The following is a 57,671-nucleotide window of genomic DNA, read 5'->3' on the forward strand; positions in this document are numbered from 1 at the left end:
TTGGAGCCCCTCTCGCTGCTGCTCTAGAAGTGATTATTTATGCCGGGGCAATTATGGTATTGATTATTTTTGTCATTATGATGCTCAACCAGGGAGATTCCACTGTAGCTCAGGAACAGGCGTGGCTTCAGCCCAGAACCTGGATCGGCCCGGCTTTATTGTCTGCCTTATTATTAGCTCAACTTATTATATTGGTGAGTAATGGACAAATCTCTTCAAGTCAAACCTATCACTACATAGGCCCCAAACAAGTAGGTATCGCGCTATTTAGCCACTATGTTCTCGCTGTAGAGTTGGCTTCAATGTTATTGCTGGCTGGATTAGTTGGTGCATTTCACTTAGCTCGTCGTAGAAATATTGATTCAGAGGGATCTAATAATGCCAATTGAAACCGCACCAGGTCTTGAGGCAGGTGTTCTACTTGCAGCCATCCTTTTTTGCTTGGGACTGGCAGGATTAATGATGCGAAGAAATGTCATTTTCATGCTGATGTGTGTGGAGATTTGCACAAATGCTGCAGCACTGATGTTCGTAGTCGCTGGTGCACATTGGGGGAATGCTGATGGCCAGGTAATGTTCCTATTTGTCGTCACTCTTGCGGCAGCTGAAGTAGCAATTGCGCTTGCTTTAGTTCTGCAATTTTATCATCGCAAGCATACTGTTGATATTGATCAATTAAATGAACTGAGAGGCTAACATGCAGGGCCTATTAGCTTGGGTGCCACTTTTACCACTGATTGGCTTCCTCACATTGGTAGCTATCCCACTATTTCATCGGGATGAGCCTTCGCAAAAAGTGATTGCCTATATCGGCGTAGGCAGTGTTGGCTTGGCTGCTCTATTTACAATAATTGTGGCTATTGTTTTATTTTGGGGGAATCCCTCTGAATCAATCAATATTTCTCTATGGTCGTGGATGTTGGTGGACAACCTGAAACTAGGTTTCAATTTTCACGTGGACTGGCTAACCATGGTGATGTTACTGATTATCACTGGTGTTGGGTTTCTTATCCACCTCTATTCAGTGGGCTATATGCGGGAAGACCTGGATTTCCGCCGTTACTTCGCTTACCTAAACCTGTTTGTCTGTGCCATGTTGATTCTGGTTTTGGCTGATAATCTGGTCTTACTTTATCTTGGCTGGGAGGGTGTTGGACTCTGCAGCTATCTTCTGATTGGTTTTTGGTATAAGGATCCAGCCAATGGAGCAGCTGCCCAAAAAGCTTTTATCGTCACCCGTATTGGTGATACGGCAATGGCTATCGGCTTGTTTCTGCTTTTCTATGAATTCTCAACACTAAACATTCCTGAGCTTGTCTCGACCATAAACGGTCCAGATGTAAACAATGACATAGTCACTTTAGCGTGCCTTCTCTTACTGGGTGGTGCCGTGGGTAAGTCGGCACAATTACCACTGCAAACCTGGCTACCTGATGCCATGGCTGGTCCAACACCAGTGAGTGCCCTGATACATGCTGCCACTATGGTTACCGCAGGTGTATATTTAATTGCCCGTATGCATCCTCTTTATATGTTATCGGAAGTGGCAATGACCGCTGTGGCAGCCGTTGGCGCTCTCACACTACTTCTGGCTGGCTTCAGTGCAATAGCTCAAAGTGACATAAAAAGAGTACTCGCCTACTCCACAATTAGTCAGATCGGTTACATGTTTCTTGCTTTAGGCGTTGGTGCTTGGTCTGGCGCTATTTTTCACTTAATGACTCATGCATTTTTTAAGGCCCTGCTATTCCTATCTGCAGGATCAGTAATTTTAAGCCTGCATCATGAACAAAATGTTTTTTCAATGGGTGGACTCTATCGAAAAATACCACTCACTTTTATTTGTTTTACCATTGGATGTGCATGCCTTGCTGCACTTCCCTTCACCTCAGGATTCTATAGTAAAGACCATATATTATTGAGCGCCTGGGAATATCACCAAGGCATTAACATCTTGTGGCTCGCCGGCATACTCGGAGCACTCGTAACTGGAATTTACAGTTTCCGTGTATTATTTCTCGTGTTTTTGGGAAGAGAGGGTCAAGCTTCCACTCATTGTAAAGATGCCAATATTCCTGTAATGAGCATACCTCTCTGTATTCTCGCAGTGTTGGCATTATTTGGTGGCTTATTGGCCCCGCCGCTGCAATCCGTATTTGGTGTTCGCCCAGACGAAGCCCACTCCCCCTGGATCGAAGGCACTGCTATTGCAATGCCATTAATAGGCCTTGCCATTGCCTGGAAGTTATTCCGTCATGAGCAAAGAACAGGAGAACAACGTTCAAGTCTATTGCAGTTCTGGTTCTCCGGCTGGGGATTCGATTGGATATACGATCATCTACTGGTGCGACCTTTCAAGTTTCTTACTCAAATAAACCACAATGATATTATTGATAGTATTTACAAAGGCACCGCAATAATTAGCCGACAAATGCATGCTCTTCTAAGTACCTCGCAAAATGGACAAGTGCGTTGGTACCTAACTACCTTCGCCGTTGGTTCCATTCTATTCCTCGCACTTCTGGTGGCGTTATGACCCTTTTAACGATCATTATTATATTGTTCGCCGGCGGCGTGCTAGCCTGGCTAGCTGAGCGCTATTTTAAAACTGGTGGGCGCTGGATCAGTATGATCAGCTTATTACTTGCCGCCTTATTACTCACAAACTACTCAACATTTATTCATTCAACAGAAGTTGGCACATCGGAGCCTTGGTGGGAGAGTTTACAAATACCCTGGATTCCCAGATTTGGAATTGACTTCCATTTAGCCATTGATGGCTTAAGTTTTCTCATGCTGGTACTGACACTGGCAATGGGAATTTTTGGGATAGTAATGACCTGGAATGATATTAATTTTCGCAGAGGTTTCTTCTATTTCAATTACCTATGGACTTTAGCCGGTGTTGTTGGTGTCTTTACCGCTATTGATCTTTTCCTTTTCTTCTTTTTCTGGGAAGTCATGCTGATACCCATGCTGTTCTTAATCGCAGTATGGGGTTATGAGCAACGTATTTACGCCGCAATCAAGTTCTTTATTTTTACTCAAGCAAGCAGTCTTCTAATGCTTATTGCGATAGTTGCTCTTGTTTATATCCACTACACCAACACCGGGCAGCTCACTTTTAATTACAATGCCCTACTAGATGCCCGTCTATCACCCGGAATTGCCTACTGGATAATGCTAGGGTTCTTTGTTGCTTTCATAGTCAAATTACCAGCTTTACCTTTCCATACTTGGTTACCAGACGCGCATACTCAGGCACCTACAGCAGGGAGTATCCTGCTGGCCGCCATTCTCCTTAAAACGGGCGCTTATGGCTTGTTGCGCTTCAACCTACCGCTATTTCCTGAACGCTCAATAGCATTTGCACCGGTAGCAATGACTATTGGAGCACTCAGTATTATTTACGGAGCAATGCTCGCCTTTGCTCAAAGAGACATGAAGAGGTTGGTAGCTTATTCCAGTGTTAGCCATATGGGGTTTGTGTTACTTGGCTTGTATGCCCTTGATACTATTGCTATTCAAGGAGCTGTTATGCAAATGATCGCTCACGGCTTGAGCACTGCAGCTTTATTTGCCCTGGTGGGTGCTATTCAGCACCGCTTTCACACCAGAGATATGCACCAGTTGGGCGGTCTTTGGGCCAGATTGCCAAAGTTATCCGCCGTTGCGCTTTTCTTCGCAGTAGCATCTCTGGGCCTACCTGGTTTAGGCAATTTTGTTGCTGAGTTCACCGTACTCGTAGGTAGTTTCCGAAGTAATCACTGGCTTACAGCCCTGGCAGCAGTTGGACTCATTGGTGCAGCGCTCTATGCTTTACTCATGATGCAAAAGGTATTCTTTGGGAAACTGAACAAGCGACTGGAAAAGCCGATTCAGGAGTACGAGGCTACAGATCTCAGCATACGGGAATCTAGCGCCCTCCTCACTCTCGCCGTCCTATTAGTCTTTATCGGTTTACGCCCACAACCAGTTTTTGATATTGCCGATCCAACTGTTCAACGGTCCGCAACAAGAATTGATGCTGTTTTAAATGATCAGAAAATCTTAAATGAACAATTATCATCTCAGACTCTCTCACCCAAGCTTAAACCGACCTCAGTTGAGGATAACACCCCATGAGTGCACAGGAACTTTTTGGAATACTGCCACTACTGATACTTAGTGCAGGTATAGTTATTCTATTATTACAGGTATCTTTTTGGCGTGGGCACCTGGGCGCATTGGTAACCACCCTAATCACTCTACTGCTTGCCATGGCTTCTTGCTTTTGGGTTGCCGATGAACTAACTGGTGCGACAAGCTCGCTTCAGGTAACTGAGCTTATCCTGATCGATTACACTGCATTATTTTTCACACTTATATTACTGGTAACCGCCTTTGCCGTCAGTATTATGGGGTTCAACTACCTACGTCTACGCTGTGACCCAAAAGGAGTAGCTGGTAGTTATCCAGAGGAATATTATATTTTATTGCTTCTGGCAATGCTTGGTGCCTGCACTCTGATTTTCTCCAGCCATTTTGCTACATTTTTCCTGGGACTTGAGTTAATTAGCCTCTCTCTTTATCCTATGCTAGGTTTTTCCTTAACTGGCGATCTATCCCCAAAAAGAGAGCAGCTTCAGTCCCTTGAATCAGCCATTAAATATTTAATTCTATCAGCACTATCCACTGCATTAGGCCTGTTCGGTATTGCGCTTATTTATAGCGCTTCTGGCGCGCTAGACTTTACCGGCATAGCTTCTCGAATTACCGAGTTATCCCAGACCTCCACGCTATTTGCGACTGGAGTTACTTTATTTCTTATCTCTGTGGCTTTTAAATTATCACTTGTGCCCTTTCATATTTGGACACCTGATGTTTACCAAGGGGCCCCCACGCCAACAACAGCCTTGATTGCAACCGTAGCCAAAGGGGCGGTTATTGGCTTCCTATTACGTTTCTTTAATACTCTGGACCTATACAGCAGCAAAACTTTAATCGATATGCTTTCTATTGCAGCCATAGCCAGTATGATTGTAGGAAATCTTCTCGCATTAATGCAGTCGAATATCAAACGCCTTTTAGCCTACTCTTCAATTGCACATATCGGTTATTTGATTGTGGCTTTTATCATAGGAAAAAGCACCTTTGGCACAGAGGCCGTTATTTATTACTTGATAGCTTACATAATTACTACCCTAGGTGCTTTTGCGATAGTGGGCTTGGTCGCCGATTCGGTTGAAGAAAAAGTGCTCAGTGGAGAGTACCCTGAAAATCCCACTTCAGATAGCCAGAACCCCTATCAGCGTGCATTTTATCAGGGGTTGCTTTGGCGCTCCCCCTGGTTGGCCAGCTGTTTCGCTGCCATGCTCCTTTCCCTTGCCGGCATACCGCTAACTATTGGCTTCATTGGCAAGTTCTACGTGTTTACAGCAGGGGTTGAGGGTGAAATGTGGGGGCTTCTAGCGGGTGTGGTTATCGGTAGTGCTCTGGGACTTTTCTATTATCTAAGACTACTTCTTACCCTAGTACAGCGTGATAGCTCCCTGAATACAACCTCTAACGGCACAGTACAAATTGCTGCATCTGGCCAGTTGTTACTACTGGCACTGACGGGGGCTCTGTTAGTATTCGGTATTTTTCCTCAGATCTTGATCAACTGGATAAATGCACTATAAAGATTAATTAGGGTATGGCCGCAAGAAGATACGACCTGTTTTCCGCCCAATAACAATTTCCTGGGTATCAAAGGGCAGACCTATGAAGACTTTCAAGCAGGCATTTGAAATCATTCAGGATGCAGAAAAGTTTCACCTGGATATGGCAGACCTTTACGAGAATTTACTTGAAAAATCTGAAGATTATCGAACTCAGCTGTTATTAAGGCATATGTTAGAGCATGAACAACGTATGGCGAGAAACCTCTCAAACTATGGAGAAATCGCCCAGCAAAAGGTCATGCAGACCTGGTTGCAGTACACCCATGAAGAATCCGCCCACGATTTTATTCGTCAACTGCCACTTAGTGACCCCCCCACTATCAAAGAGGTCAATAATATTGGAAGGGAAGTAGACCGATATTTTTCCAGTCTTTACGAAGCGGTGTACGGCGCTATTGAGTCCATGGAAGTAAAAGAAGTCTTTGAGGACTTGAAGCAGATACAAGACAAAGAACGTATCACCTTATCTATGGCAACTAACTCTCTCTGGGACATGTAAAAAAGCCCGCACAAAGCGGGCTTTTTTATAGTAACGAAAGCTTTTAAGTAAAGCTATTCACTAAGGGCTTAAAACTCATACTGTGCACGTACGTAGTAGAGCGCACCATTAAAGCCCATTGGTGCTGTCTCGGGGTATTCAGCGCCTGCAACACCTGACCAGGGGTTCTTATCTGGGTAGTTATTAAACAGATTTTCAGCCCCTGCGATCAGCGACAGCGAATCGCTAAAGTCATAGGCACCCTCTATATCCACAGTCCACTCATCACCGGCATCAATGGGTAGGCTGTAATCATCCAGGTGCGCTTCCCAGTAGCTGCCATAGTAGTTCAATCGAACTAGACCACGCCATCCTTCACCCGCATGAGAAATGGTTGCATTACCACGAATGTTGGGTAGACCATCTTCCAACTGCCCAAGGCGCATATCACTGATGGTTTCTTCCCGATACTTGGTGACTTCTGTATCAGTCCAGTTTGCTGCGAAACTTAAGTCAGTGGCATCTCCGAGCGGATAGGTTGCCACCACATCAATTCCACGGGTCTTGGTGTCGAAGTCATTGGTATAAAAGCGAATCGAGGTTAGAGAATCAGCTCCGCTAATACCATCGGCTACTAGTTGCGCTTTTTCCGCTTCACTTAGTTCCTGATCCGCAGACTGGGTGATACGATCACTTACGGAAATTTGGAAATAATCGAGGGTAATATCCCAGTCACCGGCAGCAATAATGGCGCCAATAGTAAAGTTTTTCGACTCTTCAGGTTGTAGTTGCTTTCCACCCTTTAATACCGCAACAGGGTTTGTCGGTGGGATAGTACCTTTATTCTCTAGCTGACCATCTGCAAAAGCCGTAGTCACATTACTTATATTTGACTGGGCTGGTGTAGGTGCACGAAAGCCGGTACTGTATGTAGAGCGCAAGGCGATTACATCATTAATTGCCCAATGTCCGGAAACCTTATAGTTGAAAGTACTACCGAAGTCTGAGAAATCTTCCCAGCGTAGGGCTGTGCCCAAACGAAGATTATCAGTCGCTTCCAGTTCAAAGTCGGTATAGAGCGCAATATTATCGCGGTCGAAAGTACCAATAACTTCAGGTCCGAACCCAGAAAAACCATTAGAACCGATAAGGAATTCTTGTTCTGTCAATGGACCTTGAGTCCATGAGGCTTCATCCCCCATATTGACTTCGAACTCTTCCTCACGCCACTCAAAGCCCCCGGCCATATACAATGCCTTACCGGAAATTTCAGTAGCCTTGGTCAGGTCAATATTAAAATTGGTCTCAGTTTGCGCATAACCACCAGGGCTAAAGCTGGTTGGGGTATTTGGGCCCATTGTGGCATTAATGGTATTGTAGATATGGAAATCTACTTTGTTCTGGCCCCTACTGGCACTGACATCGTAACCAATACCATTGGCCAATTCACCACGTAACCCGAAGACCATGGAGTAATCTTCTAGATCACCACCAAAGCGTGGAGTAAACCCGCCAGGGAACATCTCGGTAAAGGAGAAACATTCATCGAGATCATGGGCTTCAGAGACACTGACATTCTGACAATTATCAATACCATTGCTGGGATCTAAGTCACCTATCAGAGGTAAAACAACCTCCTTGTCAGGGACCCCATCACCATTTGTGTCAATCTTATCCTTATAGGTAAAAACCCCATCTCGATTTTCTGGATTACGGAAATAGAATCCTCCATCGGTGGAACGGCTGGCATAGTTACCAAAGGCATATAGTTCAGCAGTATCGTTCAGCTCAATGGCACTGTTAATAAAGAACTTAGTGTCATCATCAACTTCGGGCTGACCCCAAATTTGCGCTGGATTAGCAACATGAGTATTGCCATCGGCGATCAGCTGCGCAGCATCGTCCCGCTGGGTACTGCGGCTTGTGGAGTCCTGCTCGCGATACTCCATACTGAAGTTTACAAAACCAGAATCGGTCAACGGCAGGCCAAAGTTGGCAGCAACCATACTCTGGTCGCCATCACCCTCGGCAGTGGTAGCATGCTTCACCTCAACGGTGCCACCCTCAGCAGCATCTTTAAGCTGGAAGTTAATCACCCCAGCAATGGCATCAGAGCCGTACTGAGCGGCCGCACCGTCACGGAGTACTTCAACTTGTTTCAGTGCTATGGCTGGTATAGCAGAGATGTCCGGGCCCTGAGCGCCATCTGATACGCCACTACCAAGGAAAGCAATCACAGAAGCACGGTGGCGGCGCTTACCGTTTACTAGAACCAGGGTGCTATCGGGCGGCAGTCCACGCAGGTTGGCCGGGCGTACAATCGATGCGGCATCGGAGATCGGCTTGGCATTGACATTGTAGGAAGGCACAACATTGCGCAGCAGGTTGTTGAGGTCACCATCACCTTGGTTAACAAATTCGTCACCAGTAACGATATCGATAGGTGCGGAGGAATCCGTAGCCGAACGCCCCTCAACACGGGTACCGATAGTGATGACTTCCTCCAGAAGTGCATCCTCGGCAACTGCGGGGCTGGACACAGCGGCAACCGCCATTGCCAATAGCGATGGCGCGCCACAGGCCGCTAGCCAACGCTTCTTATTTTCTTTCATGTAATTACCCTGTCAATTATTGGTTTTATCTTCCAATGCTAATCGATCATTTTTCGGCAGTGTGGTACCGGGTACGAAGCAATCTATCCTGATTGGAACAGTACGTGCCGAATAGCGTACTGATATAGCCCGCCCCTCCAATGATGGACATCATCATTCTTCATCACTGCAAGAAGCGTGACACAGGTAAAAAATGCCAGCAAAAATGGAAAATTAAAATACCTAAATAACAGGTATTTACAATTTAAATCATGTCTATTGAGGTGATAATGACATTCATGTCACTTTGAGAATTCACAGCAAAACGAACTAAAGGAGATTAATAGGAAGTAATTTTCAGAGTACTAGGTAGGCAACTGTCATACAAACAAAGGATATGCGAAATAGTAACTGATTTTTACTCCAGAGTGAAATAGCCCATCCTAAAAAGGTAAAATAAGTAGGGACCAACATCCACATAAAGGTATTGGACCCCAATATATTCCTATAGGCCCCAAAAACTAACTAGGAAGCGTTCAAGGAAAATTCCACAGCTTTATTCGCATGAATTTGAGTAGTATCCAACAGTGGGATAGTCACATCCTCTTGTGAAACCAGCATACCAATCTCGGTACAGCCAAGAATCACACCATCCGCCCCTTGAGCTGACAACGAGTGGATAATACGCAGATATTGCTGCTTTGATGCAACTTCAACTTTGCCCTTACAAAGCTCCTCATAAATTACCCGATGGACAATTTCCCTATCCGCGGCTGTGGGAACTATCAGGTTTATTCCGTACTTTTCCTGAAGGTATTTACGATAAAAATCCTGTTCCATGGTGAAAGCAGTACCCAGCAACCCTACCTTATTGACTTTATCTCTAAGTAAAACTTCAGCTACAGCATCGGCAATATGTAAGAGAGGAATACCTACGGAAGCCGTCACCTGATCCGCGACTTTATGCATGGTGTTGGTACAAATTAGAATGCAATCTGCCCCAGCAGCTTCCAACGCTTTGGCGGCTTGTGCTAAAAGGTAGCCTGCCTCATCCCAGTTACCGGATCGCTGTAGCTTCTCCACTTTATAAAAGTCGACACTGTATAAAATAATCTCTGCTGAATGTAATCCTCCAAGACATCGATTGACCCCTTGGTTAATTAACCTGTAATAAAGCTGTGTACTCTCCCAGCTCATACCACCAATTAGGCCAACTTTTCTAACTTCACGCTTCACTACTTGCTCACCTAACTTTTATAAAATTAAGCAACAAATTTAAAGTAACCCAGAAGTAAAAACAACCAATAGAAAAACAATCAGATAAAAGAAATAAAAATATAAAATATGGCTAATAGCTACTCGGTGTACTTTGATGGATCCATGGACATACAAGAAGCAATCAGGTTTCTTTTACTGAAGTTATAACCTGAAAGAAGAGCCATCATATTCTCCCTCCCCAAAAGGCGACGAGTAATTTCTTTAAGTGATACTCCCTGGCGCCCCAACTCCTGAGCAGAACTCGACAGGTTAAGCAAGTAATCATACTTTTCTTGAAGCCTTTTCTTACCATTCTCTACCAAACCCCGATGGGGACATAAGATAAGATCAAATTCATATTGAAGTACTTTGCGCATGCTTTTCATCAAAACCGGAATACTCTCATCCTTACGCAACATTTTTAGATGACTGGCCACATAGAGGTCAGCAGTAAAAATCCAGCCCCGGTCTTCCATCAGGTAACAGGTCATATCCTTAGCATGGCCTGGTGCAGCGATAGGTATTGTTTTCTCACCGGCTATACGCAGATCTTTTGGCAATTCGGCTGCTTCAGCCAGACCGGCAGCTCCCCAAATTAGCCTTTGAATTGGCGGTATACGAAAACCCCGTTTAAGAATTTCTATAGTGGCTTTGGGCGCACGAGGTTGAACTCCTGTCAACTTATAGATTGCGCCGGCATTGCCGCTATGATCCTCATGATGGTGAGTAAGAAGCAGCTGACGAAACGGTTTGTTTTTCACAAACCACTTGACATACTTCCATTGATTGCTAGGCCCTGTATCAATAATGGTATCTTTTAAGCGATAAACAATAAATGTGGTATTGATCCCAAAATCAAATCTGCCAACTCTCTGCGCATCAAGATCTTTGTAGTCAAATGAATCAATGACCGACACACAAGCCTCCCATGCCTGAGACCGAAAAATTGAGAAGACTAGAGATTTAAGATAGTTATACCTCAGTGAGAAGGTCTAGATATCTGATAAAGTAGGGATAAAATTGGTGACACCATCGACCTATTGAGTCATTAATCTGCTAAAAAGGCTATTCCGTGAGTTCCATACGCAATTTCAAGCCAAGCTTGGTGGTAGCACCACTGGTAGTCCAGGCAATCTTTCCGTCACTCCCCACAATAATCATCGTTGGCGTTACTTTGATTCCCCAGCGGGAACTTATTCTGCCCACGGGGTCATTGATTGTAGGAAACTTCAGATTGTGCCGGAGCATATATTTCTCTACCTCATCCTCATCACCAGATCGCATGGCAATTCCCAAAACCTGATATTCCCGCGCCAGCTCAGATATTTTGGGAGATACTATACGGCAATAAGGGCACCAGGAGCCCCAAAAGTAAATAAGGACTGGTCCATGAGTTGCCATCTCTTTAAGGTTTAACAAGTTTCCATTTATGGTTTTACCTTCTAGTGGTGGAGCTGTGTCTTTGGGAAGGTCTCTTTGCTGGTAATAGCCAACCGCAGCCATTACCACTATAGCTAGCATAGAAAAGGCTACTATTTTTACCGCCGCCCGGTACCATTGAATTTGCACCGTAAACTTTTCCTATATTTTGAATTTTTCTAGCCAATTTTGGAAATCCATCACACCCAGTACAACTAAGAGTGGTTCAACTCTATCGCTCCTCATCCTCTTCGTTGTTATTACTATCTTCGAACAAATCGACAATCATAAATTCCTGCAATACCTGGGGTAGAAGCTTGGGTCTCTTTGCTCCAGCAGGATACCAAGCATAAACAGGGATTGAGTTGCGCCCTAATGCGGCCAGGGATTCAGTAATTTCTGGGTCTTCTCGAGTCCAATCGGCACGCAGTAACAAAACATTATTATCCTGAAAGAGTTTTAATGTTTCCTCTTTATCAAGCACTCGCTTTTTATTTACCTGACAGGTAACACACCAAGCAGCTGTATAGTCGACAAACACTGAACGCTTTTCTTGTTGCGCCTGTTTAAGCAGTTCAGGATCATACTTTTGCCATGAAACTAAAGTTTGTATCATTTTCTGATCTGCTCGCTCCATAACCTTAAAAGCTAACGGCAAACTGATAAATAAGAGCCCCCAGGAAATTCCCCTAATTAAACCTGTGGAGTTATGTATCATCCAGAGGATAATCGTTGCTATCAGTACCATAGAGGTACCCATTAGCCAACCCATCTCTCCTTCCATTCGACCCAGAATCCAAAGGAGCCAAATCACTGTAGCGTAGAGCGGAAAAGCCAGAAATTGGCGAAGTTTTTCCATCCATGGTCCCGGAGATGGAAGCCTTCTTAGGAGTGATGGGCTAACACAGAGAATTAAGAATGGAGCTGCTAAACCAATCCCCATAGAGACAAAGATAAGCATGGCCTCCAGTGGAGGTAATATTGTTGCAGAACCCAACGCTACGCCCATAAATGGTCCAGTACAGGGTGCAGCAACAAACACTGCAAGGGCACCTGTACCAAAGGTTCCCCCTTTACTCAGGCCTGCAACCTTCACCAAGTGTTGACCAAATTCAAAGACTCCATGAAAAGACATGGCCATCACCCAAAATAATACAATCAGGCTCAACACCACTTCAGGGGACTGAAGTTGAAAACCCCACCCTATAGATGCCCCTCCTGCTCGAAGTAGTAAAAGTAACAAGCCTAGGATCGTAAAGGTGCTAACCACGCCAGCAGCATAAATGAGCCCTTCCAACGGGCGAGAACCACCGCTATAGCCCTCCCCTATTAAGCCAAGCAGCTTAATTGAAAGAACAGGAAAAACACAGGGCATCAGATTCAATATAACCCCGCCAATAAATGCCGTGAGGATGATCAGCCAAATGGGACGCCACTTCTCAGTAGGTAGAGGGCTACCGAAGGAGACATCATCAAACTTCCAGGCCTGTTTTCCATCACTGATGACAAAACTAGTTACCGCGGGAGTAGTCGCCTCAGGCTGGCGCTGGAAGAGATAGATGAGTGACCAACCATCTCGTCGGACCCTTGGCTTGGCGGGAGAGATGACTTTTCCATCCAGTGGAAAAACCTGTGGTACCTGACCTTTCTCACGTGCTTCAATCAACAGGCGTATGCGGTCTTTTCCTTGAGGAACCAGCGATTTTATCATCCAAGGGCTGCTTTCACTCGAGATAGGCACTCTCTCTGCAAAGTAATCCCTTATTATCAAGTCATCTCCTGTCCATTTGGGCTGCTTCCCAACAGGGCGGGTTAAGGTTATGGTGCCACGTCCTGGAATGCACTCGATCTTACACACAAGCCATTCAAGATCCGCTTTCAAAGCGACTTGCTCAGCTCCTGACTTGGGTTTCAGGTCAAAAAGATAGGCAACACTGCTCTCATAACCCAGGTTTGTAAGGTGTTCCACCTTCAAACGAGTTGGAAAAGGCCATTCAATATTTCCTATGCTTGCCCCCGAAGCCTGTATATTAAAACGGGGCGCGGCTCCGGAATCTCCCGGGTTTCGCCAATACACGTGCCACTCAGGGTCCACCTCGAAGTAGATACCAATTTTTTCGGTGCGTACTTCTTCAAAACTAGAAGGGGCCAACCAACGTATACGCACATGATCGCCGGAAGTCTCTTCCTGTGCATAAAGGAAAGAACCATAAAAAAAAGCCAATCCACTAATGATGATTATCAAGACAAACTTGATTTTAAACACACTCTTTTCCTTGGGCCTTATGCCTGGGAAATTTAAAAATGCAATACTGGTTATCTATGAACACTATACTGAGAGATAACCACTTAAGATCAATAAATTGGACGCAGATTACCCCGTCAATATCCCCTTACTCACTTTGGTAATTAGACGCAGGTTCTCGTTTGAGATCTTGGTCAGCCCTTTAAGTTTTTCAATAATCTATAACCATCGCTCCTTAGGCTCCAGGTTGGTCAGAGACCTAAAACTTACTCACAGCTCATCTTGGCACAAAAAATAGCCGCCGATTAGCCTGGTATTTAGATACTCATCAGCACATAGTAGGAAAATAATTGATTGGAAATAGATATCGAGGCTTTGGCAGACCGCTTACAGATCAACCACTTGTCAGTCGCTGAACATGATGACGGCGTCCCTTATGCCCTTTCCATCGTTTATTACTTCCCACATTGGTCTCTCGCTTATTCAGTATCAATCTTAGGGAAAAGGGAGTGACGCCTAAGAAAAAGGCAATCATCTGAAATTTATCGGAAAAATCCGCCAGAATATGTTTTCTGATTTAATGTATCTGCGCTTTTACAGCGAATAGTGTCTCAAAGAGATAGGTAATTTCATCTGACAGACTGTAGAGAAAAACAATCAGAAGCAATAATTCTAGTGAGCACTTATCTTTCAACACAATGTTTAAGATTTCTTTTATTTCTGGGCTTATAAAGAGTGGAGAAAGCATTTATAAAATAACAATGGCACTCAGGAATTGAAACTTTAGGCTTGAAAATCTGTAAAATTCAACCTCAACTTTCTATGAAAGTTTTAATGATATCATTGATATATATAATACCCTTACGCGAGATCGAAAGATCCCCCAACACATACCTTCATCTTTAATCTGAAATGGGTCATTACACATACTTATTAAATACAAGCGGGACTTAACTCTTTTTATCTACACTATCAATATTTACGTAGTTTATCTTTTCAATATTCAGCCAATACAGGATGCTCAACATTAACAGGAACCAAATTCTCCAAAAAGTCCTCAGTAGCCAAATCCCAGCAGAAAGTTCTCGCTCGTGCGATACAATCCTCTGATTTGAATGTAAGAGCTTTTTTAATAGCCACCCCAAGATCTTCATCCATTGCACCAACGGGTGCATCGCCAATGATGTCTCTTGGCCCGGTGACCGGATAGGCCGCAATTGGCAGGCCACAAGCTAACGCCTCAAGATTCACCAAACCGAAGGTATCTGTTAAAGATGGAAATACAAAAACATCCGCTCCAGCATAACACTCGGTTAATGCCTCTCCCTCTTTTATCCCAAGATAAATCACCTCTGGAAACTCTTTCTTTAATGTATTTAATTGAGGACCATCTCCTACCACCACTTTGGTTCCAGGAGTATTAATAGACAAAAATCTATCTAGTGACTTCTCCACAGCAATACGACCAACATTTAACATAATTGGCCTGGGCAGCCCTGAAAAAATTTCAGTTTCAACGGGGTGGAATTTATCCAACTCCACTCCTCGACGCCAGCGAACAATCCTACTAATACCTAAATTTCTTGCTTCTGCCTCCATACTTGTTGTTGTCACCATCGTTTGAGCTGCAGACTGGTGAAAATCCACAAGTAGTCTATGCAACCAACTTACAGGTATTTTGTATCTTAGGGAAACATATTCAGACAGTCTTGAAAGCCATGAAGTTGTATATCTTAAACCTCGCTTTTTACAATATCTCCGCATGGAAATACCAATTGGCCCCTCTGTCATAATATGAATAGTATCTGGGGAAAAATCATCAACAATACGAGCAAGACGGGAACCAGGGAATACTGCAATTCTAATTTCATGATATCCAGGCCAGGGGAAATACCTAAAGTCATCAACAGATAAAAGCTTGACTTCATGCCCTCGAACAGACAATTCTTTTATGGTTTTCTCTAGAACCCGCGATACGCCATTAAGCTGCTTCGGATAGGTGTCCGTAGCAATCAATATTTTCATACCATAAAACCTTTATCTAAAGAGAAGAATCGTTTCAAAGCAGCGCCAACAAAAATACGAAACCACTAAATAAAGCTGAGACGATTCCGACACTTACCATTTTGACAAGCAGGGTATTTTGCTCTGATCACAGCGACTGGAATATTTCTTTGCCACCTGCTCCACTTCTGATAAAAGCTTATCACTCAGTGTGATCGGCTGTAGCCCCATCTCCAGCAACTGGTCATTAACAGCCAGTAAATCATTTTCTGGAGACTCTTTTCTTGGGTTATCCACATAGGCAATAGCCACGTCAGTTTTATCAGCAATCAACTTCGCCAGATCCCTGACTCGATGTATTTCAGTCATCTGGTTCAATATTTTGACCCGATCATCTTTTTCCGGAGGATTTTCTATCGCTAACTGTATACAACGGCAACTATCCTGAATATGGATAAAAGCACGTTTCTGCCCACCGGTACCATGAACTGTAAGGGGATAATTAATCGCAGCCTGCATTAAAAATCGATTCAATACAGTGCCATAATCTCCATCATAATCAAATCGATTGATAAGATACTCATCCCTACGGGTTTGATTTGTTTGTGTGCCCCAAACAATACCCTGATGTAAATCAGTAATACGCAGCCCATCATTTTTATTATAAAAAGCAAACAATAACTGATCCTGAGCCTTAGTCATATGATAGATAGAACCAGGATTCGGAGGATATAAAATTTCCGAACTGATAAATCTACCTTCCTCTTCCACTTGCACCTCCAGATATCCTTCTGGAATTCTCATGCCGGCAGTGCCGTAACCATAAACACCCATAGTTCCCAGGTGTACAAGATGAATATCCAGCTTACTCTCTACAATCGCGGCAAGAATATCGTTGGTCGCACTCAAATTATTATTAACCGTCAATCGTCTATGGCTTGATGACTTCATCGAATAAGGCGCTGATCGCTGTTCGGCAAAGTGTACAATTGTGTGCGGTTTCTCGGTAACCAATAGCTCTAGCAGCCTGTGATATTCTTTACCGATAGTGATTACAACATGCCGAATATTCTTGCCCGACACTTCTCGCCAAACCCTCAGCCTCTCTCCTAATGGCTGAATAGGCGTGAGCGACTCGACTTCCAGCTCTATATCGGTTTTTCTCCTTGAAAAATCATCGACAATTATAACTTCATAGCCTGCATCAGAAAGATGAAGGGCGGTTGGCCACCCGCAGAATCCATCCCCACCAAGAACCAGTACTTTTCTCACCCTAACCTCATTTATTAGTGACAGAAAAATGACTTCTATTTGAATACACTGAATCAACTATTGATAACGAACTAGATTATCTTCACTAGCGGCATATCCAATCCAAGAGCAAAATCCTTTCGCTTATTGGTTATCTTTATCAGTAATTTCCACTCAAACTTAACTCACGAATAAAGCCAAGCATCTCTGCTAGAACTATCTCACTGTTTGCAGTGTGAAATATATGGCGTCAAAGGCAAAACAAGCGCCAATCAAAGGGAAATAGCGCCAATCTTCACTTTCTTTGGCTTTTGTGGGAACAGAGTAGATCATTCAGGAATTCAGCGTTACTTTGAACAACCTTCAAATTACTAAGCATGTCCCAACCAATCAGACAAGATTTACAATCATTTTTGATTATCTTCACCGGCGTAGATCATCACCATTTCATGTGCAATAGACATTTGCACATTCCTTCCACATTCCAATCATGATCAGGAAAACCTGAGCCCATCCAAGCAAGGCAGAGCCAACAGAGCGACTAAACCTATTACTCACTTTGAAGAAAACCTGCACTCATATAAACACGGGGCTTTATTATTTGCTGTACCAAAAATTTATGCCTGCCAGGTTAAAGCTCTGACCACCATTACCAAGAGGCCCACTGTCATCGAAAAACAACTTTTTAATTTATCTAAATTAATGGGAACTTCACACGCCGAGATGACAACTAAGACACGTAAGACAAATACAAAAGGTCTGCGCAGCAACGCAGAGGGTTATGGGCAAAAAATAAATATATGGGGTCGTACTTAGGGCATTAGCTCTAGCAGAAAGTTAGCTCTCTAAAAAAGCCAACTATCAGCAAATCTCCCTATTTTTTTGAGCCTACTTTCGCAAACGGTTTTCCGTAAGCGGCTTGCAAGGATGCATTTAGCTTTATTGAAATGCACTTTGTGGGAATAAAAATATCCTGATCAAGAATCTATTTAGCAATTTTTCCTGAGACTGACTGATCAGCCCCTGGATAAATTGCCGTACTTTCTACCCGTGCATTTTCATAAACATACTGCTCCATCCGCATTCTATTTCGTACCGGGAGATATAGCTGATGATTTCCAGAAGACACTTATTGCCTATTTCCCTGGCAATATCGGCCCTAACATTTATTGCACCTCCAGTCCTCGCGGATTTTGGTTCTAAACATGACAAGCATCGGGTACCTAAGAACGCAAGAAAAAGTCCGCGGCCACCCAGGCAACAACCCTTCGATTTCAGTTCAATCTTTAACACCGTCCAGATTCTGGAAGCTGGCGCTGTGGAAATACACCTCGGTGGCCATATTGATCAGGCCACACTGGAAGCAATGGACCCAATTGAGGCCTATGTTCATGCTTTCGAAGAAGGTGATGAGCTATTTGAAATGAACTACAACGCGCTCGATGGGGTAGGTGTCAATGTCGGCAACGGTAAGCGCTTCACCAGTTTTCCGCGCCCTGATCTCAGAGGCCCAAGGGCCTGGGCCAATATTTTGCCCCATCGAGCTACAGGCCCCAACGGTGATTCCTGTATCAGTTGTCACAATGTTCCCGTTGCCGATGGCGGCGGTGGTGTGAACGATAACGTGATCCGTATGGACCCAGAGCGTAAACAAAAAGGCTTTATTGAGCGTAACTCCCCGCACCTGTTCGGCATGGGCGCGGTACAGTTGGTGGCCGAGGAAATGACCACCGAATTACACAACCTCAGGGATCAGGCTGTCGACGACAGTTGTGCCTCCGGTGACAGTGCCACTGTGGAAATGGTAGCCAAAGGGGTGAATTTTGGTGAAATATCCGTTTCCTGTGAAAACGTCAACTACGACAATCTCGCTGGCATTGATACAGATCTTGTTGTGCGCCCCTTTGAGTGGAAGGGACTCACCGGCTTCGTACGTGCTTTTGTGCGAGGTGCTGCGCACCAGGAGCTCGGTATGCAGGCCACCGAACTGGTCGGTGATGCCGATAGCGACTTCGACTCTGTCAGTAACGAACTGAGCGTGGGGGATATCACCGCACTGGCAATTTACAATGCTGCACAACCACGGCCAGTCACCAAGCTCGAATTGAACAGCGTGATTGATACCCTGAATGAAGAGGAACGAGAAACCTACGGGCTACCTCTCAGTGAGGCAGATATTGCCAGTATTCAAAATGGCGAGGAAATTTTCTCCTCTATCAGCTGCGCCTCCTGCCACTCTCCCGAGATGGAAGTCGCCTCACCAGTATTTTATGAACCGTCGAAACACGCCAGCTATCGCGATGAGACCTACCCAGCGGGCAACATTGCCGGGTTACCCACTACCTCCCTGCAATTTAACCTGCTGACAGATATTCTCGACAACCCTCAGGAGCTACCTTCCGGCCAGACCCTGGGACAGTTCGAGGAGTCCGAGAATGGCGGAGCAATTGTACGCCTCTATGGGGACCTGAAGCGCCACGATATGGGCCGAGCCATGGCTGAGGAGTTCGATGAGGGCAACGTGGGTGCCTCGGTATTCCTTACCGAAAACTTGTGGGGAGTAGGCTCCACACCACCCTATCTACACGATGGCCGCGCCACCACCATGACGGAAGCTATTCTGTTTCACGGAGGGGATGCACAATCCAGTAAAGAGCAGTTTGTAGCCCTTAGCGATGGTGACAAAGCCGACCTGCTGAATTTCCTGGATAACCTGGTACTTTACCTAGCTCCAGAGTAAGCCTCTAAAAACCCACAATCCAACCGGGGCGGCCTATCGGCTCGCCCCAACTTCATGCAACCCAGTCGCCCCTTTCACATCTCAGTAAAAATTATGGCGTTGATGCCACTCTGCCAGTGACTCATCTGGGTACTCATCAAAATGCTTGTCTGCGGCTCGAATATCCGGCTCTACCCAGGTTTTGGCAAAGGCCAGCATCATATGGGTAAGTTCTGGTGGTACGGGAAGTTCACTATCTATCGCAGAGGCAAATGGGTGGACCAGATCGGGCCAGCGGGGGTCCCACAACCAAAGCGCACTGCCACAGCGGGAACAAAAATGGCGCTGCGCCGGGCTGGCACTATTGCTGCCAGACTTATCTCGCAATATTGCCTGATACACTGAGATAAACTCCTTCCCCTTTACCGTCAGCGACTGGTAATCCCCTCCCAGGTTAACGGCATAGCCCCCTCCCCCAGCCGTCTTGCGGCAAATCGAACAGTAACAGCGGTTAAATGGGTATGGTTGTGCACATTTAAGATTGAATTGCACCGACTGGCAGTGACAGGAACCTTTTAGTTTCAATATAAAATCTCCCCACTTGTCTTGCTTACACCTCCAATGTCTGTATCTAGGCTAGACTGGTTAGCGGTCCCACAATCAAGGGTTATGCCGCCATGGCAATAGATAAGCCCGTCAGACACGATAAGTGGCAGGCCCAAGAATATGTAAAGGCCTCCTCCATGCAGTGGCGGCACGCCATGGAAGCTATCCAGCGCTGCAACTATCAAGGCGCCAGTACTATCCTCGATGTGGGCTGTGGCGATGGCAGAATCACCCGCTATCTAGCCGAACACCTCAAGAGTGGCAAGATAGTCGGTGTGGACCTCACTGAGGATATGATTCGCCACGCCCGCAAAGCCCACTCCGGCGTACCCAATCTCTCCTTCGAGCAAATGAGCGCCGATGAAATTCAGTTTGATAAGCAGTTCGACATTATTTTTTCTTTCAGTTGCTTGCACTGGGTGGCAGACCAGAAGAAGGTCTGGAATGGCTTTTACAAACACTTACGAGAGGATGGCAAGATTGTGGTCGGCTTTCAGGTTGACCATGAGAATTTCTGGGATACTGTGTACGAATTCCAAAACAACAATCAATGGCAGGCACATTTTGAGAACTTTCTCGATCCTTACAATCATTATTCCCTGAATGAAATGCGTAATTATATCGAGGATGCTGGATTTTACCTGCCCAGGATCGATGAAATCCATCATGTGGAAAATTTTGGCACCCGAGACACGCTCACAGCGTTTTTCTTATCTTGGGTGCCTCAATTTCGACATCTGCAGAACTCGCAAAGACAAGAATTTGCCCAACAAGTGATGGACGCCTACTACCAAAAAATACATCCAGAAATACGCAAACATGCTGGAGTGCGCATCAAGCGATTTATTATTGAAGCCGTCAAATGAATCGGCATCCATGTATTAATTTTAAAGCTAGTGAACTCAAATCACCCTTAGCTGCTAACTTTTTAGAGCTTAACCATTCTCTGTAAACTTTTGAAAAAGTATCAACAAAATAAAATCACAAACGGGCCATTGTATCTAGGTCCACCTTTAAGCAAGAGGCAATTAAGTTTCTCTTACAAAAGTTGTGGCCAGTTAAAATACTTACCAAGCCCTCTTTTCCCAGCAAACGCTCGCTGATTTGCTCTAATGGCAGCCCTTGCTGATCAAGCTGCTGTGCCTCTGCAGATAAATTCAACAGAAACTCATACTTCTGCTTTAACTGCTGCCAGCCATTTTCTACAACTCCTCGATGGGGACAGAGAATGACTTCGAAGGAGTGCTCCAATACACTTTTGATGCTGTTTAACAGGATCGGAATATCCTCATCGATGCGAAGAAACTTTAAGTAGTTGGCAATATATAAATCCGCACTGAACAACCAGCCACGCTCAGGCAACAGGTAACAGGTCATATCTTTGGCATGACCAGGGCTAAATAGGGGCCGAACTTCTTCAGTACCAATGCGGATATCTTCTGGCAGTGGCGCTACTTCGGCTTTTCCAGCAGTTCCCCAGAATAGTTTTTGCATGGGGGGAATACGAAAGCCCCTTTTTAATATCCCTATAGTTAAGTCCGGAGCAAAAGCCTGCACGCCGGTGAGCTTTTGGATAGCACCGGCGTTGCCGCTGTGATCCTCGTGGTGGTGAGTCAGCAATAGTTGTTTTAGCGGTGTATTTTCAATAAACGGCTTAACATATTTCCACTGGTTACTAGGGCCAGTATCTATTACTGTGCCATTAAGCCTATAAACGACAAATGTGGTGTTGACCCCCATATTCAGGCGGCCAACTCGGATTGCCTCCAGGCCCTGATAATTAAATGTTTCTCTTACCGACATGGGGAACTCTCTTACAGATTTTGGAGTATTTTCAGGCAAGTGGCACAAGCGGAGAAATTGCAATTTCCTCGAATGTAGGTGACATATCACTACTAATCTCTAGAAGGGGACAAGCAAGAAGGCCCAAGTGAGGCATAAATCCCCTAACCCAGTAGCAAACTGTTCTCACAATGCATCCAGCGACACCACCTCAATCCTTCTTTCCGTGTAGCGCCAACACAAATTGAACCCACACAGCGCCATGCCATAAATTCGCTGTGGATCGTTTTTTTGGTAAGCGGGCCGGGGATCTTGTGCCAGAACCTGCTCAATTAACTTCGGCAGATCGGTGCCCCAGTCATCTTTATAGGCCTTCGCTTGGTGAAGAATCGCCTCCGGGATATTTACAGTGATTAATGCCGGGGCGGCATCGGCAAAAGCGCTTTCAGCATGGTGTAGGGCATCGGCATAGGGCACATAGGGTTTGATATCCAACACAGGTGTGCCGTCTACCAGGTCAGCTCCACCGACAATCAATTCCACTTTGGGGGAGGTGCGCACTTCCAGTAAACGCACCGCGGAAAGACCAATATTATTGGGCCTAAAGGGGGAACGAGTGGCGAGTACACCGAGCTTTTTATTACCACCCAGACGCGGAGGACGGACCTTGGCGGACCATTGCCCGGCAGCCTGGTGAAACTGGAAAACAACCCAGATATGACTGTTTTCCTCCAACCCCGCTACCGCATCTGCCACATTCAGTGGCGGTAGTAGTTCGATACTAGCCCGACTGGCATCGGTGAGCAGTGGCTGACGGGGAACACCAAATTTTTCACCAAAACAGGAGTGCACACGGGCAATGGGCTCAACAACCATGGAAAATCCAGACAACCAATAATGAGCCCGATATTTTAAACCAGTTGCGGGAATTATTTATCGACACCAGCAATACATAAATATTTTATTTCCATGTAGTCCTCAATACCGTATTTAGAACCCTCCCGTCCCTGACCAGATTCCTTTACACCTCCAAAGGGCGCCATTTCATTGGAGATAATCCCTTCATTCACACCCACCATGCCGTACTCCAGCGCTTCAGACACTCGGCAAACCCGTCCAATATCACGGGAATAGAAATAAGAGGCGAGGCCAAACTCGGTATCATTAGCCATGCGAATCACCTCTTCTTCCGTGGAGAATTTAAACAGTGGTGCCACTGGACCAAAGATTTCCTCTTTAAACAGATTCATTTGCTCAGTGGCATTTCCCAGTATTATGGGTGCATAGAACTGATCGCCCATAGCATCGGGTCCACCAGCAACCAGAGTTTTCGCACCTTTTTGTAGGGCATCTTCTACCAACCCCTCCACCTTTTCGACCGCTTTGACGGTAATCATGGGGCCAATATCGGTTCCCTCTGCAAAGCCATTCCCCATTGTTAGCGCGTTAACTGCCTGGGCAAATTTCTCCGCGAAAGCCTCGTAAACCCCTTCCTGTACGAAAATACGATTGGCGCAGACACAAGTTTGCCCGGCGTTGCGGTACTTACAGACAATGGCACCTTTCACTGCCTCATCCAGATCCGCATCATCAAAAACAATAAATGGCGCGTTGCCGCCCAGCTCCATGGAGGTTTTCTTCATGGTTTCAGCACACTGGGCCTGCAGTTTCTTACCCACAGCGGTGGAACCGGTAAAGGTAAACTTGCGCACTAGAGGATTCTTCGTCATCTCGGTGCCGATGGCCGGCGCATTTTGGCCAACCACAATATTGAAGATCCCCGGGGGAATACCCGCTTCCTCCGCCAGTACCGCCAGCGCCAGGGCGGATAATGGCGTCTCATGGGCCGGCTTGGCGATAAATGGACAACCGGCCGCCAGGGCCGGCGCCATCTTGCGGGCGATCATGGCATTGGGGAAATTCCATGGCGTGACTGAACAAGTGACCCCAACAGGTTGCTTGATCACCACGATGCGGCGGTCGTTGGCGGGGGGCGCTATGACATCGCCATAAATGCGCTTAGCCTCCTCGGCAAACCACTCGATATAGTTGGCACCGTAGACTATCTCTGTGCGTGACTCAGAGAGGGGCTTCCCCTGTTCGGCGGTAAGAATTCTGGCTAAGTCCTCGGTGTTATCGATCACCAAGTTGTACCAATGCCGCAGTAACTTGGCCCGCTCCTTAACCGGAGTAGCGGCCCAGTCTGGCCAGGCAGCACTGGCCGCCTCAATAGCGCGACGGGTCTCATCGGCACCAAGGTCAGCTATGCTGGCCACTACCTTGCCGGTGGCCGGATCTTTAACGTCGAAAGTAGCGCCGGAATCGGCATCGACCCATTGGCCGTTGATATAGGACTGGGTGCGCAATAGCGCGGGTTTTTTCAGCTCCAGCATCGCCATCTCCTTAGGTGTCGTCCATGATCCCGGTCGGATCCGCGATCTACCGCTAAGGATATTAACCCGTAAAATGCCCCCCGCAGTGCAAGACAAGGGGGGGATTGGCGACACTCTGGCTTGTAGGCGTGTGGAACTTTATTTTTTCTTTTTCACAAACTTCATGAGGCGGCGTTTCTTGGCCTTCTGGCGATCACTCAGTTTGTTTTTCTTACCGGCGTAGGGGTTGTCACTGGTACGGAATTCGATTTTCACCGGTGTCCCGTGTAGCTCCAAGGCCTTGCGGAACGTCTTTTCCAGATAACGTACATAGTGCGCAGGCACCTGTTCGGTCTGATTGCCGTGAATAACGATCACCGGCGGGTTCTGGCCGCCCGCATGGGCGTAACGCAGTTTGATACGATGGCCGTGCACAAGCGGTGGTTGGTGCTCACTTACTGCCCATTGCAGAATACGCGTGAGGTGGTTGGTGGAGAGTTTATCTGTCGCACTCTGATAGGCGGCCTCGATAGACTCGTACAAATGGCCAACGCCAGTACCGTGCAGGGCGGAAATAAAGTGCACATCGGCAAACTCGACAAAACGCAGGCGGCGCTCCAGCTCCGTTTTCACGTAGTCGCGGTGATCTGCCTCCAGGCCATCCCACTTGTTCAGAGCCACCACCAAGGCTCGCCCAGCCTGAATCACGCTGCCCATCAGGTGCATATCCTGGTCCACCAGGCCCTCGCGAGCATCAATCACCAGCACCACCACATTGGCGTCTTCCACCGCCTGCAGGGTTTTGACGATAGAGAACTTCTCCACCGATTCCTTAATGTTCTTGCGACGGCGAATACCGGCAGTATCGATCAAGGTATAGGGCTTCTCATCGCGCTCATAATTGATATAGACACTGTCGCGCGTGGTGCCAGGCTGGTCGTATACCACTACGCGGTCCTCGCCGAGCAGGCGGTTGACCAGGGTAGATTTACCCACGTTGGGGCGCCCAACAATGGCAATCTTGATTCCAGTGGCCTCTTCCGGCTCCTCTTCAGCCGCCACCTCAGGAAGATCCTCAACCACGCGCTGCATCAGGCTGCGCACACCACGACCGTGGGTGGCAGTGGTGGGAAAGAGTTCACCGATACCCAGCTCATAGAAGGGCGCCAGGGCGATATCCGGGTTGACACCATCGACCTTGTTGGCAACCAGGAAGGTCGGCTTGGAGCGAGTGCGCAGCCGGTCTGCGATCATTTCATCCGCCGGGGTCAGGCCATCGCGACTATCCACCAGGAACAGCACGATATCCGCTTCTTCGATAGCCTGCATAGACTGCTGCGCCATGGCCGCATCAATGCCCTCTTCTCCGCCGGTGATACCGCCGGTATCTACGAGAAGTACTTTGCGTCCATCGATTTCGGCCTCGCCATATTTGCGGTCGCGAGTAAGACCGGCGTAATTAGCCACCAAGGCGTCGCGGCTCTTGGTAAGACGATTAAACAGTGTGGATTTGCCCACGTTGGGGCGCCCGACCAGGGCGATAACTGGCAGCATAGAATTCTGGCTTTAGCCTAATAAATAAATACAAACGCCCGCACAAGGCGGGCGATTTCAATTCACCTGCGAAGCAGGCTCCTTTTGCGGGCTGGTGCCCAAAAGCGGACTGCCTGTCCGCCACAGCAATATTGCGCGCTTAGCTCCGAGCGAGGGTCAGGGCTACCAACTTGCCGTCATCAGACAGGACAAACAAAAGGTCGCCATCCACCAGCATGGGGATACGAATCGAATCGTTATCCACCTCTTCGCGGCCGATAAACTGACCGGAACTGGGGTCAAGCACATGCAGGTAACCTTCCAAGTCGCCGACAATCACAACATCCTGGAAATAAGCCGGGCCACTCAGTTCGCGGCGCAGTAATTCATTGTTACTCCAGGCGATCTGGCCAGCGCCCACATTGTAAGCGTATACACTGCCCGAGGCGCCGCTCAGGTACACATGCCCTCCACCAACAGCCACTGAGTGGTTGGTAGAGGCATCACGCGCCCAAAGGCCACGACCGTTTTCCTTGGATAAAGCGACAACACGCCCCTGGTAGCTGGCGGCAAACACCAGATCACCGCGCACTACCGGCGACCCGTCGATATCCACAACCCGCTCCAATTCAGCAGAACCCTGCGGAATGGCAACGCGCTGTTCCCAGCGGGTTATGCCGTCGCGGGCGTCCAGGGCAACCAATTTGCCATTATCGAGACCGGCAATTACCAGACCGCCGCTAATCACGGGGGCCGCGGTGCCGCGGAGAGTCAGTACTGGCAAGGTGGTGGTTTGGCTCCACAACTCTTCACCACTGCTGGCATCCAGGCCCACCAACTTACCGTCAACGGTTTGCAGGACCACAACACTGGAGCCTATTGCCGGAGCGGAGACCACTTCACCAGAGACTTGATAGGTCCACAGTTGAGCGCCATTTCGCAAGTCCAGGGCCACCGCACGGCCGCGGTAGTCAACAACTACAGCGATACCCAATCCAACACCGACACCACCGCTCAATTCAATATCCAGATCGGTTTCCCACTGGGGCCTACCGCTGCTGCGATCAAAAGCGGTCACTTCACCGTCACTGCTGGCGGCAATCAGTTTACCGTCAGCCAGACCCGGCTGCAGCATCGCATAACGCTTCTCATCGATGCTGCCCACATCCGCCGACCAGACTTCGCGTAGCTGAACACTAGGCGCGAAATCGACCAGGTCTACCGGCTCGACATCCTCCTTACTCTCGTTGGAGGCGCAGGCACCCAGAGCTACCGCTAGGGCAACCGCTGCGGTGCGCCCCACAGCGCGATTGAGAAATCCCATTATTCGCCTCCCTCAGGTGCTGGTTCACTTGGTTTCTGCTCTTCGCCAGAGTCTTCGCCAGAGGCCACTGCTAGGCTCTCAACTTTGAGTTGTAGCAGCTGGGTACTGCCCGCCTGCTCTGGTAACAGCTCGGTCAAAGCCTGTTCGTAGGCGCTGCGCGCGCCGGCGTCATCGCCTTTCTGTCGGAGAATATCACCGCGCGTCTCGGAATAGAGGGCGGCAAAGGCCGAGGGCACACTGCCCTCAATCAGCTTCAAAGCTTCATCTGGTTTGCCGCGCGCGGCAATCACCGTGGCCAGGCGGCGCTTGGCCAGCAGCTTCATGGCATCTTCTTTGGAGTTGTCGAGCACCCACTGCAAGTGAGTCTGCGCGACTTCCAGATCATTCTTGTCGACGGCAATTGCGGCCAGGCGCAGAGAGGCCTGACTAGCGTAGATACGGCTGCCGTACTCGTTTTTCAGCTGCTCGGCGAGTGACTTCGCAGTAGTCAGCTGCTTGTTGTCTGGCTGGTTGTCATTAGCGGATACCGCCTGGATAAAACCTTGGTAAAGGTCCGAGGCCGCCTCAGCCTTGGAGCGCTGGTCACCCTGCCACCATTGATAACCAAAGTAGCCGGCCAGAGCCAGGACTATGCCGGTAAGAATGCCCCTGCCGTTTTCCGCCCACCAGCGCTTCAGCGTTTCTATTTGTTCTTGTTCGGTAAGATGCTCAGACATTGGGTAAATCGCCTTTCCTGTGGTTTCTAACTATCCTGGCGGGGGCCACCGCCACCCTGAGTATTTGAATCAGCCCTGCAGCAATGCCGCAAGTTCCGTGAGCGCGAGAGTCTGTTGCTGTTGCTCGGAGCGCAGATATTTCACTGTAATCTGACCATTTGCAGCCTCATCCTCGCCGATAATCAGTGCGTAATCGGCACCGCTTTTATCCGCTTTCTTCATTTGGCTCTTAAAGCTCCCACCTCCGCAGTGCGCCTGCAGACGCAACCATGGTAGCTCGTCGCGCAATTGCTCGGCGGCAGCCAAGGCGGCTGATTGTACATCACCCACCGCCACCAGGTAGGCATCTACTTGCTGCGCCAGACTCTCCGGTAGTACTTCAAGGGTTTCCAACATCAATACCAGGCGCTCGGCACCCAGGCCAAAGCCAACTGCTGGAGTGGGCTTCCCACCCATCTGTTCTACCAAACCATCGTAGCGGCCGCCGGCACAGACAGTGCCCTGGGCACCGAGACTGTCGGTCACCCATTCAAAAACGGTTTTACCGTAGTAATCGAGACCGCGCACCAGTTTGGGGTTGATCTCGTATTTCACCCCTGCTGCATCCAGTAGCTCGCGCAACTGGGCAAAGTGGGCGGCAGATTCCTCATCGAGGAAATCCAATAGACAGGGCGCCTCGGCGAGCAGTTCCTGGGTTTGCGTATTTTTACTGTCGAGAATACGCAAGGGATTGCGCTCCAGGCGGCGCTGACTGTCCTCGTCCAGCTGCTCGCGGCGCTCGCTGAGGTAGGCCACCAGGGCCTCACGATAGGCTGCGCGGCTGTCGGAGTTGCCCAGGGAGTTCAACTGCAGGGTGACGTGTTCACCGATACCCAGCTGACGCCACAGCCGCGCGGTCATAATCAGTATTTCCGCGTCGATATCCGGCCCTTCGATGCCGAACACTTCCACTCCAAACTGGTGGAACTGGCGCAGACGGCCTTTCTGTGGGCGCTCATAGCGGAACATGGGGCCGAAATACCACAGGCGCTGGGGCTGAATCAGCAGGTTGTTTTGGATCGCTGCGCGCACGGTCCCTGCGGTGCCCTCTGGGCGCAGGGTAACGCTGTCTCCGCTCTTGTCCTCGAAGGTGTACATTTCCTTTTCGACAATATCGGTAGCCTCGCCCACGGCGCGGCTGAACAGCTGGGTTGCCTCCAGAGTGGGCGTACGGATTTCACTGTAGCCGTAGCGGGCAAAGAGTTCACTGAGGGTGGCTTCCACATATTGCCAAACAGGGGACTGTTCCGGCAGCAGGTCGTTCATGCCGCGAATTGCGCGAAGTTGTTTCAACGCTGTTCCTTAAATTTCTAATTACTTAAATCAACGAATAGGGCAGTGCAATAGACGTGCCTGCTACGCTTTGGCGATGATATCTGCCTCACGCTCGGCCTTGGCAGCGGCCTTTTCGCGAATTAGGCGTTCCAAATCATCCACTAAATTCTCATTTTTGAATTTGCGGTCTGGCTGGCCGTCCACATAAATCGCGTGGCTCGGTGTACCGCCGGTGAGGCCAATATCCGCTTCCTTCGCTTCGCCCGGGCCATTGACGATACAGCCGATCACCGCCACATCCAACGGCGTGGTGACATCTTCTAGGCGCGTCTCCAGCTCATTCATGGTTTTTACCACATCGAAGTTCTGGCGTGAGCAGCTGGGGCAGGCGATAAAATTGATCCCCTTGCTGCGCAGGCGCAAGCTCTTCAGAAGATCCCAACCTACTTTCACCTCTTCCACCGGGTCTGCCGCCAGGGATACCCGCAGGGTATCGCCAATACCGTCGAGCAGCAGGGCACCGAGACCAATTGCGGATTTCACCGTACCGGCTCGCAGGCCGCCGGCCTCTGTAATACCCAGGTGCAAGGGCTGTTCAATTTGCTGGGCCAGCTTGCGATAGGCAGCGGTAGCCATAAAGATATCCGAGGCTTTCACGCTCACCTTGAAGTCCTGAAAATTCAGGCTATCAAGAATCTCAACATGGCGCAGTGCGGACTCCACCAGTGCATCTGGCGTAGGCTCACCGTATTTTTTTTGCAGGTCTTTTTCCAGAGAGCCCGCGTTTACACCGATACGAATCGGGATGTTCAGATCGCGGGCCTTGTCCACCACCGCACGAATACGCTTCTCACGGCCGATATTACCGGGGTTGATGCGCAGGCAATCCACCCCCAGGTCGGCCACTCGCAGAGCAATGCGATAGTCGAAGTGAATATCCGCCACCAGCGGAACATTCACCTGCTTTTTAATTTCCCCGAAAGCCTCAGCGGCCTCCATGCTGGGCACTGAGACCCGCACGATATCCGCACCGGCATTTTCCAGACGCTGGATCTGGCCCACAGTGGCGGCCACATCACAGGTTTCGGTATTGGTCATGCTCTGCACCGAGATCGGCGCATCGCCACCGACCGGTACATTACCCACCATGATCTGGCGCGACTTGCGGCGGACAATGGGAGATTCAAATTGCATAGGGCTGACCTGGCAGTATTGCTGCTAAAAATTCGAGGGGGAGATTATAGAGAGATTGGGCGCAAACCTACAGAGTTCGCGCCCAAACGGCGGAGATCCTTTAATTGCCCACAATCAGGCGGCGGGTGCGGCGATTGCCAATGGGGTCGCTTTCAATCGTTTGCTCGCGGTAAACCACCTTGGTTGCACGGGCATTACCGAGCATCACTTCGAAGGGCGCGCGCCCATCCAGGTTCTTGGAACTGCCGGCTTGCTGAACACCGGCGAGCAGTACAACACCCTCGGCATCCTTTACTTCAACCCAGGAATCCTCGTCGAAACTGAGACGCAGCGCTCCTTGCAACTGTTCATCCAGCTGCGCAACGGTTGCGGGTAGCTGGGCGGTAGTGTCTTCAGCTTGCACGCTGACCTGGGGTTCAGTAAGCGTATTATGTTCGGGAGTTTGAGCCTCCTCCGTGACTTCTTCCCCGGCGGGCTCTAGTTGTTGCGCCGGTGCCTCAGCAACCTGCAACTGGGTTGAACCAGGCTCCGCCAATGCTATTTCATTGATATTTACGGATGGCTCAGCAACGGATAGCTCAGCAGTTTCGGCAGGGGCTGCATTTTGCTCTACTGAGTTCTGCAGACCGGGAATATTTACCGGGCCAACATAGAGCCACCAAAATACAGCGCCCGCCACCACAAATGGCAGGAGAGCCAACAGACCATAGCCGTGTTTACGCGCCGGGCGCAGGGAGTCGGCTTTCATCTCGATACGTCGCGATTCTTTGCGCACCTGCTGTTTTGGACGTGCGGCATCGTAGGCGGTAAGCACAGGAGCGGAGTCAATGCTCAGCTCCCGGCAAATATTGCGAATATAACCCCGCGCATAAACCACTTCCGGCTGGCGCTCGTAAAGGTCTTCTTCTAACCACTCCACCGTATTGTCGATAATACACAAGCGCCGGGACAGCTCCTCGCGAGACAGCCCGGCCGCCTCGCGCGCAGAGTGCAGTAGCGCACCGGGAGAAGCCTGTGTACTGGATTCGATTTGGCCGCTGTCGCGGTGCACGGAGTTACTATCCGTCATTACCACTCAACTCCTGATATTTCAGTGTTTCCGCAGAGTACGGGTACAGATTTTTCAGCGCAAGAGCATAACTCAGCTCCTTGTCGCGGTTGCCAAACACCTTCTCAATACGTATCCCCAACCATAGGGATTGGGGTGTCTGGCGGTTATTCTCACTGTAACGATCAAGGTACTGTTTGGCCGCAGAATAGTCGCCAGCCTCATATTTAAGCTCCGCCAACTCCAGTAGCGCTACCGGCAGATTGCTGTTGAGAGCGAGCGCACGTGTGTAGGCCCGTTCTGCTTCATCTGCTAAGCCCAGGCGATTGGCAGTGCGGCCATAGTTAACCAGGGCAAAGAAACGGCGGTTATAAGTCAGGTCACCGGAGGCGTGACGAAATTGATCTAAAGCATCCTCATAGCGCTCCTGCTGGTAAAGGAACACGCCATAGTTTGTGCGCGCCATGGAGAAATTGTCGCTGTAGCGCAGGGCCTTTTTGAAATGGGACTCGGCCACCTTCAATTCGCCATCGGCCTGATACAGCAGAGCCAGGCCATGGTGGGCTATAGGATTCTTCTTGCCCAGCTCCAGCGCCTTGTTGAAGTGGCGGCGAGCCAGCTCGCGGTTCTCTCCACTCTGCAGATAGCGAATACCCAGTTGAACATGGGTTTCCAAAGCCTTCTCCAGATTGACCTCCTGGCGCTCTGGCAAACCAGTGGTTACACACCCTCCCAGTAATACAGTGAGAATCAGGCCTAAGAACCGCAGGCCAAAAGAATTTGCAGACACGACATCACCTGTACATTTATTTTTCATCTATCCATCAAGCGGGATCGCAGTGATTAATCACTATCGATCAAGCACCAGGGCGGGGGCAAAGTAAAAAAATAGTGGTGTGCCCACTGTGATGGCAGAGCAGTCCCCAAGATAACCTGTCTGCAATGCCTCTTCCGATACTGGACCCGGACGCTGATCCTGCCTCCCGACTCATATAGTGCCGCAAAGCACCGTGAGTTTCAGCTGTGTACCCCTAATTAATTCCAATTGACCCGGCGATATCTCCCGCTGATAACAAAATAAAATCGGGGCAGTGCGGAACCTGCACAAAAGTCAGAAAATTTCGTTAATAACGATAATAAAACCACCACTACAGCTCCTTACCGGAGCTATCCCTCGCATCAAGCTGTTTGCCATCAGGACCCCCGTCGCGGGTAGGGATCAGGGCGCGAACGGAATTTGAAGAGGTGTTGGCCGCATCCGGGTCGGTCAGGGTCTCAAGAAAACGCACGACCAGGTCGATCTCGGCATCGCTGAGATTATTACCGGCATCACCACCGGTGGTCGCAAGGATTGCCTGGGAGAGCGCAAGGCCATTGGGCGCCACCTTACTGGCACAATCTGTTAACCCAGAAAATTGTGACAAATCGCACATTTCGCTATTGGTGTAATACTGGTTAACCGATGCCGCACGGTCGCGATAGTGTTCGACATTTCTGCGTAGCGTCGCAAATTGACCACTGTGCCCCCAGGGGCCAGTGAGCGCGACATTCAGTAGTGTTGGGGGACGGAAGGCACCAGCACCGTTCGCCCCCAGATCCGCGCCACTGCCATTCTCATCGGTACCTATACCAATTTGTGGATAATTCGCAGGCCGTGGCCCTTCAGTAGTAAAAAATGCACCCGCATGGCAATTAGTACAGCCGGAATTCCCTGACATAAAAGTAATGGCACCGCGCTTCTCATCATTATCGAGGGCACTCAAGTCGCCATCTACATAGTCGAAGAAAGGGTTGTCGATAAAGAGCTGCACCGCTTCAAAAGCGGCTATAGCCTGCGCAATACGGCTGAAAGTAATCTGGTCGTCACCAAAAGCTGCGTTAAATAATCCACTCCAGGATTCCCGCCCCAGATTGGCCGCCACTATATCTTCGCGGTAATCGGTGGTGCCGCTATCAATACTCGCATCGTAACCAAATTGAGTAACATCACCCATTTCCGCAGGATTGGTTACGGGAAAATGCGCCTGCGCCATCATCAAGGCCAGGGTGCCTGTACCCACCGCCGCTTCGGTATTGAGGCTGACGTCCCGTGAGTCGGTGCGGATACCGCGATCGGTAAGCGCCACCCGGTTATCCCAAAAGAGCCCACTACTCCACAATGCCACATTACATATCGGCTGGGCGTTTCTGGGTACTATGGGTACCTCATTGATACCGTCAGAGCGACCTGGGCCAACCAATGCAGGATCTAATGGATTCACACCCACGGGCATAGAGAGATTGTCACCGCCACAGCCGATAGCAGCGTGGTGACAGGAGGCACAGGCTACATCGCCATTGGCACTGAGGGATTGACTGTAGAACAAGCGCATACCCAGCTCGACCATGGCAGGGTCTTGTTCACTTCGCACCCTGGCAGCAAAAGCGCGCATATCTTCCAGATGCCCAGCCATGTTGTTCGATTCCAGCATGGCCGCCAAGCAGGTATCCAGATCTTCATCTAATAAATTCAATGCACTGCGAACATTTTTACATTCACTAATGTTCACAAGGCGCTCGAGGACCGGTACTGCAACCGCACCATTGTTAAGGCCGCTATTCGTATTATTGATTAGTGTTTTCGCATTGACCCGGGCCGTTTCACTCTCGCTGTTCACATCGCCACTGGTCACTGAGTAGCTGTACTCGGTATTTATCGAAAGGCCCTGGTCAACATAAAAATGATTATCTGTCTCGGCAATTTTTTCTCCGCCACGATAGATAGCATAGGTTGCCCCATCGCGCTGCCAGGAAAGGCCGATACTCGTTCCTGAAAAAGCATTGGCGATCAAGGCCTTCGCCGCAATGCCTTGCCCGGTCTCTGTGCCATTGCCTGCATCATCGTCATTATCTGTGTCGCCGTCATTACCCGTATCATCACCACCGGAGTTTGTATCGGTATTTCCCCCAGCGTCGGTGTCAGCTTCCACCGTTTCCGAGCCAGAGCTGTCATCGCCACCGGATGAACCGGAGCTGCAGCCCACTGCCAACAGAACAAGCGGCAGTAGCACTAATCGCAACAGTGCTGCGCATGATATCGGCAAATTATTGCTCTGGGTTTTCATAAATACAGCTCGACTCCGCCACTGAAAAATCGTTTTGAACAGCACTGGACTGACAATGGAGCTACTAGTGCCCTACACGGCACCAAAAGCTAATATTTTCGGAACTATCCAATGTTTTTAAAGGTAGTTTTTTGGGGAGCAGAAAGAATTGCCTGCCCTCACAATACTTTTCATGAAACCGAACTTTTTTGCCAATTTCACGGTATACCGAGGTAGTGACCCTAAAGCTTTTACTTGGCAAATTCTGTTGAGAGAGTCGCAAAGCACTGATGCTGGCACAGTGATATTGGATACTGTGAATTGTCTCTGGCTTTAAAGAAGTAGAGAAAACGGTACTGAGAAGGCTACAAGCTAAGTTTGCCCATACTGCGACCCAACCTAAAAAATTAAATTCACAAATCGCAAAGATAGGCATAGAGGGTATAAAAACTATACCCTCTGTACTTTTGACTTTTTTCTAGCTATTCAATTGGCTATAAAACAAGGCAAACAGGGAATTACAAACTCTCCCCATTCCGGTTTCTAGCATCCAGCTGTTTGCCATCCGAACCACCGTCTCGAGGAGGAATCAAAAATTGAATCTCATTAGAGCTACTATTGGCGGCGACTGGATCAGTGAGAGTGCCCAGAAAAATGACAACAAGGTCGATCTCATCATCAGTCAGGCGGTTGACACCACCACCATCATTCCCTGCAAGAATATCCTGGGACAGAACCAAACCATTAGGCGCTACTTTACTGGGGCAATCCTGTAAATCTTTAAACTGTTCAAGATCACACATTTCATTATTGGCAAAGTAACTGGCAATTGAGACACCCTGATCCCTGTAATGCTCGACATTTCTACGCAAGCTGCCAAACTGCCCGCTATGTCCCCAGGGGCCGGTAATCGCCACATTTAACAGAGTTGGGGCTCGGAATGCCCCAAAACCCAAAGACCCTTCTCCCCCCAAATCGGCTCCACTGCCACTCTCGTCAGTACCAATTCCAATCTGCGGATAGTTGGCAGCCATCAGCGCCTCGGAAGTAAAGAAGGCCCCCTTATGGCAGAAAGTACAGCCAGAATCTCTCGACATGAACGTGATAGCACCACGCTTCTCTTCGGCGCTAAGCGCTTGTAAATTGCCCTCAACATAGGCAAAAAATGAATTATCTATAAATATCTGCACCGCCTCATAAGCTGCAATAGCCTGGGCAATACGGCTAAAGTTAATCTCAGGATCACCAAAAGCGGATGTAAATAGCGGCCCCCAAGCTTCGATATCCAGATTCGCCGCCAATATATCTTCGCGGTATACAGTAAAGTTTTCGTCGACAGAATCATCGTAGCCAAAGTCGACGATATCCCCCATCTCAGGTGGTGCTGTAACAGGGAAGTGTGCCTGTGCCATCAGTAGTGCCAGGGAACCAGAACCTACCACGGAGGAAGTATTTCGGGTAACGTCCGTTGAATCTGTGCGCAGCACACCATTAGGACTCAATGAAACCCGGTTGTCCCAAAACAGGCCACGAGACCAGAGCGCAGTGTTGCAGGTCGCTGGTGAATTCCGCGGCACTATCGGCACTTCATTAATACCGTCAGAACGCCCCGGCCCTAGCAACGTACTATCTACCGCATTAATGCCAACCGGCATTGATAGATCATCCCCACCACAGCCAATCGCCGGGTGGTGACAAGAGGAGCAGGAAGTATCTTGATTGGCACTCAGGGATTTATTGTGGAACAGGCGCATACCCAGCTCGACCATGGCTGGTTCCTGCTCGCTGCGAACACGCGCGGCAAAAGCACGTATATCCTCAACAAGAGAGGCCATGCGATTGAGCTCAAGCATGGCTGCCAAGCAGTTATCAATATCTTCCTCGAGTAAATCCAGGGCGCTGGAGACATTTTTACACTCGGCAAAAGTGGATATACGCTCGTTTAAGACATCGTCTTCTGTGCCGTTATTTAGCCCAGTATTCGTGTCATTTACCAATGTCTTAACAACAATCTGATCGGCCTCAGAGGCGCTGGCAGTATCGACCGTATTTAGCAAGTAGCTGTACTCAGTCGCTACCGTGAGGTTTTTATCGACAAAAAAGTTATTACTGGTTTGCGCGACTATTTCACCATTGCGATAAACAAAATAGGTCTCACCATCCCGCTCCCAAGCAAGGCCGATGCTGGTCCCGGAAAAGGCATGGCCAATCAATTTACCGGGCCCACTACCCCGCTCAGATTGCGGATCTGGGTCTGGGTCTGGGTCTGGGTCTGGGTCTGGGTCTGAGTCTGAGTCTGAATCACCCTCTACAGTATTCGGTGTCGAAGTATCATCATCACCTCCAGATGATCCTGAACTGCAAGCTGCCAAGGATATACAGAGTATTAAAAATAAATATCGCAATAGGACATTGGCAGACACCTTAAAATCCACTTTTTCAGTACGCATAAAATTTAACAGTCCTTTCCATCCACTTTCGTAAAGTTTTGGACTGTTAACGCAGTATCCAGGGATTTGGTTGACACCAATAAAAGGGAGATCAGAATAAAATGGAGAGGCTTTAAAGGAATTACGACCCTAAGGCCTACAGAAATGATAGGACAAGCCCGGATCTAAGCTAGCAAGTGGCTATGCAAATCATCCAGGCTGGATTGAGTGATCAGCCGACTATACGGACGGGGCGTTCGGCGTTGCGGTAGCGCTCGGAGCGGCGGGTGCGGTCGTTAACACTGCCGGCCAGCTGGCCACAGGCTGCATCGATATCGTCGCCGCGGGTAGTACGCACGGTAACCGTATAACCCTTATCAAGCAGTATCTGCTGGAAGCGACGCAGTGCGTTATTGCTCACTCGCTGATAGTCGGACAGCTCAAACGGGTTAAAGGGAATCAGGTTAATTTTCACCGGAATCTCTTTCAGCAGCTCCGCCAATTGCTCAGCGTGCTCCGGGCGGTCGTTAACCTCGCGCATCAGCGTGTATTCAATGGTCATTTTACGGTGCGTATCCGGCATACGCTCGATATAGCGCTTAGCGGAATCCAACAACACCGCAATGGGGTATTTCTTATTGATCGGCACCAACTCGTTACGTAATTCGTCGTTGGGCGCGTGCAGGGAAATCGCCAGGCTCACATCGGTCACATCAGCTAGGCGGTCCAGTGCGGGCACGACACCGGAAGTTGACAGGGTGACGCGGCGCTTGGAAATACCGTAGGCATTGTCTTCCATCATCAGGTTCATGGAATCGACCACATTGTCGAAATTGAGCAATGGCTCACCCATGCCCATCATCACCACGTTGGTGACTTTACGCGGTCCTTTCGGGTCCAGCTGGCCGAAAGACTTACAGGCGATCCACACCTGCCCGATAATTTCTGCCGCGGTTAAATCGCGGTTAAAGCCCTGCTTGCCAGTTGCACAGAAACTGCAATCCAGGGAACAGCCCACCTGCGAGGAGACACACAGAGTGCCGCGATCGCCATCGGGGATATAAACCGTCTCGATAGCATTGCCACCGGAGACTTTAATTAGCCACTTGCGTGTGCCGTCGGCAGAATCCCACTGATTCAATACTTCCGGGGCACGGACTTCGGCCACTTCCGCCAGCTTTTGACGCAGGGCCTTGCTGACATTGGTCATCTCAGCAAAATCATCAACCCCATTCTGGTGAATCCACTTTAAAACCTGAACTGCGCGGAAGCGCTTCTCGCCCAATGATTCAAAAAAGGCGGCCAGCTTTTCTACTGAAAGGCCGAGCAGGTTGGTTTTCTCTGTGGTCATTCATTTCACCTCGGGGGAAGAATTGCACCGGTCCGGACAGACCGGTGCGATTTGTGGCGCTAATTAAGCGCGCGCGCAGATTTCGTCGTCGGCGAAGAAGTAGCTTACTTCGCGGGCGGCGGACTCTGCGGAGTCGGAACCGTGTACAGCGTTAGCGTCGATGCTGTCAGCGAAGTCAGCGCGGATGGTGCCAGCAGCCGCTTCTTTCGGGTTGGTAGCGCCCATCAGATCGCGGTTTGCCAGGATAGCGTTCTCGCCTTCCAGAACCTGTACAACAACCGGACCGGAAGTCATGAAGTCAACCAGGTCTTTGAAGAAAGGACGCTCTTTGTGCTCAGCGTAGAAACCTTCAGCCTTTTCACGGGACAGTTGAACCATTTTCATGGCAACGATGCTCAGGCCAGCTTTCTCAAAACGGCTCTCGATTTCACCGATTACATTCTTGGCTACTGCGTCCGGCTTGATGATGGAAAGGGTACGCTCCAGGGCCATGGTTATCTCCAAATTGATTTTTGTAACTTAACTTACATATAGAAAGAGCAACCTACACAGTTGCTCTTCCCTAGTATTCCTTTCATACCCACCGGGGGTACTCAATTTTTGATCACCGCATTTCGCGGCCGGCGGATTATACGGGGTATTGATCGACTTTTGTACTCCAATACCAATACCCCCTTAAACCCATTCTGACTACTCGCGTTCCTCAATCCAGGCGGCCTGAATAGCCTCCAGAATCTTTTCACCACAACGGCTCGGCTCGTCATCAAACTCAGGTAACGCCATCACCCAGTTGCGCAAGTCAACAAAATTGACGGTAAGCGGGTCCACATCTTCATGGGCTTCGCAGAGCTCAATAGCGATATCGTGAATATCGGTCCACTTCATTGTTTTGGCTTCCTCACTACCCGCGGCACTCAGTGCTTTTCGGACACCTGGTTGATGGTGTATTTGGGAATTTCCACCACCAGATCTTCGTCTTCAACGATCGCCTGACAAGACAGGCGCGACTCGGGTTCCAGGCCCCAAGCCTTGTCCAGCAGGTCTTCTTCCAGCTCATCGGGCTCCTCCAGGGAGTAGAAGCCTTCGCGCACAATCACATGGCAGGTAGTACAGGCACAGGCCTTCTCGCAGGCGTGCTCGATCTCGATATCGTTGGCCAGTGCCGCATCGATTACACTGACACCGCTCTCCGCTTCCACCACTTTACCTTCAGGGCACATTTCCGGGTGGGGTAAAAATACTATCTTCGGCATGGGTACTGACTCTCTATGGTCTCAATCCGACGGGGGCAAGCCCCGGCCGCAAGTTGTGCGGGCTAGGCGCCCACCGCTTATTTATCAAATTCATCCAGGCTGTGGCCGCGCATGGCGCGCTTGATAGAAGCATCCATACGTTTGGCCGCAAAGGGCTCTGACAGCTGGTTAAGGGTCTCCATACGCTGACGAATCTCATCGGCATCTCCCCCGTTATGGGCCAGGCGCAGAGCTTCCATTGCATGCTCCAGCTCACTCAGCTCATGCTCTTCCAGCAGCTCGGCGCCGTTTTCACGCAGGGCCATCAGCAAACTCTCTAAAGTCCGCTCCGCCTCAACCTGCGCCTCGCGCAAAGCACGCAGGGCAATATCCTCGGCGGCGTGGGTATAGGATTCCTGCAGCATGCGCGCTATGTCCTTATCCTCCAGGCCGTAGGAAGGCTTCACTACGATATCTGCACTAACACCACTGCTCTTCTCCATTGCAGTCACCGACAGCAAGCCATCCGCATCCACCTGGAAGGTCACGCGAATATGAGCGGCACCCGCCACCATTGGAGGAATTCCGCGCAATTCGAAACGTGCCAGCGAGCGGCAGTCGCTAACCAGCTCTCGCTCACCCTGCACCACATGAATCGCCATGGCGGTCTGGCCATCTTTGAAAGTGGTGAATTCCTGAGCTTTAGACACCGGAATGGTGGTATTGCGCGCAATCAACTTCTCGGTGAGCCCACCCATGGTCTCAATACCCAGAGACAACGGGATTACATCCAGCAGCAGCAGGTCGTCGTCGGATTTATTGCCCACCAACACATCGGCCTGCAGGGCGGCACCAATGGCTACCACTTGATCCGGATCGATTTCAGCATGGGGCGCACGGCCAAAATAGTCTTCGACCCGCTCACGCACCCGCAAAGTCCGAGTGGAACCACCCACCAGAACCACTTCCTGCACTTCATCCACACCGATATCGGCATCGCGCAGGGCGCGTTTGCAGGCGCGCAGGGTCTTGTCGATCATGGGATCCAGCAACGAGGCCATGGTCGCCCGATCGAGCACGCCCCGCCAGTCCCCATGGTGTATTTCTACCTGCTCGGCACCACTCAGGGACTCCTTAGCAGCGCAGGCACTATCTAGTAACAACCGCTGAGTCGACGCATCCAGATCAGTGCCCAGGCCCGCCTGCTCGGCAATCCAGGCCGCAATAATGCGATCAAAGTCATCGCCACCCAAAGCCGTATCACCACCGGTGGCCATTACCTCAAAAACACCGCGGGACAGTCGCAGGATTGAAATATCAAAGGTGCCGCCGCCCAGGTCATAGACAGCGATCACGCCCTCTTCCCCCCGATCGAGGCCATAGGCTACCGCCGCGGCAGTCGGCTCATTGAGCAGGCGCAGCACCTTCAGGCCGGCCAGCTTGGCCGCGTCCTTGGTCGCCTGGCGCTGGGCATCATCAAAATAGGCCGGCACGGTAATCACTGCGCCGTCGAGCTCGCCATCCACTTTGCCGTAGAGTGCATCGCGGCCACGCTGGGCCAGCTTCTTAAGGATTTCCGCAGACACCTGCACCGGGTTAACCGGGCCGGCGGCAGTTTCAATTGTGGGCATGCCGCCATCGGTATCGGAAAAATGATAGGGCAGCTGCTCGCCCAGGCTTTTTACATCGGCGACCCCACGGCCCATCAAGCGCTTGATCGACAGCATGGTGTTGTAGGGATCAGCAGCAGCACGCAGACGCGCCTCGCTACCAACGGTAATACCGTCGCAGCTGTAGTGCACCGCCGAGGGCAGGATAACACTGCCATCCTCTGCCGCAATGGCCTCTGCCGAGCCGCTGCGCACCGTGGCCACCAGTGAGTTGGTGGTGCCCAAATCGATGCCCACCGCGTATTTGCGCTGATGGGGGTCGGGACTCTGCCCCGGCTCGGAAATCTGCAGTAATGCCATTACTTATCTCTTCTATCAGCGGGATTTATCGCGTTGGCACCGCCTGTGCCAGATCCCGGTTTATTTTCTGGTAGCGCTTGTTTAATCGCCGAACAGATCAGCTTCCAGCTCTTCCACTTGCGACTGCAGCTTGACCAGGAATTGCTGCTTGCGCAGGGCGTCTTCTGCTTCGCTGAACTTGCCCGCGGCATAGGCCCCAGCAAATTGCCGCTGCGCACCGCGGTAGAGGTCATCCACCTCTTCGGCGAGTTCCTCCAGGGCAACAGTGGGATTTGCTTGCTCGCGCACTTCCTCCAGGCGCTCGCGCAGCAGCATCTGCTGCATCAGGAACTCTGTATCGGCGGTAGTCTGCTCAGGTGGCACTTCCACCCCAGCCAACTTGAGCAGGTAAGCAGCGCGTTGCACCGGATCGCGAAGTACCGTGTGGGCTTCATTGATCTGCGCAGCCATTTGAATAGCGAGCAACTGTTCGCGCTCGGATTTGGAAGCGTATTTATCCGGGTGGAATTCCCGCTGCAATTCCCGATAGCGTGCGGACAGAGCACTGCGATCGAGTTCAAAGGCGGGGTCAAGCCCGAATATTTCAAAATGGGTCAGGTTGGTTGCCATCTCAGTTCACCTGCCGGCACTGGGCCTTAAAAACTGGGCGGCGGCGCCGCACCCGGCAACTGCCGGGCCAATAAAAAGGCCGGCATGCGCAGTGCATCCGGCCTCGCTGAAGCGGGCCACACTCAGACGTGGAAACTCTCGCCGCAGCCACACTCGTTTTTGACGTTGGGATTGGTGAAGGTGAAGCCTTCGTTGAGCCCTTCCTTAACGAAGTCGAGCTGGGTACCATCCAGGTAAACCAAACTCTTGGGGTCTACGATCAGCTTTACTCCATCCTGCTCGAATACCACGTCTTCGGCCTCTGCCGAATCGACAAATTCCAGTACATAGGCAAGGCCTGAACACCCGGCGGTCTTAACACCCACACGAATGCCGATTCCCTTACCGCGCTTGGCCAGCTGACTCTTGATATGAGCCTCAGCGGCCTCGGTCATAGTAATAGCCAAAACAATACCTTCACTGCTATTGGGCCCTGGGCCCGGTGGTTAACCTGCGGCGGATTCCGGTGCATCAGCGGCTTCGGTAGACTCACCGCGCTTTTCACGGATGTTGCGTACAGCGGCCTTGATTGCATCTTCGGCCAGCACGGAACAGTGAATTTTCACCGGTGGCAGCGCCAGCTCCTCGGCGATAGCGGTATTTTTGATCTGCTCCGCCTCATCGATAGTCTTACCTTTCACCCACTCAGTGAGCAGGGAGCTGGAGGCGATAGCGGAACCGCAACCGTAGGTTTTGAACTTGGCGTCTTCAATCACACCCGCGTCGTTCACCTGGATCTGCAAGCGCATCACATCACCACAGGCAGGCGCACCCACCATACCGGTGCCTACATTGTCCGCCTTGTCGTCCATGCGCCCGACATTGCGGGGGTGTTCGTAGTGGTCAATTACTTTATCGCTATAGGCCATGACTTTTCTCCTAACTCTTGTGCGCGCTTAGTGAGCGGCCCATTCAATCTTGTTCAGGTCCACACCGTCTTTGTACATATCCCAAAGCGGCGACAATTCACGCAGTTTCTCCACTGCCTTGCGCACGGCGGCCGCGGCGGTGTCCACGTCCTGCTCGCTGGTGAAGCGGCCGAAGCTGAAACGCAGGGAGCTGTGCGCCAGCTCATCGTTTACACCCAGGGCGCGCAACACGTAGCTGGGCTCGAGACTGGCGGAGGTACAGGCGGAACCGGAGGAAATTGCCAGGTCGCGCAGGGACATAATCAGGCTCTCGCCCTCTACAAAGGCAAAGCTCACGTTCAAGTTGCCCGGTACACGCTGTTCCGCGGAACCATTGATATGGACTTCTTCCATATCTTTGATCTGATCCCAGAAGCGGTTGCGCAGGGAAACCAGACGCTCGCCCTCTTGCACCATTTCCTCTTTGGCGATGCGGAAGGCTTCACCCATACCGACAATCTGGTGAGTCGGCAGAGTGCCGGAACGCATACCGCGCTCGTGGCCGCCACCGTGTATCTGCGCTTCCAGACGGACGCGGGGTTTGCGGCGTACATACAGGGCGCCGATACCTTTGGGGCCGTAGATTTTGTGGGCGGAGAAGGACATCAGATCGACCTTCATCTCCTGCAGGTCGATAGGCAGTTTGCCTGCGCTTTGCGCCGCGTCCACATGGAAAATAATTTTGCGCGAGCGACACAGCTCACCGATCGCGGCGATATCGTTAATTACACCGATTTCGTTGTTCACGTGCATCAGGCTCACCAGAATGGTGTCCTCACGCAGCGCTTCCTCAACCTGTTGCGGGGTCACGATGCCGTCTTCACGGGGGTTCAGATAGGTTACTTCGAAGCCTTCACGCTCCAGCTGGCGACAGGTGTCTAGTACTGCCTTGTGCTCAATTTTGGAGGTGATGATGTGCTTGCCGCGGCCCTGATAGAAGTGCGCCGCACCTTTGATCGCCAAGTTATCGGACTCGGTGGCACCACTGGTCCAGACGATCTCGCGGGGGTCAGCATTAATCAGCTCAGCCACCTGACGACGGGCATTTTCCACCGCCTCTTCGGCTTTCCAGCCGTACAGGTGAGACCGTGAAGCCGGGTTACCGAAGTTGCCTTCCATCGTCAGCTGCTCTGCCATCTTTGCAGCGACACGCGGGTCAACCGGACAGGTAGCTGAATAATCCAGGTAGATGGGAAGCTTCATAGTCATACCGTTTCCGCTCAATAATTCTCAAATATTCCGCTTTGGCCACAGTTGTGGCCGATATTTACAAGCCGCCGAGTACGGCGACCCGCTCTTCCGGCGCTTCGCGCATATCCTGGCGGCGTGCCACTTCCTGTACCTCGGCGCGAGACACCAAGTTGGCCAGGCTGATTCCGCTCAGGAAACCGTGAATCTGATCACTCAGGTCTGACCAGAGGTAATGGGTCAGACACTGTTCGCCATTGGCGCAATCGGCGTTGCCGCCACAGCTGGTGGCATCCACCGATTCATTGACTGCATCAATGATCTGAGCCACAAAAATCTCTTCGCCATCGCGGGCTAGACGATAACCACCGCCGGGGCCGCGCACACTGGACACCAGTCCGGATTGCCGCAGGCGGGAAAATAACTGTTCCAGATAGGACAGGGAGATGCCCTGCCGTTTGGAAATATCTGCCAAGCTGATCGGCCCACGCTCTGCATGCAACGCCAGATCCAGCATGGCGGTTACCGCATAGCGGCCTTTGGTTGTTAAACGCATACCAGCTCCCAACTGATGAACAGCCCTTTTCCGATCGGGGCGCGAGTATGAAATAACCCAGCACCTTAGTCAAGTATATAACCAAGCAAAGTACTCGGGTACTCAACTAGTCTGGGCGTCCCTTGCCACCAGAGCGGTGAATATAGTTCTGGATGGAGGTGAGCATGCCACGCAGGATACCCAGCTCCATATCATCCGGGCGCACACGGCTGTACAGCCTGCGCAGTCGGGTCATAGTCTGGCGAGGGTTATCCGGATCGATAAAGCCCAGTTCACCTAAAGCTTGCTGGAGGTGCTCAAAATAGAGCTCCATATCGCTGGCTTTGGACGGTGGGCGATCCCAGTCTGCATAACTCATAGGCTCGCCATTCTCTGCTTCCAGCGCCGCCATACGCACCTCATAAGAAAGCACCTGTACGGCGGTCGCCAGGTTTAGAGAGCTGTACTCGGGGTTGGCCGGAATATGCACATGGTAATTGCACGCCTGAAGCTCTTCATTGGTCAGGCCGCGGTCTTCACGACCAAACACCAGCGCCACCGGGTGGCTGGAGGCCTCGGCCACTGCGCGCTCACCGCACTGGCGTGGTGTCAGCAGAGGCCAGGGAATACGTCGCTCGCGGGCACTGGTAGCCACCACCAGGCCGCAATCTGCCACCGCCTCTTCCAGAGTGTCCACTACTACTGCACTGTCGAGCAGCTCCGCCGCACCAGCGGCGCGCCACACGGCATTGGCCGCAGGGAATTCCCGCGGTGCAACCAGATAGAGCTGGCTCAGGCCCATATTCTTCAGGGCGCGCGCCGCGCCGCCAATATTTCCTGGGTGGGCACTGTTAACCAGAACCACACGCACATTGTCGAGCGCACTGAGCGGAGTCGTGTCTAATGGGGACTTGGCCATACTGAAAGTAATAATTCGGTGTCATGGGGGCGCGCGAGTGTAGCAAAAAGGAGCGGGAATCCATACAATCGCGTCCGCTGCGGTTAACCCGCGGTCTGCTTTTTAACCACTTCAACCACTTAGTGCGGAATAGTTATGGAACCCATGCTAAATATTGCCCTGCGCGCGGCGCGCAAGGCCGGAGAATTGATCGAACGGGCCTGGGAGCGCGGCGACCTGATGAAATTCGAGGAAAAGGCGCGCAACGATTTCGTCACCGAAGTGGACAAGGCCAGCGAACAGGAGATTATTTATCACCTGCGCAAAGCCTACCCCAAGCACAGCATCCGCGCTGAAGAGAGCGGCCTGATCGAAGGCGCCGAGCCCGACTACGAGTGGATTATCGACCCTCTCGATGGCACCACCAACTTTATCCACGGCGTACCCCAGTTTGCGGTATCTATCGCCTGCCGCTACCGCGGCCGCATTGAGCACGCGGTGGTACTCGACCCGATTAAGCGCGAAGAATTCACCGCGAGCCGCGGTCGCGGCGCGGCCCTTAACGGCCGTCGCATCCGCGTTTCCCCCCGCCAGGGCCTGCGCGGCGCTCTAATTGGCACCGGCCTACCCTTCAATGGCCCCGCTCTGGAAAACATCGACCCCTACCTGGGCGCTTTGAAAGAGATCGCCGGGCAGACCGCCGGCATCCGCCGCCCCGGCGCCGCCGCACTGGACCTGGCCTATGTAGCGGCCGGGCGCTTCGACGGTTTCTGGGAGATGTATCTGAATACCTGGGATATCGCTGCAGGCTCGCTACTGGTCAAAGAGGCCGGCGGTTTAATCAGCGACTTCCGCGGTGGAGAGGACTACCTGGAATCCGGCAATCTGGTCTGTGCCACCCCCAAAGTCTTCAAGCCGCTGGTGCAGATCGTCGGTAAGCACCTGGGCTCCGTGCGCTAAGCTTCATTCACTCGCTGGCCCGGCGACTGCCGGGCCAGCTGTTACGGTGCCGCTAAACTGACCGACCGGCCCGCCCAAGGGTATCCGCCAGCACACGCGACAACTGCATAAAGTCAAACTCTGCCGGCAGTGCCGGATAGTTCTCCCCACTAGGTTTTTCACCAACCAGTACAAAGCGCATGGCTCTGGTGGCGATATCCTCCTGCAAAATAGAGATTAGGTCCGCAGCGGACATGCCCGGCACCTCACTGTGAAACAACAGTACATCGGGGCGCTGCGTTCGCGCGATAAAAATTGCCTCCACCACATCGGTGGCAATCAGGCACTGAACCTGGGGACTCTCCTTCAGCATTTCCTTTAGCTGGTCGGCCGCAGCAGGGCGGTTATCCACAAGTAAAACGCGCCCCTCCGGCAACTGCGGAGGCTCCTGTGGATGAGCGGAAAAGCTCATAAGGGCATCGGGCGCATCGATCATAGGGAATTCGATCCAGAAAACTGAGCCCTGCCCCTCCTGACTATCAAAGTCGATTCGCCCACCCATAGCCTCGGTGAGCCGCTTGGCAATTGCCAGACCCACGCCGGTCCCCTCTATATGGCCCTTTTCCTCCCCCAAACGATTAAAGGGTTCGAACACCTCGCTGCGCCGATCCGGAGAAATGCCCTTACCGGTATCGAGAATACTCAAGCGCAGCCAGCCCTCTGCCTGGGGAGTGAAATTAATAATGACCCTGCCATTATCCCGGTTGTATTTCACTGCATTGCCGGCGAGGTTTAGAACCACCTGTTTGTAACGAACTGGGTCTGCGCAGATATAGGCGGATTCCCAGCCGAGAGGCTCGTAGACCAGACTGACCCGGCGGGTCTCCGCCAGTGGTTCCAGCAGGCGCTTACATTCGGCCACTAGTTCCACCGGGCGCACCGACTCCATTGAGGGGCCGAGCCGCCGACTGTCGATACGGGCGAGCTCCAGCACATCCCCCACCAGGTGCAATAGGTGTTGACCCGCTCGGCGAATCTCCCCAAGCCGCTGGCGTTGGTCGGAGTTCAAGCTCTGATCCAGTTCCACCATTTGGCTGTATCCCAAAATGGCGTTGAGAGGGGTCCGCAGCTCGTGGCTCAGGCTGAATAAAAGATCGGCTCGATGGGCATTTTCCTCACGTTGCTGGTGCAACTCCCGTTCCAGCCGCGCCTGGCTCTCACGTCCAGCGCTAACATCCTGTAAAACCCCGAACACCCGCACCGGTTGACCACGGCTGTCCAGTTGGGCCTTGCCGCGACAGCGAACCCATACCAAGCTGCCATCGGAGCGCCACAGGCGGAATTCCACATCCAGGGGCAGCCGGTCGCGCACATGGTCCAACATGGATTGTTCCACCCTGGCTATATCCTCGGTGAGAATACGCGCTTTCCATTGCTCCGCAGCAGAGCGCCCAATACTACGAATCGGGCTCACCTCGTAGCCGAGAATCCCCCAACAGGCGTCATCGAGTACCATTTCATCGGCGCGTAAATCCCATTCCCACAAACCATCTCCCACCCCGGACAACGCCTGCAGCGGTCGCTCACTGGGTAGATTGGTCAGATAGCGCTGCGAAAGTGCCTCGCTATAATCGGCACAAGTGCCAATCGCGATCACCTCGCTGCCATCAGCACTGGTGGTAGCCCGGCCACAAAAGCGCAACCAGCGCATTTGTCCGGAGATGTCGTAGGCGCGAAAAGCGATATCGAAGTAGCCACCCTCGCTGGCGATCCTTTTGCGTAACGCCAAAATACGGTGACGCTCATCAGAATGCACCGGGTGCAACTCGGCGCCAGACCACAGCCCCTGAAGGGCGCGATCAGCACTATCGGCAAACAAATGCCAGATATCCCCCTGAGCGCGCTGGGCGCCACTATTTAGGTGCCACTCCCACAGGCCGCAATCCACATCCATCATCAGCCCCTGCAGGCGACCGGTTTGGTGTGTGAGCTCCAGAACATCCAGAGAGTGCAACTCCTCTGGAGTTGCCAGCAGGAAAGGGAGATGGGGCGGAACGGGGTTCTGAAATTCGGACACGCTTAACTCGATTCGTTGGCATTGCTGGCAAAAAAAAGGGGCATTTATACCTAGGCGCGAAAAGGGCGTCTATTTACCAAGCATTAGTGCCAATCAGAATTCCACACAGAGTCACAAAAATAAAATTTTTTTCGAGTGGGAGCGCTTGGAAAGAGGGATAGAAGAATAAAAAAGGCCCCGCAGAGCGGGGCCATAATCAGCGATGATGAGAGAAAACGGGAAGTCCCTCATTGGAAACGGTTTACCATAACCCCATGCAAACTCCCCGAAGTACGGGTCATGCGTCCCGTACGTTTCTAATATTGCAATCGGTATGCCAACTTTCTCGTAGGATTTTGCGGTGGCCGATCTCTTTTTTTCCTGGCGACCAAGCAATATGAACCAACAAGTGCCAAAAAACCTAAATATCGCACCAAAAAGAGGCGCAACCTGCCAAGGACAGCAACCACTAGAGGCCTGATGTAAAAAAATCCCTCTGAGAAATTCTGTGCGCCACTAGATTGGATGATCCACAAATATCCCTTAGGTAGAACAATGCCAAAGGCCTTTAGTGGGACAACATTGTGATGGGGCAACACCGCCACTCTCTGCTGATCGCCGCCAGTATGAACTTTGCTTTCGGCCTAATCCTCGGTCTGATTACCGGAGGTATTGTCGCCATGTTTTTGCTGGCAGGTGTTTTGCGCATGGTAATCAATCACCATGCCGCCTTCGCTTTCAACTCTTTGGGGCCACCACTGGAGCAAAAGAAAGTTCAGGGCGATATTTCGGCCCGGGACAACCCTGTTATCCATACTTTTGCATTTGGCGAGGGCTATCAAAACTCCCATCACGCCTTTCCCAAAGACTATCGAAATGGCGTAGGCTGGTTTGCGTACGACCCGACTAGACTAAAGAGCTGATAAAGGGCCTCAGTTGGCTGGGTATCACTTGGCAGTATGGATGGCTGCAAAAAGCGCACTGCGCCTCCTCACAATAATTATCTATATTCTCTGTGTAGCGTCGTATTGGTAACTGGAAATTATCCCCAGAAATACACCGCCAAATAACATCATAGAAAAATTGCGCCACTAACTATACGGGGCTTCCCGAGGCCGTTTCACAAACAGGCTCGAATTATGAATACTGCTTCACCAACATCCACAACCAAGCGCAAATGCTTTTGGGTTCCCACAGTGCTGTTTGCCAGTACAGGTTTCCTGGCCCTGACCGCCGTGCCCATCTACGGGCTGATGGTTGGGTATCACTGGTACCAGTGGCTCGCCTTCGCACTATTAGCCGCCTTGTGCAGTCTCTCGGTAACAGCAGGCAATCACCGGCTCTGGTCTCACAGAAGCTATAAAGCCCACTGGTCTCTACGCCTGTTCTTTGCCTTGTTCAGCGCGGCTGCCCTACAAAACTCCACCCTGACCTGGAGCGCTGCGCACCGCTTGCACCACCGCCATATTGATGACAATGATCGCGACCCCTACTCAGCAATGCGCGGCTTCTGGTTTTCTCATATCGACTGGATGATGCACGAATATCCAAGCAGCCACTTGGATTATAAAAATGTCGGGGATCTGAAGCGGGACAAGATCGTGATGTGGCAACACAATCACTATATCCCCATCACCCTCAGTATGAACCTGGGTATTCCTTTAGCGCTTGGGCTTCTCACCGGCGATGTGATCGGCATGCTATTGCTCGCAGGAATACTACGTATCGTAGTCAACCACCACACAACTTTTTTGGTCAACTCCCTGGCGCACATGTGGGGCAAACGCCCCTACAAAAACGATATCAGTGCGCGAGATAATATCTTTCTGAACTTGTTGGTTTTCGGTGAGGGATACCACAACTACCACCACGCCTTTCCTGCCGATTATCGCAATGGCGTAGGCTGGTTTGCGTACGACCCGACTAAATGGATGATCAAGCTGTTCAGTTGGATCGGTATCACCAACGACCTAAAAACCCCCTCAGCGGTACAAATACAGAAAGCCAAACTGTCAGTGCAGTTCAGCCAGGCGGAGGAGAAGCTCGGAGGCAGCGCACACCGGGAGGACTGGTTAAAACTATTGGAGAACGAGGCCATACAATTCGCCAGGGCTCTGGAAAACTGGAAAAACCTGCAGTTACAGCGCGCCCAGTGCCGCGGGGATAAGATCGCGGAGAAGTGGCGTTCGCTGGCAATTCAAAACAAGGTTAAGGAGTTAGAGTTCGGCTTGAAAATGCAGAGCCGGCGTCTGAGCAGACTGATAAAGCAGTGCCAGACGGATTCAGCCACATCCTCCTAACAGTGCTGCGAAAATAATGGAAAATGGCAATAGGCAACTGCCTTCGAGCGGGTTAAAGGGTTTTTTCCGCAGCGAATTCACGCATGGAATACGCCACCCGCTCGTCCACCCCTTTCTCGAGCATCTCTTCATCCAGCCCCTCGATAAAGCGCAGGCGCTGGCGCAGACCCACACCGTTAGCTACCTGAATTGCGAGACCGGGACGAGCATTGGCTTCGAGTAATAACGGACCGCGCTCACGATCCAAAACGATATCGCACCCCAGATAGCCGAGTCCGGTCATTTCATAACAGCTCGCCGCCAGACGCACCAGATCGTACCAACCCGGAACCTTCAGCTCTCCGAAAGACATCTTGGTATCCGGGTGGTGCTGGATGCGTAAGCCGCGCTGTACAGCGTGGCAGCTCTTGCCTGTGGCCAGGTCGATACCCACTCCTACAGCGCCTTGGTGCAGATTAGCTTTACCATCGGAGCTATGGGTAGAACAGCGCAGCATTGCCATCACCGGAAAACCGCGAAACACAATCACGCGAATATCCGGTACTCCTTCAAAAGAGTAATCCTGAAACACCGGGTCAAAATCCACCAGAGCCTCCACCATTACCCGGTCAGGCTTGCCGCCGAGGCTGTAGAGGCCACTGTGGATATTGTTAACGTGACGCAGAATATCCAGGGCTTCAACTTCAGAGCCGGAAATCTTCTTGTACTTATCCCCATCGCGCCCGGCAATGACCAGGATACCTTTGCCTCCCGAACCGCGCGCGGGCTTGATTACAAACTTCCACAAGGGATCGATCACTTCCATCACACGCTTGCGGCTGGCCGGAGTTTCAAAGGCCGCGATCAATTCCGGTACTGGTATGCCTGCGCGCTTGGCCGCTCGCTTAGTGTTCAGCTTGTCGTCGACAATTGGGAATTTTTCCCGATCGTTGTAGCGCGCAATGTAATTGATATTGCGTGCATTCATCCCGAGTATGCCCATCTCATTCAGGGCCATCGGCGAAACCATACCACCGCGAACCTTGTTGATGATGTGCTTGAATGAAAATTGAAGCATCGCAACCCCCTACTTGATCAGAGGCCGAAAACGCATCAGCTCGCTGAGGCGATAACCGGTGTAGTTACCCACAACCAAGATAAAGGCCAGCAGCACCAGCAGCAGCTCGGGGAAATTAAAGGTCCAGTGTTCCACATAGCGGTTAGTCATCACCCACCAGGCCAAAACAGCCACCAGCAGGCTGCCGCCGGCCTGTACAATTACCTCGTAGGGGCCATCCTCCTCCCAAACGATGGACATGCGCTCAATGGTCCAGGCCAAAATAATCATCGGGAAGAAGGTCACCGTCAGTGCCTGCTCAATTCCGAGCTTATAACTGACCACACTGATCACCCCCATAATGAGCACCACCGTGACCACCACGGCGGCGATCCTCGACACAAGGAGCAAATTGAGCCGACTCAAGTAGAAACGCACCCACAATCCGAGCACCAGGATCAATACAAAAATTGATAGCCCTGTGAGCAGCTGGGTTTCAATAAAGGCTATTGCCAGGAGTACCGGCATAAAGGTACCGGAGGTGCGCAAGCCGACAAAGATGCGCAGCAGCACCACCACCAGGGCACCTACCGGCACCAGTAAAATCAATTTAAAGATGCTCTGTTGCTCGATGGGCAGGCTGTAGATGGAGAAATCCACCAGCGCCTCTTTTTCGCCCTTTGTGCTGCGCATGGAGACATCCCGTGCAGGCACGTCATTGGAAATGACCGAGAAAGTCACCTGCGAATTGCGGCCACCCTCCAGGTCCAGCAGACTCTTGCCACCGCGCTGCCAGATAAAGAAGTTTTCTGGAATTCCGGGCAAGCCGCTGCTTGGCTCGAAAACAATCCAGCGCTGCCCATCGTAAACTTCGAGCAGATCCTCTGGAGCAAGGCGGCGACGGTCGTCCTCAAGGTAGAGGCCGCGGATGCGATGCGCGGGAATATCAGCGGTGGCCAGCATCAGCAGAGCGACATCCACCAGGGATTTATCGGTGTAGTGGCGGAAGACCAGGTTGCGATCCTGGTTACCATCGTCATTCAGCTCAAACAGCAATTGAGTGGTGAAAGATTCCACGTCGGAGGAGCGCTCGCGGGCCTGCTTAACCAACGAATCAATCGCCAGGCGCACGGCTTCTTGCTCCCGTGCACCGAGGAAAGGTTTCTGTACCTGGGTGCTGAGATTCAAAGGCTGCTCGAGCGCCGCACCGGGAGTCTGGTACACATCCAAGCGATAGAACAGGGACTGGGGTCCCTCGGCGGAGCGGCGCGTCCAAACTGCCCGATACTCATCATTTTCCCGGGCGATAAAAAAGCCAAAACCGGAGGAACTGAAAGTCTCACCGAGGATTTCCATATTGCGTTGCTCACGGGGCAAAGTCAGCGCAGCTTTTACCGGGCCGCCCTCCGCATCGAAACCCACTTTGGCCTCAATGGTCCAGACAGTACGGTATTCACCCGGCAGCAGTGGAAAACCTAATTCGAAATGTTTGTAAGCGGTGAGACCCGCCCCGATCAATGCGAGCAATGCCGCAATAACATAAACTTGAACGCGCGGCGACATTCGCCCTTCCCCGTAACTCTAGGGTTCCAAAAGGAACCTAATCTTAATAAGCGGCCTATTTATACCCGAACACCCGAGGCTGCCCTTGGATATTGCGCCGGCTCACATCGACAACCGCGGCATCTTTGAGGAAATTGCGTCCCAGCACCATCACAATATCGTTGCGGCCCTCATCCGTCAGACTGACCTCAACCATATGAGTAACCTCACCCACAGTGAGATTCATCTCCACTACCGGGCGACGCTGGCTCGGGAAACCAATACGGTTCGCACGGATATGGCGTTTGATGGGCAGTTCGATGGTAGAAGTTTCGGCCTTACCATCCACTTCCGGCAGTGCCAGCTGAATTCTGATCCAGTCCTCACCATCGCGCTCAAAGCGTGTCAGTGTATGGGCGCGCAAGGTGGTTGTCGGCGCACCGGTATCCACCACAGACTCAACAACCAGACCGGAGGGCTCGATAGAGATTTTCTCCACTGCCCCTAGTACCAATTTGTCCTTGGCGACGGGCACTTCGACTACTTTTTCTAGGGTTCGTTCGATGACTTTTTCAACGACCCTGACCTCTGGTTCTGCGCAGATCACCTCCACAGGCTCTGGGCACTGGAGTATTTCGCCCTGAGATTGGCCCGATTGTGCAGTAGCGGGTTCTGCCCCTTGCTGGCTCTGTGCGGGGTACATCAGCGACTGACAGCCCAGCAATAACTGGACCGCGACCAATAACCACAGAAGGGAAAATTTCTGCATCCTAACGATTACCTCTAGCCCCATTAGCATTCCAATCCGACCGCACTGTCTTCGCAGCGTTCACGGTAGCAAGCGCAGAAATTCCTCCCAACGCAAGCAAAAGGCCGATATTAGCCTATGAAAGAGCTTGGTGAACAGGGATGTTCCTAGAGTCGAGCGATGCAAGCGCCACAATGTGACACGCGCCAGATCTTGAGAATTTGACGGCCAACCGTGAATCGTTATAGCTAACAAAGTAGATGAAAGCGAGGTGGGGCGCCCAGTGGACGCCAGAGAGGAGGACTCAGCCGCGCTGCAGGCGCTCGTCGATGCCCTTGAGAATCTTGATCAGAGGCTCAGCGCCTCCCCTCTCTTTGAAGAACTCTTCCGCGATTGGCGCTATGCCACACTGTTGCGGTAGCGGCATCTGCCCCTCAATTAGCTGGCGCATACGCGGCAAAAAGATGAATTGCAGCCACTGCGGCAGAGTCAGGGTATCTACACAGAAAGGTTCCCTGCTGGCTAAGGCTTCCGCTGTTGGGGCCTCCTCCTGCCACAGGGCCATGCGGCGCAACTCGGCTTCGAGCTGTAACAATTGATCGGCGACTTCAGAGTAAATAGCTTGCATAGATCCAATCCCTAAACCGCCCTGCCGGGCGGCTTGTAATCCCAGTGCCCCTGGCAGGAATTCCAAACCTGTAGACGAAAATGGGGCACACCAAAGAGTAAGAGGTTATTCGATATGGCGGTTAAAAGGCGGCAGTGAATTGAGAATCGCCTGGCCGTAGCGACGGCTCACTACACGGCGATCCAGCAGGGTGACTGTTCCACTATCCCCTTCCGCACGCAACAAACGACCGCAGGCCTGTACCAGTTTCAGGGCTGCATCCGGCACGGTGATCTGCATAAATGGATTGCCACCCTTGGCCTCAATCCATTCTGCCAAGGCCGCCTCAATTGGGTCATCGGGCACCGCGAAAGGCAACTTGGCAATCACCACATGCCTGCAGTAATCCCCAGGCAAATCCAGGCCCTCGGCAAAACTGGCAAGACCAAACAACACACTGCTGCCACCACCATCGACGATTTCACGGTGTGAGTCGAGTAAATGCTGACGGGACTGTTGCCCTTGCATCAGGATACGGTTGCGCCAGGTACCGGGCAGTGCCTCGTAGACCGTCTCCATCTGGCGGCGAGAGGAGAAGAGTACCAGGGAGCCACCAGAGTCCTTAAGCAACTCCGGTAGAGCATCAATCACCGCATCGGTGTGCTGGTCCGCATTACCTGCATCCACGGCACAAGCGGGAACCTGCAGGGTGGCTCTGGAAAAATCAAAGGGACTGGGGACCACTTGGTAGCTGGCATTTTCCGGGGTACCGGCACGCATGCGCAGGCGGTCAAACTTGCCCAGCGCGGTGAGCGTCGCGGAGGTAAGCACCGCACCGTAGCAGCGCCGCCAAAGGCTATAATCCAAAGTCTTGCCGGCCAGGATGGGCGAGCTGCACACCTCAAAATCGGTCGAACCACCCCAATCCACCAGCGTGACCCAGCGCGCCTGAGGCAGGGCACCATCGGCATCGGCGCGGGCATAGTTGGCCCAGAGCAACAAATTCGCCTCGGCACGCCCATACCAGCTGCCTAGCTGCGGGTACCAACGCTCCAGGTCTACAATAGGCACCGGAGAGTGGGCGTCCTCAAGCATACGCTGAGCCGTTTGCAACATTTTGCCGAACAGCCCCTCAAGCTCGTCAAAATCCTCGCGCAGCTTTTCCGCCAGTTGCATCATGGAATCCGGCACCACTCCACCCTCGAAGCGGTGTCGGGTGGTATTACCCCGCTCATCCTCAAATTCGCACAACTCCTCAATCAGCGGCCACATCTGCTCCAGACCCTGTTTGGCAGAGGTGAGCACCGCCGGTAGTTGCTCACCACAGCGATCCAGTTCGGCGCCATCGCCGATCTCTCCCAGCATCTGGCCAAGGGCCTTGTTGGCTTGGTCGAGCCAACCGGTGGAGGCGCCGACACGGCTGTGATGGGAGAAATGATTGAGGGCCTTGTCCGGCAGGTGATGGGCCTCGTCGAGCACGTAAATCGTCTCTTCTGGGGGAGGCAATATGGCACCGCCGCCCAGGGCCAGGTCCGCCAGTAACAAATCGTGATTGGCAACAATCACTTGGGTCTTGCCCAAGCTCTCGCGCGCGCGAAAGAAACTGCAATTGGTGACATGGGGGCAGCGACGGCCGCTGCACTGACGGTGATCTGTAGTGATCCGACCCCAGTCATCGGCCTCGATAGTTTCCGGCCAGTTGTCGCGGTCACCATCCCAACGGCCAGAGGTCAGACTGTCAGTCATCTTCTGGTAGAGGGCAACACTATCCTCTCCCACCTGGGGCAGCTCGTCTTCATAGAGTCCCAGAGAGAGGCCGGTACCGCTGGCGGAAAAACTGGAGAGTAGTTGATCTAATTTTGACAGGCACAGGTAGCGACCGCGCCCCTTAGCCAGGGTGAACTCAAAGTTGAGGCCACTGTGACGCGCCACTTCAGGCAGGTCCTTGTGGATAATCTGTTCCTGCAAAGCAACTGTGGCAGTGGAAATCACCAGGGTTTTGTCCTGGGCCTGGGCCAGAGGAATGGCGGCAAGTAGATAGGAGACCGTTTTACCGGTACCGGTACCGGCTTCCACCACACAGATATGCTCGCCATCTGTCTTACTGCTGTCGCGCTCGCCACTGGCACTTTGCACAATCGAGCCCAGCGTGCGGGCAATGGCTGCCACCATCAGTTTTTGCCCATAACGGGCCTTGAGGCCACGGCTGGAAAGGAATTGGCTGTAGGCAGCCTGGATGGCAGTTTTGTGTTTATCGTTGAGCACGGGGGAGAGTCTATTCGCTAGTGGGTGGCGCAGGGGGCGTTATTATCCACTAAGCGCCCCCTCCTCACCAGCACCGCAGAGGCTGAGTGCCCCTCTTACACTGACTCCAAAACAGTTATTCAAATGCGAGGCGTGAAACTACCGGATTGGCATAGGCCTGGATCGCCTTTTCCCGCCAACGCTCATCGACCTTGGCCATGCGCGCTTCAAACTTCTCACGGGTCTCCAAGTGTTCACTGGCATCCCAGGGCTTGTGCGGGTAACCCACCGGCAATCCGGACACCTCGCCGTAGATCATTTCGTAGGCGATCAGATTCGTGGGATGCAGGGTGTAATTGCCGACAATCTGGCGATCAATCTCTTCAGCGACGCTGTTAA

General features: G+C 51.2%; 49 protein-coding genes (2 of these 49 cut by a window edge). 11 read left to right on the forward strand and 38 right to left on the reverse strand.

The window, feature by feature from the left end; translation table 11 throughout:
- The 6 genes from nuoJ to ACJJIV_RS05915 all read left to right on the forward strand — a co-directional run.
- A protein-coding gene (gene nuoJ, locus ACJJIV_RS05890; RefSeq protein WP_252084839.1) for an NADH-quinone oxidoreductase subunit J crosses the window boundary here: on the forward strand, positions 1–389 show its 3' portion. The gene continues 136 nt to the left of window position 1, outside the view; the window shows 389 of its 525 coding nt (coding positions 137–525); its start codon lies beyond the left edge, outside the window; the stop codon is at positions 387–389.
- Positions 379–696: an NADH-quinone oxidoreductase subunit NuoK gene (gene nuoK / locus ACJJIV_RS05895; protein ID WP_435583630.1), complete on the forward strand. Its 318-nt coding sequence runs from the start codon at positions 379–381 to the stop codon at positions 694–696. Before nuoJ ends, nuoK begins: the two co-directional genes overlap by 11 nt.
- Position 697: 1 nt before the next feature.
- Complete coding sequence (gene nuoL, locus ACJJIV_RS05900) at positions 698–2,536, forward strand: NADH-quinone oxidoreductase subunit L (protein WP_444891089.1); 1,839 nt, start codon at positions 698–700, stop codon at positions 2,534–2,536.
- Positions 2,473–4,125, forward strand: coding sequence for an NADH-quinone oxidoreductase subunit M (gene nuoM, locus ACJJIV_RS05905; protein WP_444891090.1), 1,653 nt, complete (start codon positions 2,473–2,475; stop codon positions 4,123–4,125). The genes nuoL and nuoM overlap by 64 nt, the downstream gene beginning before the upstream one ends.
- Positions 4,122–5,663, forward strand: coding sequence for an NADH-quinone oxidoreductase subunit N (locus ACJJIV_RS05910; protein ID WP_444891091.1), 1,542 nt, complete (start codon positions 4,122–4,124; stop codon positions 5,661–5,663). The genes nuoM and ACJJIV_RS05910 overlap by 4 nt, the downstream gene beginning before the upstream one ends.
- An 82-nt stretch (positions 5,664–5,745) precedes the next feature.
- A complete protein-coding gene (locus ACJJIV_RS05915) occupies positions 5,746–6,204 on the forward strand; it encodes a hypothetical protein (RefSeq protein WP_252084835.1) in 459 nt (152 codons plus the stop codon).
- 68 nt (positions 6,205–6,272) lie between these two features.
- On the opposite strand, the gene ACJJIV_RS05920 is transcribed toward ACJJIV_RS05915, so the two are convergent.
- From ACJJIV_RS05920 to ACJJIV_RS05950, 7 genes are all read right to left on the reverse strand, one after another.
- Positions 6,273–8,795 (reverse strand): TonB-dependent receptor plug domain-containing protein, encoded by a 2,523-nt coding sequence (locus ACJJIV_RS05920; protein ID WP_444891092.1) that lies wholly within the window; start codon positions 8,793–8,795, stop codon positions 6,273–6,275.
- Between the two features lie 504 nt (positions 8,796–9,299).
- Positions 9,300–10,010 (reverse strand): aspartate/glutamate racemase family protein, encoded by a 711-nt coding sequence (locus ACJJIV_RS05925; protein WP_444891093.1) that lies wholly within the window; start codon positions 10,008–10,010, stop codon positions 9,300–9,302.
- Between the two features lie 119 nt (positions 10,011–10,129).
- Entirely contained in the window at positions 10,130–10,948 is an 819-nt protein-coding gene (locus ACJJIV_RS05930) for an MBL fold metallo-hydrolase (RefSeq protein ID WP_252084832.1), read from the reverse strand.
- 148 nt (positions 10,949–11,096) lie between these two features.
- Positions 11,097–11,600 carry a protein disulfide oxidoreductase gene (locus ACJJIV_RS05935; protein WP_444891094.1) on the reverse strand — a complete coding sequence of 168 codons (504 nt, stop codon included), beginning with the start codon at positions 11,598–11,600 and terminating at the stop codon, positions 11,097–11,099.
- A gap of 82 nt (positions 11,601–11,682) precedes the next feature.
- Positions 11,683–13,716: a protein-disulfide reductase DsbD family protein gene (locus tag ACJJIV_RS05940; RefSeq protein ID WP_444891095.1), complete on the reverse strand. Its 2,034-nt coding sequence runs from the start codon at positions 13,714–13,716 to the stop codon at positions 11,683–11,685.
- A 975-nt stretch (positions 13,717–14,691) separates the two neighbouring features.
- Positions 14,692–15,720: a glycosyltransferase family 4 protein gene (locus ACJJIV_RS05945; RefSeq protein ID WP_444891096.1), complete on the reverse strand. Its 1,029-nt coding sequence runs from the start codon at positions 15,718–15,720 to the stop codon at positions 14,692–14,694.
- A gap of 93 nt (positions 15,721–15,813) precedes the next feature.
- Positions 15,814–16,971, reverse strand: a complete 1,158-nt coding sequence (locus ACJJIV_RS05950; protein ID WP_444891097.1) for an NAD-dependent epimerase/dehydratase family protein — start codon at positions 16,969–16,971, stop codon at positions 15,814–15,816.
- Between the two features lie 1,090 nt (positions 16,972–18,061).
- On the opposite strand from ACJJIV_RS05950, the gene ACJJIV_RS05955 reads away from it, so the two are divergent.
- On the forward strand, positions 18,062–19,690 hold the full coding sequence (locus ACJJIV_RS05955; RefSeq protein WP_444891098.1) for a di-heme oxidoredictase family protein: 1,629 nt from the start codon (positions 18,062–18,064) through the stop codon (positions 19,688–19,690).
- Between the two features lie 81 nt (positions 19,691–19,771).
- Here ACJJIV_RS05955 and ACJJIV_RS05960 read toward each other — a convergent pair whose 3' ends face one another.
- Positions 19,772–20,254, reverse strand: coding sequence for a GFA family protein (locus ACJJIV_RS05960; RefSeq protein WP_444891099.1), 483 nt, complete (start codon positions 20,252–20,254; stop codon positions 19,772–19,774).
- A 92-nt stretch (positions 20,255–20,346) separates the two neighbouring features.
- Here ACJJIV_RS05960 and ACJJIV_RS05965 point away from each other — a divergent pair, with 92 nt between their 5' ends.
- Complete coding sequence (locus ACJJIV_RS05965; RefSeq protein ID WP_444891100.1) at positions 20,347–21,141, forward strand: class I SAM-dependent methyltransferase; 795 nt, start codon at positions 20,347–20,349, stop codon at positions 21,139–21,141.
- Positions 21,142–21,256: 115 nt separating this feature from the next.
- On the opposite strand, the gene ACJJIV_RS05970 is transcribed toward ACJJIV_RS05965, so the two are convergent.
- The 23 genes from ACJJIV_RS05970 to trmJ all read right to left on the reverse strand — a co-directional run bounded on the left by ACJJIV_RS05970 (position 21,257) and on the right by trmJ (position 45,821).
- On the reverse strand, positions 21,257–22,078 hold the full coding sequence (locus tag ACJJIV_RS05970) for an MBL fold metallo-hydrolase (RefSeq protein ID WP_444891101.1): 822 nt from the start codon (positions 22,076–22,078) through the stop codon (positions 21,257–21,259).
- Between the two features lie 165 nt (positions 22,079–22,243).
- Positions 22,244–22,933 (reverse strand): tRNA (N6-threonylcarbamoyladenosine(37)-N6)-methyltransferase TrmO, encoded by a 690-nt coding sequence (gene tsaA, locus ACJJIV_RS05975; RefSeq protein WP_444891102.1) that lies wholly within the window; start codon positions 22,931–22,933, stop codon positions 22,244–22,246.
- A gap of 53 nt (positions 22,934–22,986) precedes the next feature.
- Complete coding sequence (locus tag ACJJIV_RS05980) at positions 22,987–24,450, reverse strand: NAD-dependent succinate-semialdehyde dehydrogenase (RefSeq protein WP_444888206.1); 1,464 nt, start codon at positions 24,448–24,450, stop codon at positions 22,987–22,989.
- A gap of 138 nt (positions 24,451–24,588) precedes the next feature.
- Positions 24,589–25,983, reverse strand: coding sequence for a ribosome biogenesis GTPase Der (der, locus tag ACJJIV_RS05985; RefSeq protein ID WP_444891103.1), 1,395 nt, complete (start codon positions 25,981–25,983; stop codon positions 24,589–24,591).
- 139 nt (positions 25,984–26,122) lie between these two features.
- On the reverse strand, positions 26,123–27,286 hold the full coding sequence (gene bamB, locus ACJJIV_RS05990; RefSeq protein ID WP_252084820.1) for an outer membrane protein assembly factor BamB: 1,164 nt from the start codon (positions 27,284–27,286) through the stop codon (positions 26,123–26,125).
- On the reverse strand, positions 27,286–28,002 hold the full coding sequence (locus ACJJIV_RS05995) for a YfgM family protein (protein WP_444891104.1): 717 nt from the start codon (positions 28,000–28,002) through the stop codon (positions 27,286–27,288). Before ACJJIV_RS05995 ends, bamB begins: the two co-directional genes overlap by 1 nt.
- A gap of 69 nt (positions 28,003–28,071) precedes the next feature.
- Positions 28,072–29,334, reverse strand: a complete 1,263-nt coding sequence (gene hisS / locus ACJJIV_RS06000; RefSeq protein WP_252084818.1) for a histidine--tRNA ligase — start codon at positions 29,332–29,334, stop codon at positions 28,072–28,074.
- A 63-nt stretch (positions 29,335–29,397) separates the two neighbouring features.
- On the reverse strand, positions 29,398–30,510 hold the full coding sequence (ispG, locus tag ACJJIV_RS06005; RefSeq protein ID WP_252084817.1) for a flavodoxin-dependent (E)-4-hydroxy-3-methylbut-2-enyl-diphosphate synthase: 1,113 nt from the start codon (positions 30,508–30,510) through the stop codon (positions 29,398–29,400).
- Positions 30,511–30,610: 100 nt separating this feature from the next.
- Positions 30,611–31,579 carry a RodZ domain-containing protein gene (locus ACJJIV_RS06010; RefSeq protein ID WP_444891105.1) on the reverse strand — a complete coding sequence of 323 codons (969 nt, stop codon included), beginning with the start codon at positions 31,577–31,579 and terminating at the stop codon, positions 30,611–30,613.
- Positions 31,569–32,348, reverse strand: coding sequence for a type IV pilus biogenesis/stability protein PilW (gene pilW / locus ACJJIV_RS06015; RefSeq protein ID WP_444891106.1), 780 nt, complete (start codon positions 32,346–32,348; stop codon positions 31,569–31,571). Before pilW ends, ACJJIV_RS06010 begins: the two co-directional genes overlap by 11 nt.
- A 358-nt stretch (positions 32,349–32,706) precedes the next feature.
- Positions 32,707–34,662 (reverse strand): cytochrome-c peroxidase, encoded by a 1,956-nt coding sequence (locus ACJJIV_RS06020; RefSeq protein ID WP_444891107.1) that lies wholly within the window; start codon positions 34,660–34,662, stop codon positions 32,707–32,709.
- 497 nt (positions 34,663–35,159) lie between these two features.
- Positions 35,160–37,091 carry a cytochrome-c peroxidase gene (locus ACJJIV_RS06025; protein WP_444891108.1) on the reverse strand — a complete coding sequence of 644 codons (1,932 nt, stop codon included), beginning with the start codon at positions 37,089–37,091 and terminating at the stop codon, positions 35,160–35,162.
- Positions 37,092–37,302: 211 nt separating this feature from the next.
- Entirely contained in the window at positions 37,303–38,421 is a 1,119-nt protein-coding gene (gene rlmN / locus ACJJIV_RS06030; RefSeq protein ID WP_252084812.1) for a dual-specificity RNA methyltransferase RlmN, read from the reverse strand.
- Positions 38,422–38,484: 63 nt separating this feature from the next.
- Complete coding sequence (gene ndk / locus ACJJIV_RS06035; protein WP_108731991.1) at positions 38,485–38,913, reverse strand: nucleoside-diphosphate kinase; 429 nt, start codon at positions 38,911–38,913, stop codon at positions 38,485–38,487.
- Between the two features lie 198 nt (positions 38,914–39,111).
- Complete coding sequence (iscX, locus tag ACJJIV_RS06040) at positions 39,112–39,306, reverse strand: Fe-S cluster assembly protein IscX (protein WP_444891109.1); 195 nt, start codon at positions 39,304–39,306, stop codon at positions 39,112–39,114.
- A 29-nt stretch (positions 39,307–39,335) separates the two neighbouring features.
- A complete protein-coding gene (gene fdx / locus ACJJIV_RS06045; RefSeq protein WP_152451921.1) occupies positions 39,336–39,674 on the reverse strand; it encodes an ISC system 2Fe-2S type ferredoxin in 339 nt (112 codons plus the stop codon).
- 77 nt (positions 39,675–39,751) lie between these two features.
- The gene (gene hscA, locus ACJJIV_RS06050) at positions 39,752–41,623 is read right to left on the reverse strand and encodes a Fe-S protein assembly chaperone HscA (RefSeq protein WP_444891110.1); all 1,872 of its coding nucleotides are present in this window, start codon (positions 41,621–41,623) and stop codon (positions 39,752–39,754) included.
- Positions 41,624–41,704: 81 nt separating this feature from the next.
- Positions 41,705–42,232, reverse strand: a complete 528-nt coding sequence (gene hscB, locus ACJJIV_RS06055) for a Fe-S protein assembly co-chaperone HscB (RefSeq protein ID WP_444891111.1) — start codon at positions 42,230–42,232, stop codon at positions 41,705–41,707.
- Positions 42,233–42,354: 122 nt separating this feature from the next.
- Positions 42,355–42,666 carry an iron-sulfur cluster assembly protein IscA gene (gene iscA / locus ACJJIV_RS06060; RefSeq protein ID WP_435583629.1) on the reverse strand — a complete coding sequence of 104 codons (312 nt, stop codon included), beginning with the start codon at positions 42,664–42,666 and terminating at the stop codon, positions 42,355–42,357.
- Positions 42,667–42,717: 51 nt separating this feature from the next.
- On the reverse strand, positions 42,718–43,140 hold the full coding sequence (gene iscU / locus ACJJIV_RS06065; protein WP_444891112.1) for a Fe-S cluster assembly scaffold IscU: 423 nt from the start codon (positions 43,138–43,140) through the stop codon (positions 42,718–42,720).
- Between the two features lie 27 nt (positions 43,141–43,167).
- Positions 43,168–44,382, reverse strand: coding sequence for an IscS subfamily cysteine desulfurase (locus tag ACJJIV_RS06070; RefSeq protein WP_252085971.1), 1,215 nt, complete (start codon positions 44,380–44,382; stop codon positions 43,168–43,170).
- A gap of 64 nt (positions 44,383–44,446) precedes the next feature.
- On the reverse strand, positions 44,447–44,923 hold the full coding sequence (iscR, locus tag ACJJIV_RS06075) for a Fe-S cluster assembly transcriptional regulator IscR (protein WP_252084806.1): 477 nt from the start codon (positions 44,921–44,923) through the stop codon (positions 44,447–44,449).
- A 106-nt stretch (positions 44,924–45,029) separates the two neighbouring features.
- Positions 45,030–45,821, reverse strand: coding sequence for a tRNA (cytosine(32)/uridine(32)-2'-O)-methyltransferase TrmJ (trmJ, locus tag ACJJIV_RS06080; protein WP_444891113.1), 792 nt, complete (start codon positions 45,819–45,821; stop codon positions 45,030–45,032).
- Positions 45,822–45,956: 135 nt separating this feature from the next.
- On the opposite strand from trmJ, the gene ACJJIV_RS06085 reads away from it, so the two are divergent.
- The gene (locus ACJJIV_RS06085; protein WP_252084804.1) at positions 45,957–46,760 is read left to right on the forward strand and encodes an inositol monophosphatase family protein; all 804 of its coding nucleotides are present in this window, start codon (positions 45,957–45,959) and stop codon (positions 46,758–46,760) included.
- Positions 46,761–46,812: 52 nt separating this feature from the next.
- Here the strand turns inward: ACJJIV_RS06085 and ACJJIV_RS06090 are convergent, their stop codons facing one another.
- Positions 46,813–48,816, reverse strand: coding sequence for a hybrid sensor histidine kinase/response regulator (locus tag ACJJIV_RS06090; RefSeq protein WP_444891114.1), 2,004 nt, complete (start codon positions 48,814–48,816; stop codon positions 46,813–46,815).
- A gap of 566 nt (positions 48,817–49,382) precedes the next feature.
- Between ACJJIV_RS06090 and ACJJIV_RS06095 the strand changes: the two genes are divergently transcribed.
- Positions 49,383–49,718: a fatty acid desaturase gene (locus tag ACJJIV_RS06095; protein ID WP_444891698.1), complete on the forward strand. Its 336-nt coding sequence runs from the start codon at positions 49,383–49,385 to the stop codon at positions 49,716–49,718.
- Positions 49,719–49,934: 216 nt separating this feature from the next.
- The gene (locus ACJJIV_RS06100; RefSeq protein ID WP_444885878.1) at positions 49,935–51,095 is read left to right on the forward strand and encodes an acyl-CoA desaturase; all 1,161 of its coding nucleotides are present in this window, start codon (positions 49,935–49,937) and stop codon (positions 51,093–51,095) included.
- Between the two features lie 52 nt (positions 51,096–51,147).
- On the opposite strand, the gene ACJJIV_RS06105 is transcribed toward ACJJIV_RS06100, so the two are convergent.
- The 6 genes from ACJJIV_RS06105 to ACJJIV_RS06130 form a co-directional block, all read right to left on the reverse strand.
- Positions 51,148–52,152: an alpha-L-glutamate ligase-like protein gene (locus ACJJIV_RS06105; RefSeq protein ID WP_252084800.1), complete on the reverse strand. Its 1,005-nt coding sequence runs from the start codon at positions 52,150–52,152 to the stop codon at positions 51,148–51,150.
- Positions 52,153–52,161: 9 nt separating this feature from the next.
- Positions 52,162–53,694, reverse strand: coding sequence for an inactive transglutaminase family protein (locus tag ACJJIV_RS06110; RefSeq protein WP_252084799.1), 1,533 nt, complete (start codon positions 53,692–53,694; stop codon positions 52,162–52,164).
- A 55-nt stretch (positions 53,695–53,749) separates the two neighbouring features.
- Positions 53,750–54,442 carry an ATP-dependent zinc protease family protein gene (locus ACJJIV_RS06115; protein ID WP_444891115.1) on the reverse strand — a complete coding sequence of 231 codons (693 nt, stop codon included), beginning with the start codon at positions 54,440–54,442 and terminating at the stop codon, positions 53,750–53,752.
- A gap of 283 nt (positions 54,443–54,725) precedes the next feature.
- On the reverse strand, positions 54,726–55,049 hold the full coding sequence (locus tag ACJJIV_RS06120; protein WP_444885880.1) for a YqcC family protein: 324 nt from the start codon (positions 55,047–55,049) through the stop codon (positions 54,726–54,728).
- Positions 55,050–55,154: 105 nt separating this feature from the next.
- Positions 55,155–57,293: an ATP-dependent DNA helicase DinG gene (gene dinG / locus ACJJIV_RS06125; protein WP_444885881.1), complete on the reverse strand. Its 2,139-nt coding sequence runs from the start codon at positions 57,291–57,293 to the stop codon at positions 55,155–55,157.
- Between the two features lie 115 nt (positions 57,294–57,408).
- Positions 57,409–57,671: the end of a 1-acyl-sn-glycerol-3-phosphate acyltransferase gene (locus ACJJIV_RS06130; RefSeq protein ID WP_444888193.1), read on the reverse strand. 907 nt of this gene lie beyond the right edge of the window; only the last 263 of its 1,170 coding nucleotides appear in the window; its start codon lies beyond the right edge, outside the window — the gene reads right to left on this strand; its stop codon occupies positions 57,409–57,411.

This window comes from Microbulbifer mixtoriginis (SeqCode), from assembly GCF_052466765.1.

Excerpts from the sequence above, each read along its gene's own strand:
- nuoK (WP_435583630.1), top strand. The coding sequence starts at position 379 with ATGCCAATTGAAACCGCACCAGGTCTTGAGGCAGGTGTTCTACTTGCA.
- nuoL (WP_444891089.1), top strand. The coding sequence starts at position 698 with ATGCAGGGCCTATTAGCTTGGGTGCCACTTTTACCACTGATTGGCTTC.
- ACJJIV_RS05910 (WP_444891091.1), top strand. The coding sequence starts at position 4,122 with ATGAGTGCACAGGAACTTTTTGGAATACTGCCACTACTGATACTTAGT.
- ACJJIV_RS05915 (WP_252084835.1), top strand. The coding sequence starts at position 5,746 with ATGAAGACTTTCAAGCAGGCATTTGAAATCATTCAGGATGCAGAAAAG.
- ACJJIV_RS05920 (WP_444891092.1), bottom strand. The coding sequence starts at position 8,795 with ATGAAAGAAAATAAGAAGCGTTGGCTAGCGGCCTGTGGCGCGCCATCG.
- ACJJIV_RS05945 (WP_444891096.1), bottom strand. The coding sequence starts at position 15,720 with ATGAAAATATTGATTGCTACGGACACCTATCCGAAGCAGCTTAATGGC.
- ACJJIV_RS05955 (WP_444891098.1), top strand. The coding sequence starts at position 18,062 with ATGATTTCCAGAAGACACTTATTGCCTATTTCCCTGGCAATATCGGCC.
- ACJJIV_RS05965 (WP_444891100.1), top strand. The coding sequence starts at position 20,347 with ATGGCAATAGATAAGCCCGTCAGACACGATAAGTGGCAGGCCCAAGAA.
- ACJJIV_RS05970 (WP_444891101.1), bottom strand. The coding sequence starts at position 22,078 with ATGTCGGTAAGAGAAACATTTAATTATCAGGGCCTGGAGGCAATCCGA.
- tsaA (WP_444891102.1), bottom strand. The coding sequence starts at position 22,933 with ATGGTTGTTGAGCCCATTGCCCGTGTGCACTCCTGTTTTGGTGAAAAA.
- ACJJIV_RS05980 (WP_444888206.1), bottom strand. The coding sequence starts at position 24,450 with ATGCTGGAGCTGAAAAAACCCGCGCTATTGCGCACCCAGTCCTATATC.
- der (WP_444891103.1), bottom strand. The coding sequence starts at position 25,983 with ATGCTGCCAGTTATCGCCCTGGTCGGGCGCCCCAACGTGGGCAAATCC.
- bamB (WP_252084820.1), bottom strand. The coding sequence starts at position 27,286 with ATGGGATTTCTCAATCGCGCTGTGGGGCGCACCGCAGCGGTTGCCCTA.
- ACJJIV_RS05995 (WP_444891104.1), bottom strand. The coding sequence starts at position 28,002 with ATGTCTGAGCATCTTACCGAACAAGAACAAATAGAAACGCTGAAGCGC.
- ispG (WP_252084817.1), bottom strand. The coding sequence starts at position 30,510 with ATGCAATTTGAATCTCCCATTGTCCGCCGCAAGTCGCGCCAGATCATG.
- ACJJIV_RS06010 (WP_444891105.1), bottom strand. The coding sequence starts at position 31,579 with ATGACGGATAGTAACTCCGTGCACCGCGACAGCGGCCAAATCGAATCC.
- ACJJIV_RS06020 (WP_444891107.1), bottom strand. The coding sequence starts at position 34,662 with ATGAAAACCCAGAGCAATAATTTGCCGATATCATGCGCAGCACTGTTG.
- ACJJIV_RS06025 (WP_444891108.1), bottom strand. The coding sequence starts at position 37,091 with ATGCGTACTGAAAAAGTGGATTTTAAGGTGTCTGCCAATGTCCTATTG.
- rlmN (WP_252084812.1), bottom strand. The coding sequence starts at position 38,421 with ATGACCACAGAGAAAACCAACCTGCTCGGCCTTTCAGTAGAAAAGCTG.
- ndk (WP_108731991.1), bottom strand. The coding sequence starts at position 38,913 with ATGGCCCTGGAGCGTACCCTTTCCATCATCAAGCCGGACGCAGTAGCC.
- iscX (WP_444891109.1), bottom strand. The coding sequence starts at position 39,306 with ATGAAGTGGACCGATATTCACGATATCGCTATTGAGCTCTGCGAAGCC.
- fdx (WP_152451921.1), bottom strand. The coding sequence starts at position 39,674 with ATGCCGAAGATAGTATTTTTACCCCACCCGGAAATGTGCCCTGAAGGT.
- hscA (WP_444891110.1), bottom strand. The coding sequence starts at position 41,623 with ATGGCATTACTGCAGATTTCCGAGCCGGGGCAGAGTCCCGACCCCCAT.
- hscB (WP_444891111.1), bottom strand. The coding sequence starts at position 42,232 with ATGGCAACCAACCTGACCCATTTTGAAATATTCGGGCTTGACCCCGCC.
- iscA (WP_435583629.1), bottom strand. The coding sequence starts at position 42,666 with ATGACCGAGGCCGCTGAGGCTCATATCAAGAGTCAGCTGGCCAAGCGC.
- iscU (WP_444891112.1), bottom strand. The coding sequence starts at position 43,140 with ATGGCCTATAGCGATAAAGTAATTGACCACTACGAACACCCCCGCAAT.
- ACJJIV_RS06070 (WP_252085971.1), bottom strand. The coding sequence starts at position 44,382 with ATGAAGCTTCCCATCTACCTGGATTATTCAGCTACCTGTCCGGTTGAC.
- iscR (WP_252084806.1), bottom strand. The coding sequence starts at position 44,923 with ATGCGTTTAACAACCAAAGGCCGCTATGCGGTAACCGCCATGCTGGAT.
- trmJ (WP_444891113.1), bottom strand. The coding sequence starts at position 45,821 with ATGGCCAAGTCCCCATTAGACACGACTCCGCTCAGTGCGCTCGACAAT.
- ACJJIV_RS06085 (WP_252084804.1), top strand. The coding sequence starts at position 45,957 with ATGGAACCCATGCTAAATATTGCCCTGCGCGCGGCGCGCAAGGCCGGA.
- ACJJIV_RS06095 (WP_444891698.1), top strand. The coding sequence starts at position 49,383 with ATGGGGCAACACCGCCACTCTCTGCTGATCGCCGCCAGTATGAACTTT.
- ACJJIV_RS06100 (WP_444885878.1), top strand. The coding sequence starts at position 49,935 with ATGAATACTGCTTCACCAACATCCACAACCAAGCGCAAATGCTTTTGG.
- ACJJIV_RS06105 (WP_252084800.1), bottom strand. The coding sequence starts at position 52,152 with ATGCTTCAATTTTCATTCAAGCACATCATCAACAAGGTTCGCGGTGGT.
- ACJJIV_RS06110 (WP_252084799.1), bottom strand. The coding sequence starts at position 53,694 with ATGTCGCCGCGCGTTCAAGTTTATGTTATTGCGGCATTGCTCGCATTG.
- ACJJIV_RS06115 (WP_444891115.1), bottom strand. The coding sequence starts at position 54,442 with ATGCAGAAATTTTCCCTTCTGTGGTTATTGGTCGCGGTCCAGTTATTG.
- ACJJIV_RS06120 (WP_444885880.1), bottom strand. The coding sequence starts at position 55,049 with ATGCAAGCTATTTACTCTGAAGTCGCCGATCAATTGTTACAGCTCGAA.